Raw genomic sequence first — 56,863 nt, forward strand, 5'->3', positions numbered from 1 at the left:
AGAGACCCCCCCTCTCCCCCCCCCCCCCCCCCCCCCCCCTCTCCCCCTCCCCCCCCCCCCCCCCCCCCCCCCCCCCCCCCCCCCCCCCACCGGCGTCGGCCGTCGTCAGATCAGGTCCATCGCCGCCACCTCGTCCGGGCGGCCGTAGCTGACCGGGCCCTGGAAGCGGTGCCGGGCGGTGGCGAACCACCACACCGTGGCGATGATCAGCACCGCCGCGAGCGCGATCGGCGCGTAGTTGAACGACCCTGGCGTGATCGGGGACGCCTGCGGCAGCATGAACAGCACGTTGCTCAGCACGATCCAGACCACCGCGACCGCCGCGACGGGCTTGCCCCAGCGGCCCAGGTTCCACGGCCCCGGCTCGAAGGTGTCCAGCCGCAGCCGCAGGAAGATCGGCACGCCGTACGCGAGGAAGAGCCCGACGACGTTGACGCTGACGATGGCGGTGAAGGCGGTGTGCGACCACCAGCCGGGGATCACCAGCACCAGCGAGCAGGCGGCGGCGAGCCAGACCGCCTTGACGGGCGTACGGGTGCGCGCGGAGACCGAGTGCCACCAGCGCGAGCCGGGCATCGCGCCGTCCCGCGAAAAGGCGAAGATCTGCCGGGTGTTGCTGGTCATATTGGCCAGTCCGCAGAAGAGCATCGCGCCGATGACGATCAGCAGCAGGAACTTGGCGGTGCCGGTGCCGAGCGCGTCGATGAGAATCTGTACGGGCGGTGCGTCAGCGCTCGCCTCCGCTGCGTAATCGCGTATCGCGTAGACCAGGGCGAGCATCAGGATCAGGCCGGCGACGGCGGAGTAGCCGATCGCCCGCATGATTCCCTTCGGCGCGTTGACGGTCGCGCCCACCGTTTCCTCCGACATGTGGAAACTGCCGTCGAATCCGGTGAACGTCCAGCTGGTGACGAGCAGGCCCAGCAGTGCGCCGTAAAGCCCGTTGGTGAAGCCGGTGTTGTTGGCGAAATGCGTCACGAACGAGGCCGACTGGTGGTGTTCGGGCAGCACGGTCAGGGCCACGACGATGACCACCATGCCGACCAGCAGCCACCACACCGAGATGCGGTTCAAGATGGCGACCAGATGCACGGTGTAGGTGTTGGCCAGCGCCTGGACCAGCAGGATCGCCGCCGTGATGAGGACCGTGCGCTGCTCGGAGACCTGATAGGACGGCCACTGCATCGCGAGGAACGCCTGGATGAAGGTGGCCGCCGCATAACCGGTGGCGGCCGTTCCGCCGACCTGTCCCACGAAATTCAGCCAGCCCGTGTACCAGGACCAGGCGCCGCGGTGCCGTTTGGCGAGCTTGCCCGCGGAGAAATACAGCGCGCCGCTGGTGGGATAGGCGGAGGTGATTTCCGCCATCGAGGCGCCGATGAACAGTACGAGAATGGATACGGCGATCCAGCCGAACACCAGAATCCGGGGCCCGCCGGCATTCATGCCGAAGCCGAAGGACGAAAAAATCCCGGATATGATGTTGATGATCGTGAAGGATATGGCGAAATTGTCGAATGCGCGGAATCTCCGGGTGAGTTTCCGGGGATATCCCATGGCGTGCAGGGTCGCGTCATCGTCCAGCGTGGGGGGCTGCTCCTCCCGCTTGCGGGCGCGCACCCGGGCGAGAAATGCGGAATCGGACACGGACGAACCTTTCCGGTGACGGTCAGTGAGGTGTCGGTGCGATGTGGGGGGAACGGCGCTCATCCCGTGTCGGGAGCGTGCGGGACGGGGAGCCCGCACCGGCGCCGGGCCCTGCTCAGCTGCTCGGCCGGGTCGCCGAACGCGCTCCAGGGCATCCGCGAGGCGTACGGGCCCATGGCCGTGAAGACCGCCCGCGCCTCGAACTCGTGGCGCGCCATGCACAGCGCGTGCGCCAGATACGCCAGGTCCAGCACGGGCGTGAAGCGGTAGCCGGCCACCTCCGGCAGCCAGTGCTGGTAGATCCGCAGCGCGGTCTGCCGCCACTGCGGCTGCTCCCACGTGCGGTCGGCGAGCGGCGCGCCCGGGTCGTACTCCTCGACCACCGCCACCAGCGGCAGCAGCCGCAGCGCCGAGGTGGCCGGGGCGCGCTGCGCGAGGAACGCGGCGACGTCCCAGGCGGCGCCCGCCGACCCGCCGTGCCGCGCGAAGAAGCACGCAAGGAAGCGGTGGTGCGCCTCGCGGTGCCAGGGGTCCAGCCGCAGGATGTGCGAGAACAGCGACCAGGGGCCGGGCGGCGCGGTGATGAGGCCCTCCGGCGCCGGGTCGAGGTGGCGCTGGAAGCGGGCCAGCGAGAGCCTGGCGGCCCACGGCGTCGGGTCCTGCGGCGCGAGTTCGGCCGCCCGGTCGCAGGCGGCGAGCGCTATTCGGCCCAGTGCGGTGGCGTGCCGGTCCTGCGCGTCGGCGGCGCGGGAGGCGCGCAGCGCCGCGACCCGCGCCCACAGCAGCGCGGCCTCGGTGCCCGGCTCCTCGGCGAGCCAGCGCTCGGTCAGATCCGAATCGGCCGCCTCGGAGGCCAGTACCAGGGAACGGTGCGCCCGTACGCCGAAATCGTCGCGGCTCTCCTTCAGGACCTCCCGGGCGCTGAAGTAGCGCCCGGCCCGCACATCCACGCAGGCACTCGCCAGCCGCCGGTCATCGGCCGCCGGATGCCATACGTACTGCCCTTCGAACAGGCCAGCGGCCATGCTGCGTGCCGTTCCTTCCCCCGTAATCGGTGATGGCGAATTCGGCCGGAAATCCCCGGGGCTCCGGCTGACGCCACACCTTACTCAGGTGCCACACGGACCGAAAGCAGGCACTCGAGCAACTAAATTTCGCCGGCTGATTGTCGACAGATTTTCAGTAACGGGAGGTGATGGGGTAGGTGACGGGATACCAAAAACCGTTGGCGGCGGCGTGTGCGGCCGCTCTAGGCTGTGGACGTACGAGATCGCCGACGAACGATCCGACGAACGAGGAGGTGTGGACCGATGGCTGTCACTGCGCTGGGCGCTGCCCGCATCCAGAAGATCATCCATCCCACCTCCGTGGTCCCCGGCTGACCTCAACTCCGCTTCGGTGCGCCCGAGTTGCGCGCCCACCGCCGGGACCACCCGCTTCGAAGGGTCATCCCGTTGTCCGACATCCCGTCCGACATCACCACCGCGCACCCGCTCGCCGCCTACGGCTGGGACGAGGGGTACGCGCGGGAGTTCACCCCGTACGCCGAGCAGGGCCTGCTGCCCGGCCGCCTGGTCCGCATCGACCGCGGCCGGGTGGACGCCGTCGTGCCCGGCGACGACGGCGGCGTCCGTACCGTCCTCGCGGGCACCGCGCTCGTGGCCACCGGCGACCCGCTCAAGGTGCCGTGCACCGGCGACTGGGCCGCGATCGATCCCGGCAGCGGGCCGGACGCCGTCGTCCGCGCGCTGCTCCCGCGGCGCACCGCACTGGTGCGGTCCGCCTCCTCCAAGCGCTCCGAAGGCCAGATCCTGGCCGCCAACGTCGACCACGCGGTCGTCGCCGTCTCCCTCGCCGAGCAGCTCGACCTGGGACGCGTGGAACGCTTCGTGTCCCTGGCGTGGGAGAGCGGCGCCACCCCCGTCGTGGTGCTGACCAAGGCGGACCTGGTGCCGGACGGGGCGGGCCTGGCCCATCTCGTCGCCGACACCGAGACCGTCGCACCCGGCGTGCCGGTACTGGCGGTGAGCGCGGCGACCGGCGCAGGCCTGGACGTCCTCGCCGCGGTGCTGGCCGGCGGCACCTCCGTCCTGCTCGGCCGGTCCGGCGCGGGCAAGTCCACCCTGGCCAACGCGGTGATCGGCGCCGACGTCCAGGACGTGCACGCCGTACGGGACCGGGACGGCAAGGGGCGGCACACCACGACCACCCGCGACCTGCTGGTGCTGCCCGGCGGGGGAGTGCTGATCGACACCCCCGGGCTGCGCGGCGTCGGCATGTGGGACGCCGAGGACGGGCTCGCCCGCACCTTCACCGATGTCGAGGAGCTGGCCGCGCGCTGCCGCTTCCACGACTGCGCGCACACCGCCGAGCCCGGGTGCGCGGTGCTGGCGGCCGTGGAAGCGGGCGACCTGCCGCAGCGCCGCCTGGACAGCTACCGCAAGCTGCTGCGCGAGAACCAGCGCATCGTCGCCAAGACCGACGCCCGGCTCCGCGCCGAGCTGCGCCGGGACTGGAAGCAGAAGCAGGCGCTCGGGCGGCACATGGGGGAGCGGAAGCGGGGGCCGCGCGGGTAGCCGGCCGGTCCGGGCCGCCCGCCCCGCGGCGGGCGGCCCGGACGCCGCGGCCTGCCTGCGCGCGGTCCGGAGGCGCGTACCGCTCGCGGGCCGGCCCGAGCGCCATGTCCGATTTCCGCCGGAAGCCGCCCTCCCCATGCCGCACACTGGACTGCGTGAGGGACGAAAGCAGCAGGTACGAGGCGGTGGCGAGCCGGGACGCGCGCTTCGACGGAGAATTCTTCTTCGCCGTGGTGACGACCGGCATCTACTGCCGCCCGAGCTGCCCCGCGGTCACCCCGAAGCGGGCCAACGTGCGGTTCTTCCCGTCCGCTGCCGCCGCCCAGGGCGCCGGGTTCCGGGCCTGCCGCCGCTGCCGCCCGGACGCCGTCCCCGGCTCGGCCGACTGGAACGTCCGCGCCGACCTGGTGGGCCGCGCGATGCGCTTCATCGGCGACGGCGTCGTCGACCGCGAGGGCGTCGCGGGCCTCGCCGCGCGGCTCGGCTACAGCGCCCGCCAGGTGCAGCGCCAGCTCACCGCCGAGCTGGGCGCAGGCCCTGTCGCCCTGGCCCGCGCCCGCCGCGCGCACACCGCGCGCATCCTGCTCCAGACCACCGGCCTGCCGGTCACCGAGCTGGCCTTCGCCGCCGGCTTCGCCAGCGTGCGGCAGTTCAACGCGACGATGCGGGAGATCTACGGCAGCACTCCCAGCGAGCTGCGCGCCGCGGCACGCGGCCGTACCTCGCGCGGGGAGCACGGCACCCCCGGCGGCATCCCGCTGCGGCTCGCCTTCCGGGGCCCGTACGCGGCCCGGGAGATCTTCGACGACCTCGGGGCGGCGGCCGTGCCGGGCGTCGAGGAGGTCATCGGCGTCCCCGGGGACCGTACGTACCGCCGCACGCTGCGCCTCACGTACGGCACCGCCGTCGCCGAGGTCGGCGAACGGCTCGGCGGGCCCGGCGGACCGGCCCGCTCCGGCTGGCTCGACTGCCGGCTGCACCTCACCGACCTGCGCGACCTGCCCACCGCGAACCAGCGGCTGCGCCGCCTGTTCGACCTGGACGCCGATCCGTACGCGGTCGCCGCCCGCCTGTCGGCCGACCCGCTGCTCCGGCCGCTGGTCGCAGCCCGCCCCGGGCTGCGCTCGCCGGGCGCGGCCGATCCGGCGGAGCCGGCGGTACGGACCGTACTCGGCGGGCCACCGGAGCGCGCCGCCGCCCTTGTACGTGCGTACGGCAAGCCGCTGGACACCCCCGACGGCACGCTGACCCACCTCTTCCCGACCCCGGAGGAGCTGACCGGCGCGGCTCCGGGCGATGAGCTGCTCGGCGAGGGCCTGCGGGCGCTGTGCGCGGCGCTGGCCGACGGCACGGTAGACCTCGAAGCGGGCGCCGACCGGGACGCCGCCGAGCAGGCCCTCGCCGCGCTGCCGGGCGTCGGCCCGGCCGCCGCCGCGGCCATCAGGCGGCGCGCCCTCGGCGACCCGGACGTGGGTCCGCCCGACGCCGCCCCCGAGGCGGAGCGCTGGCGCCCTTGGCGCTCGTACGCCTACGAGTACCTCCGGCACACCGGTGCCGCTCACCCCGAAGACCACGACCCGAAGGACAGCATCAACCATGCCGCTCTACACGCTGCTTGACAGCCCGCTCGGCCGGCTGACCCTCGTGGGCGAGCCGTCGGCCGACGCCCCCGGCGGCACGGTACTGACCGCGCTCTCGCTGCCCGACCAGAAGGGCGGCGTCGTACCGGAGGCCGGCTGGACCCGAGAACCGGCCGCCTTCGCCGAGGCGGAACGGCAGCTCGGCGAGTACTTCGCGGGCGAGCGCCGTGACTTCGCGCTGACGCTGACCACCCGCGGCACCGCCTTCCGCGAGCGCGTCTGGACGGCGCTGGACGCCATCCCGTACGGCGAGACCACCAGTTACGGGGAGATCGCCCGCCGCATCGGTGCCACGCGGCCCGCCGTACGGGCCGTCGGCACCGCGATCGGCGCGAATCCGCTGCTGATCCTCCGCCCCTGCCACCGCGTCATCGGCGCCGACGGCTCGCTCACCGGCTACGCCGGTGGCCTGGACCGCAAGCGCACGCTGCTGTCCCTGGAGGGCGTCGACGCGGCCCGGTGACGCGTCGCGGAGCACTCTTTTGTGCACTGTTGAGCGGTCGCCCATGCATGGACAATACGGTCCATGAGTCAGCAGGGGGACACACGCGGACACGAGGACGACTGGTGGCGCGAGCTGTACGAAGCGGGCGACGGCAAGCCAGGTGACGCGGGGCCCTCGACCGCGCCGGACTCGCTGGACGACCGCGTCGACTCGGCGCTCGGCGCGGTGAGTCCGGTGAGCACGGTGAGTCCGCCCCCCGTCGTGGAGTTCGTCGGGGACCGGCCGCCCACGTACGCGCCCGAGCCCGTCGCGCTGCCCGCCGCCGATCCGGCCGACCTCGCCGGGCTCGTCCCGGACACCGAGCTGGACGGCGCGCAGTACGGCACGCTCACGCTGCGCGCCGCCTCCGTGCGCGGCGACTCCGCCCGGTACCGCGGCGACCCGCGCCGCGACGCGCTGCTCACCGCCCGCTTCGGTGCCGGGCGGCAGACCCTGCTACTGATCGCCGTCGCCTCCGGTGTGCACGCCTCGCCCGAGGGGCACCGCGCGGCGCGGGACGCCTGCCACTGGATCGGCGCCGCCGTCGGCCGCTCCGGCGCGCGGCTGGCCGACGACATCCGTACCGGCCGCCGCGAGGCCCTCAAGTCCGGGCTGCAGCGCCTCACCGACCGCGGCTACGGGCGGCTGCGGTCGCGCGCCGCCGAGCTGGGCCTGGACCCGCATGAGTACACCGCTTCGCTGCGCTGCCTGCTGCTGCCCGCCGACCCGGCGTGCCGCACGCGGGTCTTCTTCGGCCTCGGCGGGGGCGGCCTCTTCCGGCTCCGGGACGGCGTCTGGCAGGACCTGGAACCGCCGCTGCCGCCGGACGAAGCGGCCAACCTCGGCGTCACGGAGGCACCGGACACCCCAGAAGCCGCCCCCGATGCCATCGGCGAACCGTTCCGCTTCCGCGCCTCCGTGGCCCGCTCCGGCGACACCCTGCTGCTGTGCAGCGCGGGGCTGGCCGAGCCGTTGCGCGAGGCGCCCGACTTCGCCGCGCGGCTGGCCGGGAGGTGGGCGGAGACCGAGCCGCCGGGTCTGGTCGCCTTCCTGGCCGACGCCCAGCTGCGCGTGAAGGGCCACGCCAAGGACCGCACGGCCGCGGCGGTGTGGGACAGCTGAGCCGCCCGCCGGGACGGCTGAGCCGCCCGCCGTACCGCGGTGTGGGACCCGGCTCCGCCCGGGGAGGGAGTGGTAGAACCGAATCAATGCCGCGAAGACGGGCAAAACGCCCGACGGGCGGCGCGAGCCACTGATCCCCACCCGAAGGGCGTGCGCGCGATGGCGAAGCAGACCGTGGCCGAGCAGTTCGTCGACATCCTGGCGCGCGCCGGGGTCAAGCGGCTGTACGGAGTCGTCGGCGACAGCCTCAATCCGATCGTCGACGCCATCCGCCGCACCCCGGCCGTCGACTGGGTCCAGGTCCGGCACGAGGAGGTCGCGGCGTTCGCGGCCGGCGCCGAGGCCCAGATCACCGGCCGGCTCGCGGCCTGCGCCGGCTCCTGCGGCCCGGGCAACCTCCACCTCATCAACGGCCTCTTCGACGCGCACCGTTCGATGGCCCCCGTACTGGCCCTCGCCTCGCACATCCCGTCCAGCGAGATCGGCACCAGCTTCTTCCAGGAGACCCACCCCGACCAGCTCTTCCAGGAGTGCAGCCACTACTGCGAGCTGATCTCCAACACCCGGCAGATGCCGCGCGTCCTGCAGACCGCGATCCAGCACGCGGTGGGCCGCAGCGGCGTCTCCGTGGTCGCGCTGCCCGGCGACATCGCGGGCGAGCCGGCCCCCGAGCGCGCCGAGGAACACGCGCTGGTCACCACGCGGCCCTCCGTGCGCCCCGGTGACGCCGAGATCGCGCAGCTCGCCCGCATGATCGACCAGGCCGGCAAGGTCACGCTCTTCTGCGGCAGCGGTACGGCGGGCGCACACGCCGAGGTCATGGAACTGGCCGAGAAGATCAAGTCGCCCGTCGGCCACGCACTGCGCGGCAAGGAGTGGATCCAGTACGACAATCCGTACGACGTGGGCATGAGCGGTCTGCTCGGATACGGCGCCGCCTATGAGGCCACGCACGAGTGCGATCTGCTGATCCTGCTCGGCACGGACTTCCCGTACAACGCCTTCCTCCCGGACGACGTGCCCATCGTGCAGGTCGACGTGCGTGCCGAGCACCTCGGCCGCCGCTCCACGCTGGACCTGGCCGTCTGGGGCGACGTACGGGAGACGCTGCGCTGCCTGACCCCGCTGGTCGCGGAGAAGAAGAACCGCCGCTTCCTGGACCGGATGCTCAAGAAGCACGCCGACGCGCTGGAGGGCGTGGTCAAGGCGTACACCCGCAAGGTCGACCGGCACGTCCCGATCCACCCCGAGTACGTCGCCTCCGTACTGGACGAGGAGGCCTCGGACGACGCGGTCTTCACCGTCGACACCGGGATGTGCAACGTCTGGGCGGCGCGTTACCTCACGCCCAACGGGCGCCGCCGCGTCATCGGTTCGTTCACGCACGGCTCGATGGCCAACGCGCTGCCGCAGGCCATCGGCGCGCAGCTGACCGACCGCCGGCGGCAGGTCGTCTCGATGTCAGGGGACGGCGGATTCTCCATGCTCATGGGCGACTTCCTCACCCTGGTCCAGCACAACCTTCCGGTGAAGGTCGTGTTGTTCAACAATTCCTCGCTCGGGATGGTCGAGCTGGAGATGCTGGTGGCGGGGCTGCCCTCGTACGGCACCGACAACCAGAACCCCGACTTCGCGGCCATCGCCCGGGCGGCGGGCGCGTACGGCGTCCGCGTGGAGAAGCCCAAGCACCTGCGGGGCGCGCTGCGGGACGCCTTCAAACACAACGGGCCCGCGCTCGTCGACATCGTCACCGACCCGAACGCGCTGTCCATCCCGCCGAAGATCAGCGCCGACATGGTGACCGGCTTCGCGCTCTCGGCGGGCAAGATCGTGCTGGACGGCGGCGTGGGCCGGATGGTGCAGATGGCCCGGTCCAACCTCCGCAACATCCCACGCTTCTGAGCCGTTACCGCGCAGCGGGGCACATGCCCCGCACCTGTGCCCGGCCGTGGCGGGAGGAATCAGGAGCTTCCGGGCTGCGCCGCCGTGCCGCGGCGGCCCGGACGCGGGCGTAGCCGCACCGGGCCACTCGGCGGACCCCGCGCCTCGACGGCTCCTCCGGGACGCGCCGCACCGGCTGCGGCAGCGGGCCGGTCGACAGCGAAGGCGAATTCGTTCTACGGACGGCCGCGCCACGGCCGCGTTCCCGCCCTTGTCATGACAGCCGGGCCGGACCTTGGTCGGGACCAGCCGGGCATCTCGTGGCATATGCGGAAGCAGCGGACGAAGCTTGGGTCGTATCCCGATGGGCATGCATCGATCTGAGGTTGTTCGAGAGATCGGGGATGAAGATCGGACACACCGGAGCGCTCGGGGCGGGGAGGATGAAGCGTCAGCCTGTAGGGGGCGAGCAACTGCACGGACGGATCGACGGGCCGGTCACCGGCCCCCTCGACGGCCGTGGCGGCACATGGAGGGAAGGGCAGCGGCCGAGGGCCATCCGGCACCGGCTGCGCCGCGCCGACCTGACGGCGGTGGCGGAGGTCCGCAGGGACCTGCGTCAACTGCTGGTCCACTGGGGGGATTCCGGCAGGTCGGACATCGCGGAGCTGCTCATCAGCGAGCTGGTCACCAACGCCCTGGTGCACACCGACCGGGGCGCCGTGGTGACCGTGACGGTCACCGACCGCCTGCGGGTGGAAGTACGGGACTTCGTGTCCCGGCGGCCGCAGCCCCGCAGACCGACCACCGAAGGCACTTCGGGGAGAGGACTGATGCTGGTGCGCTCGCTCGCGGACGCCTGGGGCATACGGATGCACGGGGTGGGCAAGTGCGTGTGGTTCGAACTGGGCGGCACGGCGGCGTGAGCCGCGCGTGAGCGGACGAGGCGGCGGGGGGGGGAACCCAGGGGCCCGCCCCCCCCCCCCCCCCCCCCAACCCCCCCCCCCCCCCCCCCCCCCCCCCCCCCCCCCCCCCGCTCGGTCGCGGTACAGCCGCTCGGTCGTCGGCTCGCCCGGCGCTCAGCCGAACTGCCGCTCGATCTCGGCGAGTTTCTCCTCCAGGGAGTCAAGGCGCGGGATCGTCTGGGTGTCGTCCTCGGCGGTGAGGTCCACGGTCCGCCGGCCCTGCCGCTCGGCGCCGCCGGCGCGGCCGGTCACGGCCGTCAGTGTGGGGCGCGACCGCGGCCGGCCGCCCGGAGCGGGCTCCGCTTCGGCGGCGGGGCTCTCGGTCAGGGGCGGCGCCTCTATCGCGGGGGTGTCGCCCGTCCGGCCGCCGGCCGCCTGGCCCTCGATCGCCGGGGCCTCGGCCTGCTGGGCCACCGGCCGCCCGGCCGTCACGGCCGGCACCTGGCGGGCGCCGCGCCCCCACCGGTGCTGCCGGTTCAGCGCCTTCACCCGGGCCCGGTCCAGCTTGCCCTGCTCGCGCCGGCGCCGCCGGGCCTGCTCCTCCTCGCGGCGGTCCTCGCGTACCTCCTCGACCGCCTCGTCCAGGCTCCGTACGTTCTCCAGGAGCATCAGCGACCAGGCGGCGAAGGTCTCGCGCGGGGCCCGCAGCCAGCGCACGATACGGATCTGCGGCAGCGGCCTGGGCACCAGGCCCTGTTCGCGCAGCGCCGCCCTGCGGGTCTGCTTCAGCGCCCGGTCGAAGAGGACCGCGGCCGACAGGGACATGCCCGCGAAGAACTGCGGCGCGCCCGCGTGGTCCAGGCCGCGCGGCGCGTGCACCCAGTTGAACCACGCGGCCGCGCCCGCGAACGTCCACACCAGCATCCGCGAGCCGAGCGCCGCGTCACCGTGGCTGGCCTCGCGCACGGCCAGTACAGAGCAGAACATCGCGGCGCCGTCCAGGCCGAACGGCACCAGGTACTCCCAACCCCCGGAGAGGTTGAGGTTCTGCCGGCCGAAGCCGACCAGGCCGTGGAAGGAGAGCGCGGCCGCCACCGCGGCGCAGCAGAAGAGCAGCAGGTACGACGCCGAGCCGTAGACGGCCTCCTTGCGGCGCCGGCGTTCCTCGCTGCGCTCCCAGGAGTCGTCGGCCGCCGTCTTGTCCGCGCTCTGCTTGCCGCGCAGGACCACCGCCACGGCCGCCGTGACGCCGACGAGCAGCAGGGCTCCCGGGACGAGCCAGTCCAGCGATATGTCCGTCATTCTCATCTGGGACCCCTTGCATCGCGGTACGCGTTTCGCGCGACATCCTGGCGGAGCCGGCCGGTACGGCAGGGGTTTTCGGGGCAAGAGGACGCCAAGGAGGCGGCCAGGGCCGCCGAGAGGGGCAAACTGTTCGCACAGCCTTGAGGGCGGCGGCAGTTGAGTTCGATTGTCGCCACTCGATCGGGTGGCAGGGGAGCAGTGCGCTGTGGCGGGGGAGCGGAGCGCTCGGGTCAGGCGCTCGCGGTGAGCCGCGCGACCCGGTCGGCGTCGCAGGTGCGCGGGCAGGTGACGCAGGTGTCCTCCGGGCGCACGGTGTAGAACATGCAGCAGCTCGCGCGGTCCCGCGTCGGGAGCCGCTCGCCGGCCGGGCCGGTCAGCTCGCGGAAGCCCGCGCCGCCGACGTACGGCGCCGTCGTGCCCGGCAGCAGCCGCGCCACCTCGGCCACCGCGCGCGGCTCCTCGCCGAGCAGATGGCCGAGGTACCACAGCCCCTCGACGATCTCGTCCGTCGCCATGCCCCACAGGGCGCGCGGGCCGCGCCGCACGCGGGGCCGGAAGCCGTCCAGTACCGGCCCGAGGTGCTCGGCGACCGCGGCCCGCACCTCGCCGCGCAGCGCCTCCTCGTCGGGCACCACGACGGCTCCCGGCAGCTCGGCCGCGGTGTCGTCGGGCAGGCACGCGAACGAGGTGATCCGTACGGCCGCGTGGCCCAGCTCGCGCGGGAAGAAGACGGCGCCGGCGGGCAGCCGGGGCACCCGGCGGTGCAGGAACCACGGCATGGTGATCAGTAGGCAGGCCGGCCAGGCGTACCGGTGCAGGCCGAAGCTGGCGACCACGTCGGCGCGTGCACGCTTCCCGTAGTTCTTGATCACCTGTGCGTCGTCCCAGGCGAGGAAGGCGTCCAGGGCCGCGCCGCCGGCCGCCAGCTCCGCCGCGCTCGTCCAGTCCTCGCCCGCCGGGGCCGCGTCCCGCGGCCCGAGCTCGGTCACCCGCAGGCCCGGGAACACCTCCGTGAGCCGGGCATACGCGCCGGTCACGGGGGAAGGGGACGGCGGGGCGGCGAGGACGGAAGAAGGCATGCGGAGGACCACCGAATCGCGTCGTTGGCAGGTAAGGCTTACCTTAGCGGAAGTCTCCGAGGTTTGAACTGCGGCAGGGGCCGCCTATGGTGCTCAAGGACATCAGGAGGTACCCCATGGAGCAGCGCGGAGCGGAACAGCCGTCGCGAATACGCGCCCGCGTGCCCGTACAGGGGCGCCCCGAGGGGGTGCAGGGCCACCCCGAGGCGATACGCGGACGGCACCCGGCCGACGCCGACGGCGCCGTCACCCACGCCGTCGCCGCCCCGCCGCCGGTAGCCCCCGCCGCGCCGCCCGCCGCGCCCTCCGTACGCAAGCCGCAGCGGCACTCCGTACGCGCCCAGGTCCTGGCCGCGCTCCGCGACGCGCTGCTCTCCGGCGAGCTGGCCCCCGGCGCCGTCTACTCGGCGCCCGCGCTCGCCGACAGTTTCGGCGTGTCGCCGACGCCGGTCCGCGAGGCGATGCAGCAGCTCGCCGTCGAGGGCGCGGTCGAGGTGGTCCCCAACCGCGGCTTCCGGGTCGCCGAGCGCACCCCCCGCGACCTCGCCGAACTGGCGGAGGTACGGGCCATGCTGGAGGTGCCGGCCGTACTGCGGCTGGCCCGCACGCTGCCCCCCGAGTGCTGGGAGGAGCTGCGCCCGCTGGCCGCCGCGACCGTCACGGCGGCGGGCCACGGCGACTGCGTCGGCTACGCCGAGGCGGACCGGGCCTTCCACCGTGCGCTCGTCGCGCTGACCGGCAACCGCCAGCTGACCCTCGTCGCCGACGACGTGCAGCGCCGCACGGCCTGGCCGTGCGCCGGCACGAGGGTCGGCGTCGCCGACCTGCTGGCCGACGCCTCGGACCACATGGCCCTCCTCGACGCCCTCATAGCCGGGGACGCCCCCCTCGCCGAACGCATAGCCCGCGACCACCTCACGGGGAGCCGCTTCCTCCACTGAGGCTTCGGCCGTTACGCCACCGTCCCGGCCCTTACGCCGCCGACGGCAGCTGGTCGGCCAGCCATGTCGGTACGCCGTCCATGAGGCGGAAGAGGCGGGCGGCCTCGGCGCGGAGGCGGGCCGCGTCCTCCTCCGGCGCGGCGTCCGCGAGGGCGGCCAGGGCCGGGGCCGTGCCGATCAGGTAGCCCAGTTCCTCGCGGATCCGCAGGGATTCGGTGAAGCCGTGCCGGGCCTCCGCCAACTCGCCGTCGCGCAGGGCGAGTCCGGCCAGATGGCGCCAGGTGAAGGAGAGCAGGAGCGAGTCGTCGTGCGCGGTGGCGGCGGCGTGCGCGCGGCGGTAGGCGGCCCGCGCGGACTGCGGGCTGTCGGCGATGTGCTCGGCCATCAGGCCGCGCCGGAAGTCCAGCAGCGCGCGCCCCGCGGCGGCCGGCGGCAGCAGCGCCGCGGCGCGGCCGAGCGCCGCCCTGGCCTCGTCGGCGCGGTCGCGTACGCCCAGGACCGTGGCGGCGTAGGCGAGATGGCCGCGCTCGCAGGCCGCGTCGCCGCGCTCGTCGTCGGTGCCCGCACGGGCCTCGGCGTACCGCAGCGCGTCCTCGGCCTCGGCCCAGCCGGCGCCGGTGAACATGCAGCGCTCCACGAGGAGCGCCGCGCGGCGGAGTGCGGCGGTCGGGTGGGCCGCGGTGTGCGGCGCGAGCAGTGCGGCCGCGTCCTCCCAGCAGCCGCGGGACCGGAGCCGCCAGACCGCTCGGTCCAGTGGGTCGTCCCCCACCCCGTCCGCGGCCGGGCCTGCGGTCCTGGCCGCCGGCAGTCCCGTCACCGGTGCTCCCGGCACCGGCAGTCGTTCGACAGATCCTTCGGACCCGTCCGATTCGGCAGATTCCGGCATGGCGGTGTCCGCCACATTGCCCTCCCCGAGCGCACCTTTGAGCTGGACTGGAAGCAGTGGGCGAATCTCAGCACGGATTTCGGCGTGGGGCCAAGGGGTTGGGTGAATGATTTCACAATCTCCGGTGGGCCGTGTACGGACCGGAGTTGAGCCGCTAGGAGAGTCGAACGCGGCGCTCCGGTGCGGGTGTCCGACCGGGCGGTCTGTCGTCGGGCGCCCTGACCTGGCGCTTCGATCGCCGCCGCGAGGGAGACCGAAAGCCGCTCGAAGGGGTGACCCGGAGTCGCGCCCTCGGCCGTGCGCCGCGCGCGGTGCGCCGTACGCCCCGTGCTCCCGGCGGGCGGGCCCGGTGACGGAGGCGGCGGTGGACGCGTGGCGGGGTGAAGATCATCCTCCGCGCCGACCGCGTGGCCCTAGGGCGTGTCTTTTGGATCAGCCCGGATCAGGTCGCGGCGTCTGGTGCTGGGGGCACCTCCCGTGCCCGTTCAGGGCTACGGGGGAGCATCGCAAGGCGGAGCATTGCCCTCGTACCGGGTTGTACGTGGGCATTGCGACAACGCCGCGAGGTGCCGTGCCTGGGGGCACCTCCCAGCGGTAGCTGGGGGAGTCGCGGCCCCGGGATGATCCGAAAGACGCGCCCTACTCCCAGGGGATGTTCCGCCACGGGCTGGCCGGGTCGGTGGTGAGGATGCGGTGGCAGGTCGCCATCTCCTCGTACCACGTACCGAACTCCTCGTCGTCGAAGTGAAGGCAGCGGCCGAGGACGTACCCGGCGGCGAAGTCCTCCCACGACCGATAGGTGTTCCGCGCGGCGCGCCCGGCCCGGAGAACCGCTTGCTCGGCCTCCTCCAAGGTGCAGTAACGGGCGCCGAGCCCCCAGCGGGCCATGCCCGAAGCGCGTCCGTAGTCCCACGCCTCGACGGACCGCACGAACTTGTCCGCGCCGAGCACCCCGTCCGCGCGGAACCGCGCCTCGTACCGTGCGATGCGGCCGATGAGCCGCCGCATCCCGGCGACCTGGGAGGCGACCTCGGCGTCGCTGGGCGGCTCGCTCTTCGTCACGCCGTCGGGGGTGAGCCGTACTTCGGCGCCCTTCGCGGCGTTGTGGCGCAGCACGCGTTCGGCCACCTCGCGCCAGTGGTCCACGCTCACCGCGCCCGCGAAGTCCAGCGCGAGCGACCGCCGCACCGCGAGCGCGAACTCCCAGACCTCGCTCACCATGTCGGCCTGGAGCAGCCGGTTCTGGGTGCTGAGCCAGTCCTCGCGGCTGGTGACGCCCCACCATTCCTTGAGCCGGGCCTTCTCGTGGGTGTAGCCGCCGCCGTGGTACGCCATGGAGTTCCACAGCTCGCCGTTCTTGACGAACAGCAGGGCCCCGCACGCGAGACCGTGCGCCACCGGGCCGTGCAGCGGGCCGCCCACGTGCAGGGCGCGCAGCCGCATGTGTTCATGGCTGCAGCCGCAGGTGCCGGCGTCGGAGCCGTGCTGCCGCCAGACGGTCCGGTGCTCGGGGGAGGTCGGGAAGTACGCCTCGCACGGGCTGCCCGGGTTCACGGCGAGCCACGGCGGGTCGTGCGGCTCCCACTTGCGGGCGTACCAGTCCAGGGAGGCGGAGAAGAAGACCGGGTCCTCGACGGGCGCGGGCAGCATGCCGGCGGTGAAGACGGCCAGGCACGGGGTGCCGGTGCGCTGGTCCCAGTACGGCTGGAAGCGCACCGTGCCCGGGTGGGCGTCGGCCGCCGCGCGGGAGTCGGCGATGAAGAGCTCGGTGTGGCCCAGTACCTCGAAGTAGGCGGCCCAGTCCCCGCGCGTCTTCGCGTCGTACAGCCGCTGCTCGACCTCGCTCGGCGCCTGCCAGGCCGGGGCCGCCGGTTCCCGTTCCGCGGGGCCCGGCTCGGCGGCCGCCTCCGGCCCGTTCGTCATCGCCATGGGCAAAGCCTATCGAGCGGTGATCACCGGCGGTGCAGCGCCTGTCGCGCGGTGATCACATCGACGCGCGGAGCCCGGCCGGCGGTGCTCACGTCATCCGCAGGGCCAGGAAGAAGTCCAGCTTGTCCTCCAGGCGGGACAGGTCCCGACCGGTGAGCTGCTCGATGCGGCCGACGCGGTACCTCAGGGTGTTGACGTGCAGGTGCAGGCGGCCGGCGCAGCGGGTCCAGGAGCCGTCGCTGTCGAGGAACGCCTCCAGGGTGGGGATCAGCTCGGCGCGGTGCCGGCGGTCGTAGTCCCGCAGCGGGTCCAGGAGCCGGGCCGTGAAGGCGCGGCGCACGTCGTCGGGCACGAAGGGGAGCAGCAGGACGTGCGAGGCCAGCTCCTCGTGCCCTGCGGCGGCCACCGGGCCCGGCCGGGCCGCCGCGACCCGGCGGGCGTGCCGGGCCTCCTCCAGCGCGCCGCGCAGCCCCTCCGCCGAGTGGACGGCGGCGCTGACGCCGATGGTGAGCCGGCCGTCGTCGGACAGCCCGCGGGCCAGCGGCTCCTGGACCGCCCGGAGCAGTTCCTCGGCGTTCAGCCCCTCGGTCTTGGTGTCCGCGTCGTCCTCGTGCAGCGCGGGCAGCGGTACCAGCGCGACCGCCTCGTCCCCCGTGTGCGCCACGGCGATGCGGTCCGCCGGGTCGGGGCCCGCGCTGCCGGGGTCGACCAGGATCTCTTCGAGGAGGGTCTGCGCGACCGGGCCGCCGGGCAGGTCCCCGCCGTCCCACTCGACGCGCGCGACCACGACCTGCCAGTGCGGCGCCGTGCCCAGGCCCGGCAGCAGCACGGGCGCGGCGACCCGCAGCCGGGCGGCGATCTCCGCGGGCGGGGCACCGGTCTGTACGAGCTCCAGCACCTCCTGCGCGAGCCGTCGGCGCACCGTGCGGGCCGCGTCGCGCCGGTCCCGCTCCACGGCGATCAGCTGCGTGACGCCCTGCAGCAGGTCCAGCCGCTCCGCCGGCCAGTCACCGGCGTCCGCCTCGACGGCCAGCAGCCAGTCCGAGAGCACGGTCTCGCGCAGGTCGCGGCCGCCGCTGCGGATGGGGAAGAGGGAGTACGTCGCGTTGCCGAGCAGGACGCGGTGCGGGCTGCGCCGCCCGCTGCGCGCCGCCGCCAGGTGCTCGCCCGCCAGCCGGGCGCCGACCGCCGCGTCCCCGGCCGGCGTGGAGTCGCCGCCCGGCGCCGCGCCCGCGATCCGCCGTCCGGTGGGGGAGAGGACCCAGGCGCGCAGGTCGAGGTCGGAGCCGAGCAGGTCCAGGACGACCTCGGGGCCGCCGCCCGCCGGGCCCGACGTCATCAGGCGGCGGTGCCGGTCGACGACCGCGGCCAGGTCGCCGGCCCGCTCGCCGGAGACCTGCCGTACGACGTACTCGGTGACCGTGGCGAAGGAGACCGACTCGGTGACGGAGAAGAGCGGCAGGCGGTGGCGCGCGCAGGCCGCGACCAGGTCCTCGGGGACCGGGCCCAGCTCCGCCGTGCCGGCCGCGAGACCGGCGACCCCGGCCTGGGCCAGGATGCGTACGAACGGCTCGGAGTCCTCCGGCGCGTGCCGCCAGGCGAGCCCGGAGAGCACGAGCTCGCCCCCCGAGAGGTAGCGGCTGGGGTCGCGCAGGTCGGTGGTCATCACGCCGCGGACCGTTCGGTCCAGCTCGTCCTCGCCCCCGAGCAGCCGCAGGCCCAGGGAGTCGGTTTCCAGGAGTGCGCGGAGCCGCATGGACGTCGCCCGCCGATCTTTCTGTCTGGTGTTGCCGGTGGAATACCGCGAGGTTGCCGGGCCCCGCTTTTCGTTCGAATCTACAAGACGGCCGCCCTGGCCAGCCAACCGCTTCATGGTTTCGGTGACTGCACCGGGTACCTGACTGGCACGTGTACTGGGTCACATCACGTAACAGAAACATGAACAACCGCTGAACAACTCCGGAGAAGAGAGCCACGCATGGACTTCCTTCGCCCCGCCAGCTGGGAGGAGGCGCTCGCCGCGAAGGCCGAGCACCCCACCGCTGTGCCGATCGCGGGTGGCACGGACGTGATGGTCGAGATCAACTTCGACCACCGCCGCCCCGAGTACCTGATGGATCTGAACCGCATCGGTGATCTGCGGGAGTGGGAGTCCGGTGCGGACACGGTACGGCTCGGTGCCTCCGTCTCGTACACCGAGATCATGGAGAACCTGCGCGCCGAGCTGCCGGGCCTGGCCCTCGCCTCGCACACCGTCGCGTCTCCGCAGATCCGCAACCGCGGCGGCGTCGGCGGCAACCTCGGCACGGCGTCCCCCGCGGGCGACGCGCACCCCGCGCTGCTGGCGTCCGGCGGCGAGGTCGAGGTGGAGTCGGTGCGCGGCCGCCGCATGATCCCCATCGACGAGTTCTACCTCGGCGTGAAGCGCAACGCCATGGAGCAGGACGAGCTGATCCGCGCCGTCCACCTGCCCAAGGCCACGGGCCCGCAGCAGTTCTCCAAGGTCGGCACGCGCAACGCCATGGTGATCGCGGTGTGCGCGTTCGGCATCGCGCTGCACCCGGAGACGAAGACCGTCCGTACCGGCATCGGCTCGGCCGCGCCCACCCCCGTACGCGCCAAGGAGGCGGAGACCTTCCTCGCCGCGGCGTTGGAGGAGGGCGGCCACTGGGAGTCCGGCGCGCCGGTTCCGCCGTCCGTGGCGAAGCAGTTCGCCCAGCTGGCGAGCGGCGCCTGCAATCCGATCGACGACGTGCGCGGCAGCGCGAAGTACCGCCGGCACGCGGTCGGCATCATGGCCCGCCGCACGCTCGGCTGGGTCTGGGAGTCCTACCGCGGCGACGGTCGCACAGCACAAGGAGGCGCACAGTGCGCGTGAAATTCACCGTCAACGGCCGCGAGCAGACGGCCGACGACGTCTGGGAAGGCGAGAGCCTGCTGTACGTGCTGCGCGAGCGGATGGGCCTGCCGGGTTCGAAGAACGCCTGCGAGCAGGGCGAGTGCGGCTCCTGCACGGTCCGCCTCGACGGGGTGCCGGTGTGCTCCTGTCTGGTCGCGGCCGGCCAGGTCGAGGGCCGCGAGGTCGTCACCGTCGAGGGCCTCGCCGACTTCGCGCAGCAGCGCGCCGAGCACGGCGGCTGCGCGACGGGCGCCTGCGGCGCCAAGGGCACGACGCTGGACCGGGCTAAGGGCTGGGCCGCCAAGCCGGCCGGTACGGGCGACAGCCGGACCGGCGAGCAGGTACCGCTCTCGCCCATCCAGCAGGCGTTCATCGACGCGGGCGCCGTCCAGTGCGGCTTCTGCACGCCCGGCCTGCTGGTCGCCGCCGATGAGCTGCTGGAGCGCAACAGCCAGCCCTCCGACGCCGACATCCGCGAGGCGCTGTCGGGCAACCTGTGCCGCTGCACGGGCTACGAGAAGATCCTCGACGCGGTCCGTCTCGCGGCCGCCCGCGGGGAGTCCGAAACCGCAGGAACGGGGGCCTGACCATGGCCGGAGTCACTCGGACACCCACCAACACGCCCACCGAGCTCACCCAGGGCAGCAATACCCCGGCCGGTATCGGGGCCTCCACCCTGCGGCCCGACGGCACGCTCAAGGTGACCGGCGAGTTCGCGTACTCGTCGGACATGTGGCACGAGGACATGCTGTGGGGCTACACGCTGCGCAGCACCGTCGCGCACGCCGAGATCCGCTCCATCGACACCTCCGAGGCGCTCGCCCAGGCCGGTGTCTACGCGGTCCTCACCTACGAAGACCTGCCGACCGCGGTGAAGAACTACGGCCTGGAGATCCAGGACACCCCGGTACTGGCCAACGGCCGGGTGCGGCACCACGGGGAGCCGGTCGCGCTGGTCGCCGCCGACCACCCGGAGACCGCCCGCCGCGCCGCCGCCAAGATCAAGATCGACTACGCGGAGCTGCCGGTCGTCACCGACGAGGCCTCGGCGACCGCCCCGGACGCGCCGCTGCTGCACCCGGGCCGCAACGACCACCACGCGGGCCACGTACCGCACCCGAACATCGTGCACCGCCAGCCGATCATCCGCGGCGACGCCGACGAGGCCGCCAAGCGCGCGGACGTGATCGTCAGCGGCGAGTACGACTTCGGCATGCAGGACCAGGCGTTCCTGGGCCCGGAGTCCGGCCTCGCCGTGCCGGCCGAGGACGGCGGCGTCGACCTGTATGTCGCGACCCAGTGGCTCCACTCGGACCTGCGGCAGATCGCGCCGGTGCTGGGCCTGCCGCCGGAGAAGATCCGGATGACGCTCTCCGGCGTCGGCGGCGCCTTCGGCGGCCGCGAGGACCTGTCGATGCAGATCCACGGCTGCCTGCTGGCGCTCCGTACCGGCAAGCCCGTGAAGATCGTCTATAACCGGTTCGAGTCCTTCTTCGGGCACGTCCACCGGCACCCCGCCAAGCTCTGGTACGAGCACGGCGCCACCAAGGACGGCAAGCTCACCCACCTGAAGTGCCGCATCGTGCTGGACGGCGGCGCGTACGCCTCCGCCTCCCCGGCCGTGGTCGGCAACGCCTCCTCGCTCGCCGTCGGCCCGTACGTCGTCGAGGACGTCGACATCGAGGCCATCGCGCTCTACACGAACAACCCGCCCTGCGGCGCCATGCGCGGCTTCGGCGCGGTCCAGGCGTGCTTCGCGTACGAGGCGCAGATGGACAAGCTGGCCAAGGCGCTCGACATGGACCCCGTCGAGCTGCGGCAGATCAACGCCATGGAGCAGGGCACGCTGCTGCCGACCGGGCAGCCGGTCGACTCGCCTGCCCCGGTCGCCGAGCTGCTGCGCCGCGTGAAGGCGATGCCGCTGCCGCCGGAGAACCAGTGGGAGACCACCGAGGGCGCCGACGTCCGCGCGCTGCCCGGCGGCCTGTCGAACACCACCCACGGCGAGGGCGTCGTCCGCGGCATCGGCTACGCCGTCGGCATCAAGAACGTCGGCTTCTCCGAGGGCTTCGACGACTACTCCACCGCGCGGGTCCGCATGGAGGTCATCAACGGCGAGCCGGTCGCGACCGTGCACACCGCGATGGCCGAGGTCGGCCAGGGCGGCGTGACCGTGCACGCGCAGATCGCCCGTACGGAGCTGGGCGTCCAGCAGGTCACCATCCAACCGGCGGACACCCAGGTCGGCTCGGCGGGCTCCACCTCCGCCTCCCGGCAGACCTACGTCACCGGCGGCGCGGTGAAGAACAGCTGCGAGGCCGTGCGCGAGCAGGTCCTGCAGCGGGGCCGGATCAAGTTCGGTACGTACCACCCGGCGTGGGCCACGGCCGAGCTGCTCCTGGAGGGCGGCAAGGTCGTCACCGACGGCGGCGAGGTGCTCGCCGACATCGTGGACGTGCTCGGCGAGGAGGCCGTGGAGGCGAACCTGGAGTGGCGGCACCGCCCCACCGAGGCGTTCGACCTGGAGACCGGCCAGGGCAACGGCCACGTGCAGTACTCCTTCGCGGCGCACCGCGCGGTCGTCGAGGTCGACACCGAGCTCGGCCTGGTGAAGGTCATCGAGCTGGCCTGCGCGCAGGACGTCGGCAAGGCGCTCAACCCGCTGTCCGTCGTCGGCCAGATCCAGGGTGGCACCACCCAGGGCCTGGGCGTCGCGGTCATGGAGGAGATCATCGTCGACCCCAAGACCGCGAAGGTGCGCAACCCTTCCTTCACCGACTACCTGATCCCCACCATTCTGGACACGCCCACCATTCCGGTGGATGTCCTCGAACTTGCCGATGAGCACGCTCCCTACGGGCTGCGTGGCGTCGGCGAGGCGCCGACTCTGTCGTCGACCCCGGCTGTCCTCTCCGCAATCCGGGCGGCGACTGGTCTGGCACTCACGAAGACGCCGGTGCGTCCGGAACACCTCACCGGCACGTGAGCCTCCGGGCGGTGCGGATGGTTTGGGGTGTCCTGTCCGTCCTCCCGCGGTTCGTACCGCCCGGAGTTTCCCCCACGTCAGCCCGGCCTCCTAGGATCCGTCCTCGGCGCCGCATCTGGCTGAAAAACGTTCGTCTCGGGCCGTCCCCCGGGTCGTGCGGCCCGTTCCATCCCAAATCTCACACTTCCCCCCTTGTGAGTGCCCCTATGAACCTTGGGAGATAGGCACCATGACCCAGCCCACCATCGAGCCGACCACGGCGGAGGACGCCGGCGCGGGTACGCGCCAGCCCTCCGGCCGGTCGTGGCTCGACCGGTACTTCCACATATCCGAGCGCGGCTCGACCCTCGGCCGGGAGCTGCGCGGCGGCATCACCACCTTCATGGCGATGGCGTACATCCTCCTCCTCAACCCCGTCCTGCTCAGTGGCAAGGACGCGGTCGGCGGCACCCTCCACCCGGGTGCCGTCATCACGGCCACGGCCTTCGCGGCCGCACTGGCCACGCTGCTCATGGGCATCGTCGGCAAGGTGCCGCTGGCCCTCGCCGCAGGCCTGAGCGTCTCCGGCGTGCTCGGCACCCAGGTGATCAGCGACATGTCCTGGCCGCAGGCCATGGGCATGTGTGTGATCTACGGCGTCGTGATCATGGTCCTGGTCATCAGCGGTCTCCGCGAGAAGATCATGAACGCGATCCCGCTCGGCCTCAAGCACGCAATCACCATCGGCATCGGGCTCTTCGTCACCATGATCGGCCTGGTCAAGGCCGGGTTCGTCGGCATCGGCAACGCCTCGGCGCCGGTCACCCTCGGCGTCCACGGCCACCTCAGCGGCTGGCCCGTCCTGGCCTTCTGCCTCACCCTCGTCATCATCTTCATGCTGCTGGCCCGCAACATCCCCGGCGCGATCCTGATCGGCATCGCCGTCGGCACCGTCTTCTCGCTGGTCGTCACCGCGATCTTCGGGCTGGGCGACAAGCAGTGGGGCCTGGCCACGCCCGCACTCCCGGACACCCTGGTCTCCACCCCGGACTTCAGCCTGTTCGGCAAGATCGAATTCGGCGGCTTCGCCGAGCTCGGCGCCACCACCGTGGCGATGGTCGTCTTCACCCTGGTCCTGGCCGGCTTCTTCGACGCCATGGCCACGATCATTGCGGTCGGCCAGGAGGCCAAGCTCGCCGACCACCTCGGCCGGATGCCGGGCCTGAACAAGGCGCTGCTCATCGACGGCGCGGGCGGTGCGATCGGCGGCGTCGCCGGCGCCTCAGGGCAGACCGTCTTCATCGAGTCCGCCAGCGGCGTCGGCGAGGGCGCCCGTACGGGCCTGTCGGCCACCGTCACCGGCCTGCTCTTCGGCGCGGCGCTGCTCTTCACTCCACTGGCGGAGATCGTGCCCGCCCAGGTCGCGTCCGCCGCGCTGGTCGTCATCGGCTCGATGATGATGCAGAACGCACGGCATGTGGACTGGAAGGACCGCTCCGTGGCGATCCCGGTCTTCCTGACCGTGGTCATCATGCCGTTCACCTACTCGATCGTGAACGGTGTGGCGGTGGGCGTGATCTCGTACTGCGCGATCAAGCTCGCGCAGGGCAAGTGGCGCGAGCCGGGTCCGCTGATGTGGATCCTGGCGCTGGTGTTCATCGCCAACTTCGCCTTCAACGACATCGGGTAGGGGAGACCCGCCGGCGCCGGGCACCGTGCCCGGACGGAGGCCGCATCGGCCCTCCGCGCAATCGCAGACAAGGAGCTGGACATGCTGGACATCGCCGAAGAGCTGAACCGGTGGGTCGAGCAGGGACGCGACTTCGCCGTGGCCACCGTGGTGGGCGTCGGCGGCAGCGCGCCCCGGCAACCGGGCGCCGCGCTCGCCGTCGACCGCGACGGCTCGGCGATCGGGTCCGTCTCCGGCGGTTGCGTGGAGGGTGCGGTGTACGAGCTGTGCCAGGAGGCCCTGGAGACCGGCACGCCGGTGCTCCAGCAGTTCGGGTACAGCGACGAGGACGCCTTCGCGGTCGGCCTGACCTGCGGAGGCATCGTCGACATCCTCGTCACCCCGGTACGCACGAACGCCCCGGAGCCATCAGAGGGGCCGGACGACCCCCCGGCCCCGGTGGACAGCACCTCCGGGACGCTCGTCGCGGCGGTGGCCGCCGCCGTCACCGCTGAGGCGGCGGCCCTCGCGCGCATCGTCTCAGGGCCCGCCGAACTCCTCGGCCGTGCCCTCCTCGTCCACGCCGACGGCAGCCGCACCGGCAGCCTCGGCGGCCATCCCGCACTCGACCGCACCGCGGTCGAGGAGGCCCGCGCGCTGCTGGACGCGGGCCGCACCACCACCGTCGAGATCGGCGCGGACGGCAGCCAGTGCGGCGCCCCGCTGACCCTCCTCGTCGAGTCCTCGGCCCCGGCCCCGCGGATGCTCGTCTTCGGCGCCATCGACTTCGCCGCCGCCCTGGTCAGGGCCGGCAAATTCCTCGGCTACCACGTCACCGTCTGCGACGCCCGCCCCGTCTTCGCCACGAAGCTTCGCTTCCCCGACGCCGACGAGATCGTGATCGACTGGCCGCACCGCTACCTCGACTCCCAGCAGCTGGACTCCCGCGCGGTGCTCTGCGTCCTCACGCACGACGCCAAGTTCGACGTACCGCTGCTGGAGCGGGCACTGAAGCTCCCCGTCGCCTACGTCGGCGCGATGGGCTCCCGCCGCACCCACCTGGACCGGCTGCGCCGGCTGCGCGAGGCCGGCCTGACCGACCTCGAACTCAACCGCCTGCGCTCCCCGATCGGCCTCGACCTCGGCGCCCGTACGCCCGAGGAGACGGCCCTGTCCATCGCCGCGGAGATCGTCGCCACCCGCCGCGGCGGTACCGGCGTGCCGCTCACCGGCGCACATACCCCGATCCATCACGACACATCGGTCACGACACGCCGTATCGGATCGGTTGCCTGAGGGCAGCAATACCGCTCCCGGTAAGCGAAGGATAAGATCGGCGGCCGGCCGTCCGCGCCATTCGTGGGCGGCTGTCGCCATGTCCGAGAACGAAGGAACACCGCACGATGAACTCGCCGGACGGACCACTCACCCCGATCTACGACCAGCTCATCAACGAGCAGGGTGACGTCGCCACCGAGGCGCGCGAGTACGCCCAGAAGACCGAGCAGGAAGCCACCGAGGTCCTGGACTTCCGCCTCCCGGGCCAGCCGTCTTCGGCGCAGTAGTTCCTACGGCGTCGCCGGTTCCTACGGCGTCGCCGGCACCCGGAGCGCCAGCAGCGCCACGTCGTCCTCGTTGGCCGCGTACAGGGCTCTGCTGATGAGCTGGTCGCAGAATTCGTCCAGGGAGCGGTCGGCGAGCGCCGCGGCGAAGCTGGCGAGCTGGTCCAGGCCCTCGCTCAGCGGCAGGCCACGGGCCTCGATCAGGCCGTCGGTGTACAGGACGACCGTGCTGCGCGGCGGGAGCGCCTGCTGGAAGTCGGTGCGCTCGGGCGACAGCTCGGTACCGAGCACCAGGTCGGCGGCGCCGTGCTCCAGGAAGCACACCCGGCCGTCGTCGTGCACCAGCAGCGGCGGCGGGTGCCCGGCGTTGGTCCAGCGCAGCTGCCAGTCGCCGGCCTGCGCCCGCTCGACCTGGGCCAGGATCATGGTGGCCAGCTGCACGTCGCTGATGTGGACGAGGGCCCGGTCCAGCCGGCCGACGGTGACGGACGGCGCCTCGGTGTGCTCCCAGGCGAAGGCCCGCAGCATGTTGCGCACCTGCGCCATGCAGGCCGCCGCCTGCAGGTCGTGGCCGACCACGTCCCCGATGACCAGCGCCGTCGTCCGGTCCGGCAGCCGGAACGCGTCGTACCAGTCGCCGCCGACCCGGGAGGCGTGCGGCGCCGGGTGGTAGCGCACCGTCATCTCCAGGCCCTCGATACGGGGCAGCGGCGGCAGCAGATGGCGCTGCATGGTCTCCGCGACCCGCCGCTGCCGCTCGTACAGCTGCGCGTTGTCCACGGCGAGCCCGGCCCGCCGGGCGATGTCGTCGACCAGCGCCAGTTCCGCCGCGTCGAAGGGCTTCTCCTGGTCCGTACGGACCAGGGTCAGCGCGCCCAGCACCTTGCCGGGGCCGCGCAGCGGCGCGATCACCGCCGACCGCATGCCGATCGCCCGGAACATCTGGCGCTGCTGGACGGCGATGCCGGAGTCCGGCGGCCCCGCGTAGTCCTCGGGCGTCACGATCCGGGGCGCCGCCCCGCGCAGTACCCGGGAAAGCGGCATCCGCGACCCCTCCTGCACCTGCGGCATCGGCCCGGTCAGCTCCTCCACCCGTACGTGCCGGCCGTCCACGTGGTGCACCACGGCCACCCGCCGCAGCTTGCCCTGCTCCTCCAGCAGATCGACCACCGCCCAGTCCGCCAGTCGGGGGACCACCAGCCGCACGAGCCGCTTCAGCGACTCGTCCAGATCGAGGGTGGAGGTGAGCACGGCGGTGGTCTCGGCGACCATCGTCAGCCGGTCGGCGAGGTCGGTCAGCGCCTCGAGGTTCTCCGGCGTCACCGGCGTGTGCGCCTCTTCCGGCGGCCGCTCGAAGAAGACCACGACCGCGCCGTCCGGGGCGCCGTCCACCTCGTACGGCACGGACATCCCGCCCACACAGATCAGCCCGCCGTCCCCGCGCGCGAACCACTGGCAGCCGTCCAGGGACACGGCCTGCCCGGCCAGGAACGCCTGGAGGAGCACGCAGTTCGGCCGGGGCAGCTGCGTTCCGTCGGGATTGCGGTGCAGCAGCTCGTGCGGGTCGGCGCCGAGCATGGCGGCGGCGGGGCGTGCCAGCAGCTCCTCGGCCTTGTCGTTGACGTGCGAGATCCGCCCGTAGCCGTCCTGGATGTAGACCCCGGCCGTCAGCCCCGCAGGCAGTACGGGCTCCGGCTCGCTCCCGGTCGCGGGATCCGACACGCCCGGCCCTCCTCACTGATGCCACCTGCACCGACGACCTCCTCCAGCGTCTCGCAGGATCGCCGTCGCGGCCTGCGCAGAGGGGGGACCCGAGTGGTGCGTACGGGGGAGCGGCGGGGCTAGGGCAGCAGGCCCGCGCGGCGCGCCGCGACCACGGCCTGCAGCCGGGTGTGGACGCCGAGCTTGCGCATCGCGGAGCGCAGATAACCCTTGACCGTCTCCGGGCGCAGCCCCAGCCGCTCCGCGACCGCGAGGTTCGTCGCGCCCGAGGCCACGCAGGAGAGCACGTCCACCTCGCGTGGCGAGAGCGTGACGGCGGGGTCCCGGCGGGTCCCGCCCGAGGCCGCGGCGAGCCGGCCGCAGGCCGCCAGCATCTCCTGCCGCAGCAGCGGATCGCCGACCCGCTGCGCCAGGGTGCGCAGCGCGCTGTGCGCCTCCCTGACCTCCTCCCACATCACCGGATCGGCGGCGGTCGGCTGCCGGGCCACCGACAGCAGCCGCTCCGCCTCGTCCTGCACCACCAGCGCCTGCTCCAGCTCCCTGGCCGCCTCCAGCGCGGCGGACAGCGGCCGGTCGCCCAGCTGCAACGGCTGCCGCAGCGCCCCGTACAGCACGCCGCGCACCCGCCGCCGCACCACGACCGGTACCGCCAGTACGGACTTCAGTCCCTCGGTGGCCACCGCCGCGTCGTACTCATGGCTGATCACCGCGGAGGAGTGGTAGTCGGTCACCGCGAAGGGCCGGGAGCGGGCCGCCGTCTTGCCGCCCAGGCCGTTGCCCGAGTGGATGGACAGCCCGCGCAGCGCGGTGGTGGCCGCGCCGGTCAGCTCGTTGATGCGGAACCGGCCCGTGCCGGACAGCAGGCCGCCGAACGCCACCGGCAGTCCGCTCGCCCTGCGCAGCCGCAGCAGCGCCGCCCTGACGTCCGCGGACCCGCTCTGCTCTGGCTCGTTCAGCACGCGCTAACCTCCGCTTCCCCCCATTCGGGGGTGGTGAGACCTGCGTCACCGATTACACGATGGCCGGAAGCCGCGGGGCAATGAGAACGACACATGGCGGACAGGCCCGGGACGAGGGCGACGGACGACGAGTACCGGGCTCCGTAGGTGTGCATAGGTGAGAAGTAGCCACGGGTAAGTGTTCCGGGTTCTGGATACGAGGAGAGCAGCATGCGGGTACCCATGACCATCGCGGACTTTCTGGACCGGGCGGAGGCGGGGTTCGCCAACGGCCCGGGCGTGGTGGACGAGCCGGATCAGCCCGGGCCGCCGGTGCCCGATGCGACGTACGGCCGGTTCGGCGAGCGGGTGCGGGCCTGGCAGGCGGGGCTCGACGCGCTCGGCGTCGGCGAGGGCGAACGCGTGGCGGTGGTCAGCCACAACTCGACCCGCCTCCTTGAGCTGCTGTTCGCGGTGCCGATGAGCGGCCGCATCTGCGTACCGGTCAACTTCCGCCTCAAGCCCGAAGAGATCGACTACATCGTGCGGCAGAGCGGCGCCTCCGTCCTGCTCATCGACCCGGAACTGGACGCCGCGCTGTCCGACGTCAAGGCCCGCCACCGCTTCGTACTCGGCGAGCAGACCGAGACGGAGCTGATGCGCTTCGGCATCGCACCGCGCCCGTGGTCGTACCCGGACGAGGACGCCACCGCGACCATCAACTACACCTCCGGCACGACCGCCCGCCCCAAGGGCGTCCAGCTCACCCACCGCAACATCTGGGTCAACGGCCTGACCTTCGGGCTGCACACCCGCGCCTGGGAGCGCGACGTCTATCTGCACACGCTGCCGATGTTCCACTGCAACGGCTGGGGCATGCCGTACGTGATGGCCGGCCTCGGCGCCAAGCAGGTCGTACTGCGCAAGGTCGACGGCACCGAAATCCTGCGCCGCGTCGAGGAACACGGCGTCACGCTCATGTGCGGTGCGCCCGCGGTGTGGAACATGGTCCTGGACGCGGCGGCGAACTGGGACGGCGAGATCCCCGGCCGCGACCGCGTCCGCATCGTCTGCGCGGGAGCCCCGCCGCCCAGCCGCACGATCCAGCGCATGAACGAGGAACTGGGCTGGGAGTTCACCCAGATCTACGGCCTGACCGAGACCTCCCCGGTCCTCACCTTCAACCGGTCCGGCGCCGCCGACGCGGACCTCCCCGCCGAGGAGCGGGCCCGCAAACTCTCCCGCGCGGGCCTCCCCGCCCTCGGTACCAAGCTGCGGATCTCCCCCTCCGGCGAGGTCCTGGCCCGCTCGAACACCGTCCTGGAGGGCTACTGGGACAAGCCCGAGGAGACCGAAGCGGCCCTGGAGGACGGCTGGTTCCACACGGGCGACGGCGGCACCCTCGACGAGTCCGACGGCCACCTCACCATCTCCGACCGCAAGAAGGACGTCATCATCACGGGCGGCGAGAACGTCTCCTCGATCGAGGTGGAGGACACCATCTTCAGCCACCCCGCCGTCGCCGAGGTCGCCGTCATCGGCGTACCGCACGAGAAGTGGGGCGAGACCATCAAGGCCCTGGTCGTCCTCGTCGAAGGCGCCACGGCCCAGGAGGCGGACATCATCGCCCACTGCAAGCAGCACATGGCGGGCTACAAGGCCCCCACCACCGTCGAGTTCCGCGATGCCATCCCCCGCACGGCCACCGGCAAGATCCAGAAGTTCAAGCTCCGCGAACCGTACTGGTCGGGCCGCGACCGCGGCGTCAACTGACCGCTCCGGCACGTGCGTTCCGCGGCAGCGCCCCCGCCGCCGCGGAAAGCACCATATGGATGTGATGTCACGTATTGCCGCCCCTGCCGGTCTCACTAAATGGACGCAGGCAATTTCGTGCTTTTCTACGAGCGGGGAGCGAGGGGTTCGGATGCGTAGCTTCGAATTCCTGCTCGGGTAGGGGTATTTCACCCGCAGGTGTCCCAGTTTTTCCGTTGAACGTGAAATTAATGAACAACGTCGGCCGGTCGACCCCGGAGGGTCGGCCGGTGTTCTTTGTGAACTGCTTCACATCGGAAGATGATCTTGCCCTGTTAGCCTTCCGAGGCACGTAACGAAACAGTGGGGGATAACAGTGCGTTATCGGCTGTTCGCTGCGCAGGGGTACATCACCGAACCCTTTATGCGCAGCTATGAAGATCTGCCTGCCGACGTACATCTGCGAGACGGCCATCATTTCCGTTACCGCGCGTTCGGAAAGGCTCGCGTCAAGGGCGAGATGCTGCTGTGGGAAGAGGACACCTCCTTCTTTCAGAGCGACGCGATCAATGAGTACGCGGGCGGCATGGACCGGCGATTCGCGCCGCTGGGCGACCCGGCCAAGGAGTTTGCCGAGGGGCTCGTGAACGCTCCTGCCATCCGCGAGCTGGCCGCCGCCGAGGAGTTCGAGATCGGCTGCCACCAGATCCGCATCACGGCGGCGGACGACCGGCCGGGATTCCCGGCCCCGGAAGGGTTTCACCAAGACGGGTACGACCTGATAGCCGTGACCTGTGTGGCGGCCGAGAACGTGAGCGGCGGAATTTCCCTGGTGCGGGAAAATGCCGCGGCCGGCGAAATCATTCTGGAGCGGGTGATGGCCCCCGGCGAATCCCTTTTCCTGGCGGACCGGGAAGTCAAGCACTACGTCAGCCCCATCACGCCGAAAATCCCGGGTGAACCCGCCTACCGCGACGTAGCCGTCATTACCTTTTCCCTCGGAGAGCAGGCCCAGTGAGCATCGCGCCGTACACCATTCAGGACTGGCTCTTCAGCCGCGCACAGGGCCGGTTCGACCTGGACCTCGCGGAGAGCGGCGTCCAGTTCCAGCTGCTGCGGGACGTACCGCTGGAGCCCGACTGGGAGATGGACTACAGCCTCGACCGCGGGACGCACGAACTGCGCGCTCGGATCGGGGCGTTGTACGACGACGCTCAGGCCCCCGGCGCTCCCGTACAGGAGGACCGCCGCGATGTCGTCGTGACGCACGGCGCCCAGGAAGCCCTGTACCTGCTCTACCGGTCCGCCCTGCGGCCCGGGGACCACGTGATCACCACAGCGCCCGGCTGGCAGCAGGCCTGGGAGGTCCCCGCCCACGTGGGCTGCGAGGTCACGGTGCTCGACTGGCGCCCCGGCGCTCCCTTCGACGCCACGGCCCTGGAGCGCGCCGTGCGCCCCGAGACCCGGATGCTCATCCTCAACAGCCCGGGCAACCCCTCGGGGCGCCTGCTGACACAGGCCGACTGGGACGCCGTACTCGACGTGGCGCGCGCCCACGACCTGCTGGTGGTGAACGACGAGGAGTACCTCCTCGACTTCGCCGATTCCGTCACGCACCGCCATGAGCGCTCGGTCTCCGTCTCCGGACTGTCCAAGGTCTACGGACTGCCGGCGCTGCGCGTGGGCTGGGCCAAGGGGCCCGCGGACATCATCGAGCAGATGGTCAACTACAAGCGGTACACCACGGTCTCCAACTCCCTGGTGTGGGAACGGGCCGCGGCCCGCGTCCTCGCCGACCGGGAGCGGCACCTGAAGCGCTACCACACGCTGGTGGACGGCGGCCGCGCACGGCTCGAGGCGTTCGCCGCGGAGCACGCGGACACTCTCGAACTGGTACGGCCGGAGAACACGCCGTTCGCCTGGCTGCACCTCAACACCACCGTCTCCTCGCAGCAGTTCGCCGAGGAACTGCTGGAGAAGCGGCGCACGCTCGTCATGCCCGCCGAGGTCTTCGGATCCGAGCGGGGGCTGCGCATCAGCTACGCCCGCCCGGCCGACGTGCTCGACGAGGGGCTGCGGCGCCTCTCGGCACAGCTGGCCGAATCCGCGTGAGGCAGCGGGCGGCGCGCCGGAGAGCGCGCCGCCCGCACCGGGCAATGTACGAGCAATTCGACGCAAGGGATGGATGACGCGTGCTGGACGAACGCGTGACAGCCGGGACGGCCCGCGCCTCCTTCCATGAGGACCTGGCCGTCGCGGCGAGGCTGACCGTGCCCGTGGCGATGGGTTACCTGCCGCTCGGGGCCGCTTTCGGCATTCTGCTCGTCAGCCAGGGACTCCCCTGGTTCTGGGCGCCGACGACCGCGCTGGTCGTCTTCGCCGGGTCACTGGAGTTTCTCGCCGTATCGATGGTGACCTCCGGCCTCGGCCTGGCGGCCATCGCCATGACCACATTCCTGGTGAACTTCCGGCACGTCTTCTACGGGCTGTCGTTCCCGCTCCACCTGCTGACGGGCCGGCTGCAGCGCGCTTACGGCGTCTTCGCCCTCACCGACGAGACGTACTCACTGCTCGCCGCCAACCCCGACCAGGAGCTCAACGGGCGCCGCATCACCCTCATCCAGCTCCTCAGCCACGGCTATTGGGTGACGGGCAGCCTCGCCGGCGCCCTGGCCTCGTCGGCGCTCCCGGAGGACATCGACGGCATCGAGTTCGCGCTCACCGCCCTGTTCGTCGTCCTGGCCTGGGACCACGGCCGCAAGAAGGCGAATCTCCGGCCCGTCCTGTACGGCCTGGCGGCTTCGCTGGCGGCCGGACTCGTGGGGGGCGACCAGTTCCTCACGGTGGCCGTGATCGCCTTCCTCCTCCTGCTGGTTGCCGACTACACACTGTCGAGGTCCAAGCGTGCCTGAACCGTCCTACGTCGTAGCGGCCATCGCCATCATGAGCGCGGTGACCCTCGCGCTCCGCGCGGCGCCCTTCGTAGTCTTCCGCAACGCGACGGGCTCGCCGCTGCTGCAGTACCTGCGCAGCGCGCTCCCCCCGGGGATCATGGTCATTCTCGTGGCGTACAGCGTGCAGTCGGTCGATTTCACCAGCCCGCCGTACGGAGCCCCCGCACTGGCCGGCATCGCGGTCTGCGGCGCCGTCTACCACTGGCGCAACAGCCCCCTGCTCGCCATCGTCCTGGGCACCGCCACCAACATGGGCCTCGTGCACGTGCTGTGAGGAGACCGATGAAGAGCATCGTCATCATCGGCGGCGGTGCCACGGCCGTGTGCGCCTTCCGCGCCGTCACCGAGGCCGAGGACATCGCCGCCGTCCGGTTCGTCGCCCCCGGACCCATCGGCATCGCCGGCGCGTTCGGCTCGGGTGACCTGCGTGCCCTGTGCAACACCTCCGTGGACGTCACCTCGCTGTCCCCGGACGGGGAATCGGGGCTGCTGAGCTACCTCGCCGCGCGCGGCTGGCCGGTCCACCGCGACGACTTCGTACCCCGCTTCCTGGTCACCCAGTACCTCAGGGAGAGCTTCCAGCGGCTACGGGACGACTGTGTGCGCCGCGGCACGCGCGTCGCCCACGTACGAGGGCGTGCCCTCCGCGTCACCGGGCTGCCGGGGGACTACCGGGTCCACCTCGCGGACGGCAGGGTACTGCCCGCGACGGACGTCCTCGTCTGCGTCAACGGAACCTCGACGGCGCACCCCGAGTACCTCGTCGGGCACCACCCGGCCGACCGGCTGTTCACCACGCCCTACCCCCTCGGCGCGCTGCGCCGCATACCGGCCGGGGCGCGCGTACTGGTGGCGGGCACCAAGCTGTCGGCCATCGACGCCGCCCTCGTGCTGTGCCGTCGTGGCGTGCACACGGTCATGACCTCGCCCTCGGGAGAACTGCCCGCCGTCCGCACCCGCTTGCGCCGACACCGCGGGACCGGTCTCGCGGCCGAGTTCCGGAGCCTGCTGGCGGCCGGAGCCGGTCCGCAGGAGCTGCTGCGGCCGGTGGCACGCCGCATCCGCCGCCGGCCGGGCGGCGACCGGCACCCGGCGGCCGCCGCGCGGCCCGCCGCCGTCGACGCCGGAGCCGCCCACCGGCGCCTGCTGCGGGACACGGAGCTGGCCGAGGCCGGACGGCTGCCCTGGCAGGACACCGTCGCCGAAGTGATCGACGCGCTCAACGCCGTACTGTCCGAACAGCCCGCCGCGGTACGACAACGCGTGCTGGCCGCTCACCGCCGTACGGTCACGCGCTTCATCTCCGCCATACCGGTCACGAACGCCCGGCTGCTGCTGCGCCACCTGGACGAGGGTCTCCTGGCCGTCGCCGACGAGCAGCCGTACCGGGCCGTCCCCGACCCGGCGGGCGACGGCTGGACCGTCACCTGGCCCGACGGTCGCCAGGAACGCTACGACTGGATCGTCTGCGCCACGGGATTCCGGCCGCCCGCCCTGACAGTGGGCCCCGACGCGAGCCTGCACATCGGAGCGCCCGCCGAAGCCCCCGGCCACCGGGCCGTCGAGGTGGGGCCCGACCTGCGCATCTCCCGCGGCCTTGGGGCACGGACCGGGGCGCCCGAGAGGATCTGGGCCCTCGGCGCGACGGCCGGCGCCCGTTTCCCGATCGTCAACTACCTGCGGGCAGCCGCCCAGCACGCCGGCCTCGTCGTCTCGGCCCTGGCCGGTGAACCCCTTCCCTCCGACGGTGTCCGAGCGGGCGCCGCCCCCACCCTCGTACCGGCGACCTCCGCCGCGCGAAAGGACGCACTGTGATTGCCCTGGTGAACCCCGTCTCCACCGGCGCCGAACTGGCCGCCGCCTTCGAGGAGGAGGGAGGCAGCTGCGTCCACGTCTACAGCGCCGGCCAGCGCGCCGCCCACGAGGCCGACCCGCACCCCTTCCGGCTCCTGATCGACGGGCCGGCCGCCGTGGCACCGGCGGCGGAGCAGCTGTCCCGGCTGGGCGTCGACACCGTCATGGCGGCCAGCGAGTACGGGGTCACTCTCGCCGACGAGCTCGCCGAACTGCTCGGGACGCCGCATCACGACCCCGCGCGGCGCGCCGCCAGGCGGGACAAGTACCTCATGATCCAGGCCCTGAAGGCGGCCGGCCTGCCGCACGCCCGCACCGTGACCGTCACATCGGAGCCCGAACTCGACAAGATCCTCGACGACTGGGACGACTACCCCCTGGTCGTCAAGCCGCTCGACAGCGCGGGCAGCGACGGCTGCACCCTCTGCCCCGACCGGGACACAGCGCGCGCGGCCTTCCGCCAGGTCACGGGCGCGACCAACCTCATGGGCAGCACCAACAACGAGGTCGTCGTCCAGCAGTGCCTCAACGGCGTCCAGTACATCGTCAACACCGTCAGCATGGGTGGCCGGCACCTGCTGACCGAGCTCTACGCCGAGCGCATCGACCGCGTCGACAACGCACCGATGCTGCGCCACATCATCTCGCGCGGCTCCCTGTCCGGCCCGGAACAGGAACTCGTGGACTATGTGCTCAGCTGCCTCGACGCGCTGGGAATCCGCGAGGGCGCCGCCCACACCGAAGTCATGCTGACGCCGGAAGGCCCCCGCCTGGTCGAGGTCAACTCACGGGTCATGGGTCCGTCGCTCGCACCGGACCCCTACCACGCCGCGTTCGGCTACAGCCACCAGCACCTCACCGCGGAACGCGTGCTGCGCCCCGACGAGTTCCAGCGGCGCTTCGACCTGCCGTACGCCCCGGCCCGTACGGTGGCCAAGGTACTGCTGCGGCCGCACGCCGACGGCGTACTGGAGGCGCTCGACGGGCTGCGCGTGCTGCGCCGCATGCCCGGCTTCCACAGCATCGCCCGGCTGCCGGTGGTCGGCGAGCCCGTGCGCGACCGCTATCTGACGACCGGCGCCTGCGGCATCGCCTACCTCGTCCACGAGGACGCGCAGCTGCTCGAAAGCGTGCTGGAGACGCTGCACGAGATCGAGGACAGCGGCGACTTCTTCCGCCTGCGTCCCGCAGGGGACTGAGATGTCCGCGCTGCTGATCCTGCTGTCCGTACTGCTGCAGGCCGGCTGCTTCGGCTATCTGTCGGGACGGCTCACGCCGAGCGGCAGCCTGCTGCTGTCCGGAGTCGGTTTCGCCATGGCGGCGGCCTTCTTCTCCTGCCTGCTGCTGATCCGGCGGTGGCGCGGTGCGGCCTCCCGGACCGCACCGCGACCGGAACGCCGCCGGGTACGGCAGCTCCTGCTGGTGGTCAATCTCCTCACGGCCGTCACCTTCCTGAGTTTCTACGTCGCCCTCGCGTGGATTCCGGCGACGCTCGCCAGCGGCATCGAGACGGCCCTCGGCCCGCTGGCGCTGGCCGGGCTGCAGTTGCTCCCCGGCGGCTTCGGGGCACGGCCCACCCGCCGTACGTGGCTGCACGCCGCCGGGCTCGCCCTCGTGGGCGGCGCGCTCGCCTGGCGGCTGACGGATCTGGACCATGTGCACTGGCCTGTCCTGGCGGGCGTCGTGCTCGCAGTCGTCGCCGGGGCCGGAGCCTCGGGGCTGGCGCTGGCGTCGAAAGCGCTCGGCCGTCTCGGCGTGGACCCCGTCACCGTCACCGCACACCGCTTCCACCTGACCTACCTGGGTGCGGGAGCGCTGTACCTCCTCCAGGCGGCGACCCCGGAGGAGAGCGGTGTCCCGGTCGGTCTGCTGCCCCTGATCGGGGCCACCGCGGTGACGGCACCGCTGTTCGTGCTCCAAGTGGGCCTGCAGCGCGCCGATCCGAGGGTCGCCATGACGATCCTGACGACGCTGCCCGGAGTCACCTACCTCTCGGAGGCGGCGTGGGGCGGGCCGCTCGACCTCGTAGGCCTCGGACTCACCGTGCTCCTGGCCGTACTGGCAGCGGTCTCGGCGGTGCCGGTGCGGCGCGCGCCGGCGGAACGGAGGCACGTGCGGGGGAGCCGGCCGGCTGACCGTGCCGGCTCCGCGCCGTGAGAGCGAGGAGCCGGTCGACGGCCACGGCTCAAGCGGGAGGCTCCCCGATGAACCCCGCGACGAGTTCGCGGACGTACGCCTCGTCCGTACCGGGAATCGAGAAGACCACCCGAAAGTAGAGCGGCGCGATGATTCGGTCCAGCACCTGCTCCAAGGACGGGGGCGGGGGTACGTCGCCACGCTCCCGCGCCGTGTCGAGAACGGGGCGGAAGCGCTCGCTGACCCTGTCCAGGCACTCGCGCAGTCCCTCGTGCCGCTCGTCGACGTCGGGCGCAACCTCGGCGCGGAAGAACGCGATGCCACCGGGCCGGGAGAGCTCCGCCAGCGTCCAGATCGCCTGGTTCTCCAGGTCGGTGCGCAGGTCGCCGACGAGCGGGGGCGCGCCGACGTCGCCGCGGTACTTGGCGACGTCGGCCAGGAGCGCGGCGAGCGAACCCCAGCGCCGGTAGAGGGTGCTGGAGTTGACCCCCGCGCGCTCGGCCACGGCGGGGAGGGTCACCTGGTCGGCGCCGCGCTCGCTCACCAGCGCGACCGCGGCGCTGTGCACGGCGGCACGGACGCGGGCGCTGCGGCCGCCGGGTCGCTTCGTCGATGCGTCAGCGTTCACCCCTCCATCCTAAAGCAAAGAGTTGCGCCTTAGTGGGCAGGGCGCTTACGGTCACACTAAAGCGGAGGTCACTGCTTTAGAGCTCTGAAGGGAATGTCATGTCCACCAACGAAGCCACCCTCGCCCTCGGGCGCAGCTTCCACCAAGCCCTCGTCTCGGGCGACTGGGACGGCATCCGGGCCCTGTTGCACGACGACGCCACTTGGACCCTGCCCGGCGACAACACCATCTCCGGCACAGCCGATGGCGCCGACGCGGTGGTGGAGCGTGCTCGGCGGATCGCCTCGTACGGCCTCGACTTCGAGCTGCTGCACCTTCTGGTCAGCAGGGAGAACATGGCGCTCTCCCTGCACAACACCGCGCGCCGGGAGGACGCCGTGCTGGACGAATACCTGGCCACGGTCTGCCGGCTCCGCGACGGAAAGATCGCGAGTATCGAGACGTATCTCTCCGACGTGCCCGGGATGAACGCCTTCTTCGTCTGACGACTCCCAGCACTTAAAACTCGAGCTCAGGCCGTGACGAGATCGTCCGGCGCGGAGCGGGCCAGGTCGGCGAGTGTGGCCAGTGCCTGGGACAGCACCTCGGGCCGTGGCGAGGCGAGGCCGAGCCGGACCGCGTTGGGGGAGTGGTTGCCGCCGACGGCGAACGCGGCGGCCGGCGCCACGCCGATGCCATGGCGCGCGGCGGCGGCGACGAAGGTGTCGGCGCGCCACGGCCGGGGCAGCTCCCACCAGCAGTGGTACGAGCGCGGGTCGCTGCGGACCGTGAAGCCGTCCAGGTGCCCGGCCGCGATCTCCTGGCGTACGGCGGCTTCCCGCTGCTTGGCCCGTACGAGCGTCTGCACGGTGCCGTCCCGCTGCCAGCGGGCGGCCGCCTCCAGGGCGAAGCGCGCGGGGGCCCAGCCCCCAGAGCGCAGCGCGGTGGCGATGGCGCCGGCCAGGGAGCCGGGGGCCGTCACGAACCCCAGGGTCAGGCCGGGGGCGATGCGCTTGGACAGGCTGTCGACGAGAACGGTGCGCTCGGGGGCGAAGGCGGCGAGCGGCGGGAGCTCGTCACGGAGGAAGGCCCAGATGCTGTCCTCGACCGCGGTGATCCCCAACCGCCGTAGTACGTCGGCCAGTTGCTCCACCCGCTCGCTGGGCATGGTGAGCGACAGCGGATTGTGCAGCGTCGGCTGTACGTAGACGGCGTGCAGCGGGCCCGCGCGGTGGGCCTCCGCCACGGCTTCCGGGACCAGCCCGTGCTCGTCCATGGCCAGCGGGACCAGGGTGATGTCGAGGCGCGTGGCGATGGCCTTGATCACCGGGTACGTCAGCTGCTCGACGCCGAGCCGGGCGCCCGGCGGCACCAGGGCGGTGAGGACGGCCGAGATGGCCTGCCGCCCGTTTCCCGCGAACAGTACGTGCGCCGGGTCGGGGCGCCAGCCCCCGCGGGCGAGCAGCTCGGCGGCGGACTCCCGTACGGCCGGAACGCCCGCGGCGCCGATCGGTCGCAACGCGTGCTCCAGGACGTCGTGCCGCAGCATCCCGCCGAGGCCCTCGGCCAGCAGCGCGGCCTGCTCGGGCACCACCGGGTAGTTGAGCTCCAGGTCGACCCGGCTCAGCGCGGGTTCGGTGAGCGCCGGGGCGGCGGGGCGGGGGGCCGCGCGGACGAACGTGCCGCGGCCCACTTCGCCCACCGTGAGGCCGCGGCGGGCCAGTTCCTGATAGACGCGCGCCGCGGTGGAGTTGGCGATGCCGTACTGCTGCGCGAACCGGCGCTGCGGGGGCAGCCGGTCGCCCGGCCGGAGGGCGCCCGACGCGATCTCCCCGGCCACGGCGTCGGCGACGCTCTGGTAGTCCTGCACGGCTCTCCCCTTGCTCGCTCCCGCCCTTCCTCTGGCCGCGCCACCCAACCACGGAATTGCACCGAGTGCAATAGGGGATATTGCATCGAGGATTGGCGAGCAATACGCTCAGGGCATTGCGCTGGCATGGCGCTGACAATTGAGCGCACAATGAGGGGTTTTCATGGTGGAAATGAGCGGGATCCTCGGGGTCGTCGCGGTGTCCCTCGGAATGGTGCTCACGCCGGGCCCGAACATGGTCTATCTCGTGTCCCGCAGCATCACGCAGGGCCGGCGGGCCGGCATCGTCTCGCTCGGCGGGGTCGCCCTGGGATTCATGATCTATCTGCTGGCCGCGAACCTGGGCCTGTCGGTCCTCTTCATCGCCGTACCCGAGCTGTACTTCGCCGTGAAGCTGGCCGGCGCCGCCTATCTCGCCTACCTCGCGTGGAACGCCCTGAGGCCGGGCGGCCTCTCGGCCTTCGACCCGCAGGACGTCCCGCACGACTCGCCGCGCAAGCTGTTCATGATGGGCCTGATGACGAACCTGCTCAACCCGAAGATCGCCATCATGTACCTGTCCCTCATCCCTCAGTTCATCGACCTGAAGGGCGGCCATGTGCTGTTCCAGGGCCTGCTGCTCGGCTCGGTCCAGATCGTGGTCAGCGTCGCCGTCAACCTGGCCATCGTGCTCGCGGCCGGCGCCATCGCCGCGTTCCTCGCGCGCCGCGCCTCCTGGCTCAAGGCGCAGCGCTACATGATGGGGACGGTGCTCGGCGCGCTCGCCGTGTCACTGGCGATCGACACCTCGGCGCCGACAGCGACCAACTGACCTTGCCGGATGGGTGCCTACGGCAGCCGCTCCAGCAGCCACGTGCACAGTTCTTCGGTGATCTCCGTGTGTCCGGTGGTCGTGGGCGAGCAGAAGTACTCGTCCAGCTCGCTCTCGTCCGGACCCATGCTGCTGATGTCCGCGTAGAGGTCCTTCTGGGCGTCGATGTCGCGGACCGCGACCGCGCTGACCGAGGGGACGAAGCAGAGGTGCTCGTGGCGGAGGTCCACCTCGGCGCCGAACTTCTTCAGCATGTCGGCCAGGATCTTGTACGAGTTCAGGGTGCCGCCGGGGGCGCCGTCGAGCTCGGGGAAGCCATCGGTGGTGATGGTCTTCTCGGCCTGCGGGAACTTGCGGTACAGCTGGGCGGCGGTGACCTTGCTGCCCTGGGCCTGGGTGTGGAAGGTCGTGCCGGGGTAGATGCGGTCGACCTTCAGCGCGACCTCACCGGGCGGGACGTCGGGCAGCCCGATGCCGTCGCCGCGGCCGTTGGCCACGGCGATGAGGCGGGGACGCCGCGGCCAGTCGCCGAGCCTCCGCAAGTCCGCCAGGAACTGCTCGCGCAGGGGGTCCACCCGGATCTCACCGGTCTTGCTGTCGTAGTGGCGCCAGAGCATCTGCCGGGCGGCGGGGCTGTTCATCTGCCGCGCGAAGTCGTTGGCCAGCGGGATGAAGTGGGAGAACGCCTGGAGGCCGACGGGGATGACGCCGCCGCGGTGCGGGGTGTCGTAGGAGAAGTAGAGCGCGGTCTGGTGATCCATGCGTTGCATTTCCAGCTTGGCCAGCGCATAGCGGGTGATCAGGCCGCCCATGCTGAAACCGCCGACCGCCAGCGGGCTGTCCCCCGCCCGCCGGGTGATGGCCTCCATGATGGCGGCCACCGCGGTCCCGGCGTTGTCCACGATGGACGAGGTGCGCTCGTCGAAGCCGAGCAGGATGACATCCCTGCCCGCCTGACGCACCCTGCTGATCAGCGGGAAGTCGGCTTCCAGGCCCGCGTACAGCCACTTGAGGTCGCTCTTGCCGAGGTTGAATCCGTCGGCCATGATGACCGGCTTCTCGAGCTGCTGGCGGCCCTCGGCGTAGTAGACGTGGGCGAAGCCGTTCGGAAGTAACCACTGCTCGTCCGGCTCCGGCACCTCGACCGGCCCGGCCGGTGCGGCGGACAGCGGATCTGCGATGGTGAACGCGCCGATGGCCTGCTCCGCCTGCGCACCCTGCTGCTGCGACAACGTCTCTCCTCGTGTCTTCGCGCATGGCGCAGCGGCCCGCTGGGCACGGGCTCGGAGACTGCGGGGAGGCGCGAGGACGGGCACATCATGGGCATGGCCACCATGGGTCGGCGAGGGCTGGTCACTCCATTCACCTTTATGAGTGCGAATGCCGCTGGAGCCGTTTATTCCACGGCGCATGCTGGGCACCGTGCGCCCCTGAAAGCCTCGAATTCCCCCTCGCCACCGCGGTCTTCCGCCGGGCCGGGTGCGCGGCTGCGATCTTCGCGGCGCGTAAGGGTAGGCGAGGGAGAGACCCTCAGGGCATGCTTGGCGCCATGTTGCAGCAGGCACGTACGCGGTGTGCTTGGGACGACGTGCAGTGGGAGTTCGCCGAGTACCGCGAGGAGGACCACCGATGAGCGTTCCGGAGAAGACCACGGCGCCGGACGGCCGTCCGCTGTCCTACGAGAGCGGCGAGCGCGGCCGTCCGCTGCTGGACCGCACCATCGGCGCCGACCTGGAGCTGGCCATCGAGCGGTTCGGCGACCGCGAGGCGATGGTGGACGTGGCCGGCGGGCGGCGGTGGACGTACGAGCAGTTCGGGCGGGCCGTGGACGAGGTGGCACGCGGACTGCTCGCCAAGGGGGTGGGCAAGGGCGACCGGGTGGGCATCTGGGCGCCCAACTGCCCCGAGTGGACGCTGGTCCAGTACGCCACGGCCCGCATCGGCGCCGTCATGGTCAACATCAACCCGGCCTACCGGGTGCACGAGCTGGCGTACGTGCTGAATCAGTCCGGCGTCGAGGTGCTGGTCTCCGCGGTCACGCACAGGACCAGCGACTACCGGCGGATGGTGGCGGAGGTGCGCGCGGACGCCGCCCGGCTCCGGGAGGTCGTGTACATCGCCGACCCCAGCTGGGAGGAGCTGCTGGCCGCCGGTACCGCGGTCCCGGCCGCCCGGGTCGCGGAGATCGCCGCGACGCTCGACCCGGACGACCCGATCAACATCCAGTACACCTCGGGCACGACCGGCTTCCCCAAGGGCGCCACCCTCTCGCACCGCAACATCCTCAACAACGGTTACTGGGTGGGCGAGACGGTCGGTTACACGGAAGCGGACCGGGTCTGCCTGCCGGTGCCCTTCTACCACTGTTTCGGCATGGTCATGGGAAACCTCGCGATCACTTCGCACGGCGCCTGCTCCGTCATCCCGGCCCCCGCCTTCGACCCGGCCGCGACCCTGCGCGCCGTCCAGCAGGAGCGCTGCACGTCCCTCTACGGGGTGCCGACGATGTTCATCGCCGAGCTGAACCTTCCCGACTTCGCCTCGTACGATCTGAGTTCGCTGCGCACCGGCATCATGGCGGGCTCGCCCTGTCCGGTGGAGGTCATGAAGCGGGTGGTCGCCGAGATGCACATGGCCGAGGTCTCCATCTGCTATGGCATGACCGAGACCTCGCCGGTCTCCACCCAGACCCGCCGCGACGACGACCTGGAGCACCGCACGGAGACGGTCGGCCGGGTGCTGCCGCACGTCGAGGTGCGGGTCGTCGACCCGGTGACCGGCGACACCGTGCCGCGCGGCGAGCCCGGCGAGCTGTGCACCCGCGCGTACAGCGTGATGCTCGGCTACTGGGAGGAGCCCGAGCGCACGGCCGAGGTCATCGACTCCGAGGGCTGGATGCACACGGGGGACCTGGCGGTCATGAACGACGACGGCTATCTGCGGATCGTCGGCCGGATCAAGGACATGATCATCAGGGGCGGTGAGAACGTCTATCCGCGGGAGATCGAGGAGTTCCTGTACGGACACCCGAAGATCGCGGACGTGCAGGTGGTCGGCGTGCCGGACGAGAAGTACGGCGAGGAGATCGCGGCCTGCGTCATCCTCAAGGACCCGGCCGACACCCTGACCCAGCAGGAGCTGGCCGACTACTGCCGCGACCGGCTCGCGCACTACAAGGTGCCGCGCCACCTCGACATCCTGGAGTCCTTCCCGATGACGGTCAGCGGCAAGGTCCGCAAGATCGAACTCCGCGACCGGCTGGCGGCGGAGCTGTCCGGCGGCTCATCCGGCCAGGCGTAGGAACGTCCACGGGTCGTGCGCGTTGAGCACCGTGATCTCCGCTGCGCGCGCGGCCTCGGCCAGCCGCCGCTGGTTGGCGATCCGCAGCTCCGCGTCCACCTGTGCGTCAAGCTGGATGAAGTCCATCAACGGATGCGAGGACGGGGCCTCCGCGGCGATCTCCAGGTGGTAGAAGTAGGCGTCCCCGGCGTGCAGCAGCCACCGGTCCCCGTCGCGCACGGCGATCCCGGCGTGCCCCGCGCTGTGCCCGCCCAGCGGTACGAGCAGGAAGTCGCCGCCCAGGCCCGCCAGTTCGCGCACGCCGGCGAAGCCGGCCCAGGTGTCGCCGCCACCCGCCGCGTACGTCTCCCAGCGCGGGCCGTGCGCCCAGTGGGCGGGGCGGTACCGGAGGCTGGGGGCTTCCGCCGCGGCCGCCGCCAGCTCGTCGGCCCGCACATGCACCCGCGCCGCGGGGAAGTCGGGCAGCCCTCCGGTGTGGTCCACGTCGAGATGGGTCACCGCGATGTGCCGGACGTCCTCGGCCCGGTAACCGAGCCGCTCGACCTGCCGCACGGCGGGCTCCGCGGGGTCCAGTGCGGGCGCCGCCAGCTCCTGCCACTCCTGGTCCAGGGTGTCCTGCGGGCGCTGTACGTCCGCTGTGCCCAGCCCGGTCTCGACGAGGACCAGTCCGTCCGCTTCCGTCTCGACGAGCAGACAGTGGCAGACGACGGGCAGCGGCCGCGGCCCGTGGTAGGTCGCCTCGATGGTCGTCATCGAGCCGCAGTTGAGGTGATGGATCTTCATGCTGCCCCCGATCTTCATGCCACCCCCGATCTTCGGGCTGTCCCCGATCTTCATGCTGCCCCTCCGACGGTGGGTGCCGTGAGCTGTGCTTCGATCAGCGTGCCGACCCGGTCGGCGACGGCATGGACGACGGTGGCGACCGGGCAGCCGTCCCGGTAGTCCGAGGCCGTCAGCCCCTCGGCCAGCAGGCCCCCGAGCGCGGTCACCGCCGCCCGGGCCCGTCCGCCGCCTCAAGGCTTCTCAGGGGCGGTCGAGCCGGAGCCGTACCGCGCGGGGCAGGCCCGCGACGACCAGGTCGTAGGAGTCCTCGATCAGCTCGCGGACCAGGCGGTCCGGCAGCCCGCCGGTGAGCGAGACGGTGTTCCAGTGCCGCTTGTTCAGGTGGTACCCGGGGACGATCTCGGGGTGCGCGGCGCGCAGCCGGACCGCCTCGTCGGGGTCGCACTTCAGGCTGACGGTGAGCGGGTCGGCGGCGTCCAGCGAAGAGAGCGCGAAGATCTTCCCGCCCACCTTGTAGACCGCCACGTCGGGGTTGCCGGGGAAGGGGAACTCCTCGGCCGAGCCATTGAATTCCAGACAGAAAGCGCGCAGGGCGTGGTGATCGAACATGAGGTCATTATGTGGCGTCGAGCTCTTGACCTGACTACTTGTCATATGGCTGATTGAAAGGCCGTTGGACGAGGTGATGGAGGAAGACCCGGTGCTCACGCTCGAAGGCAAGACCGCGATCATCACGGGTGCGGCCCGCGGCCAGGGAGAAGCCGAGGCCCGGCTCTTCGCCCGGCTCGGCGGGCGGGTGGTCCTGGCCGACGTGCTGGACGAGCCCGGGAAGCGGGTCGCCGACGAGATCGGCGAGGCGGCGCGCTACGTCCACCTCGACGTCACGGACGAGGCGGGCTGGAAGGCCGTGGTGGCCACCGCGGTCGAGACCTTCGGCGGGGTGGACGTACTGATCAACAACGCGGGCGTGTTCCGCTCGATGCCGCTGGCCGACGAGTCGGTGGAGAACTTCGAGCGCACGCTGCGGATCAACCTCGTCGGCCCGTTCCTCGGCATCAAGGCGGTCCAGGACGCGATGGTGCGGGCCGGCGGCGGCTCCATCGTCAACATCTCCTCCGTGGGCGGTCTCACCGGCATCCCCCGTACGGGCGGCTACGGCGCCTCCAAGTGGGGGCTGCGCGGCCTGACGAAGATCGCCGCACTGGAGCTGGGCCAGTACGGCATCCGGGTCAACTCCGTGCACCCGGGCGTCATCGACACCCCGATGGTCGCCGAGGTCGCGGCCATGCCGGAGTCCGGCGCCCACCCGGGCGTCGCGCTGGGCCGCATCGGCCTGCCGAACGACGTGGCGGGCCTGGTGGCCTTCCTCGCCTCGGACTCCTCCGGCTATCTGACCGGCGCCGAGATCGCGGTGGACGGCGGCTCGTCGGCGGGCCCCATGCCGCCGGCCGCCGCGCAGGGCGAGGCGGCCGCTGTGTGAAACGTCTCCTCGGGAGTTCCGGCGGTTCCGGCCGGGGCGAAGGGGGACGCAGTGGCACAGAGCGGTCGGTGGTTCCTGGCTGATTCGCGGCCCCCTCGCCATGCCCTCGCGGCGCCCTTGCAATCCCCGTGCAGTCCTCTTCCGGTCCTCGCGTCACTCCGTAAACTGTTCGGCAAAGCGAACGGTGCGCACGGAAGCGACGTTCGGTGAACGGAACAGGCGTGAGGACGCGCCGCGGCGGAAGGCGGGAAGGGTGAGCGCTCCCGAGGGCTCGATCCGGGACATGCTGGCGGCGAACCTGAAGCGCGCCAGGACGCGGCGGGGACTCTCGCTCTCCGAGCTGTCCCGGCGCTCCAGGATCGGCAAGGCCACGCTGTCGCAGCTGGAGTCCGGCACCGGAAACCCCACCATCGAGACGGTGTTCAGCCTCTCGCGCGCGCTGGAGGTGCCGATCTCCGGACTGCTGGACACCCTCCCGGCCGACGGCCCGACCGTGGTGCGCGCCGCCGACGTCGAGGTGCTCAGCGGCGAAGCGGTCGACCTGCGGCCGCTGCGCCGCTTCGAGCTCGGCGAGGCCGGCTTCGAGGTGTACGACCAGCAGGTACGCGAGGGCGCCCGGCAGAACTCGCTGGGCCATGTCGGCACCGAGCACACCGTCGTGCAGGCCGGACGGCTGGCCGTGGACGTGGACGGCGAGCACATCGAGCTCGGCCCCGGCGACTACGTCGGCTTCGATGCCTCGCGGCCGCACGCCTACACGGCGCTGGGCGGCCCGGTCCGCTCGGTGCTGCTCCTCCAGTACCGGGCGGGCGTGCGGCCCGCGGACGGCGACGCGCACCCGGTACTCGGCCCGCACACCTGACAGCGGCGCCCGGCCGCCGGCACTGATGCTGCGTCAGATCAATTCCGCGGCATTTTCGTGTTACTTCCATTGACCTTCCCCCGGCCCGCTTCTAGCCTCGCATCGTTCGGTAAAGCGAACGAAGGAGCGGCCAATGCGGTCGATGAACAGAACGCGGGTCGTGGTCCTCGGCGCCGGGATCGTCGGCGCGGCCTGCGCACGCGAACTGGCCCTGGACGGCGGCTTCCAGGTGACCGTCGTGGACCGGGGCGGCGCCGCCGAGGCGACCACCGCACACGGCGAGGGCAACGTCCTCGTCTCCGACAAGGGCCCGGGGCCCGAGCTGGAACTCGCCCAGCTCTCCCGCCGGCTGTGGCCCGAAACGCTGGCCGCCGTCGCCGGGCGCTCGCCCCGCGCCGCCGACGCCGTACGCGCCGTCGAGTGGGACCCCAAGGGCGGCATTGTCGTCGCCACCACGGAAGGGGGTGCCAAGGAACTGACCCGCTTCGCCGCCGACCAGCGCGGGGCCGGAGTACGGGCCGACCCCCTGGACGCCGCCGCACTCGCCGCGGCCGAACCGCACGTCACCCGCGACCACGCCGCGGCCCTGCACTACCCCGAGGACGCCCAGGTGCAGCCCGCCGCCGCGGCCGCCGCGCTGCTCGGCGATGCCCTCGCGCACGGCGCCACGCTGCGCACCGGCTGCGACGTCCTCGGCGCCCGCACCAGAGGCGGCCGCCTCACCGCCGTCCGTACCTCCGAAGGCGACCTGGCCGCCGACCTCTTCGTGAACGCGGCCGGCCCCTGGTCCAGGCGGCTCGCAGCGCGCCTCGGCGCCCCCGTCGACGTCCGCCCCCGCCGCGGCGACATCCTCGTCACCGCACCGCTGCCGCCCACCGTCTTCCACAAGGTCTACGACGCCGACTACGTGGGCGCCGTCGGCAGCAGCGCCGAGGACCTGCAGACCTCGGCCGTCGTCGAGGCCACCCGCGGCGGCAGCGTGCTGCTCGGCTCCTCCCGCCGCCGCACCGGCTTCGACGACCGGCTGCGCCCCGAGGTGCTGTCCGCCGTCGCCGCCAAGGCGCTCCGGCTCTTCCCCGGCCTCGCCGACGTGCCCGTCATGCGCGCCTACGGCGGCTTCCGCCCGTACGTACCCGACCACCTGCCCGTCATCGGCGCCGACCCGCGGCTGCCGGGGCTGTGGCACGCGACCGGCCACGAGGGCGCCGGCATCGGCCTCTCGCTCGGCACCGCCCGCCTGCTGCGCGACCTGGTGCGCGGCGCCGCACCGGAGATGGACCCCGCCCCGTTCCGGGTGGACCGCCCCGCCGTACTGGGGACACCGGCCCCGAGTGAGGAGAGCGCATGAGCCCCCGACTGATCCGCGCCGCGGCCGACGCCACCGGGCGGCGGCCCGAGCGGCCGCTGCGCATCACCGTGGACGGCGAGCCGGTCACCGGCATCGCGGGCCAGAGCATCGCCGGCGTACTGCTCGCGGCCGGCCGCACCTCCTGGCGCACGGCGCGCTCGGGCGCCCCGCGCGGGGTGTTCTGCGGCATCGGCGTGTGCTTCGACTGCGTACTGACCGTCAACGGCGCGTCCGACGTACGGGCCTGCCGGCGCCGGGCGGCGGACGGGGACGTGGTGACCACCCAGAGCCGGTCGGACCGGACTCGGTCGGACGGACCGGCAGTCGGCGACGCGGCGGGGGAGGGCGCATGACGCATCGTCAGGTAGTAGTGGTCGGCGCCGGTCCCGCCGGGCTGGCCGCGGCCGCCTCCGCGCTGGCCGCCGGGGCTGCCGTCACCCTCCTCGACACGGCCGAACGGCCCGGAGGCCAGTACCACCGCATGTTGCCCGAGGAGTACGGCGCCGCCCGGCCGGGGCGGCTGCACCACGGGTGGGCCGCGTTCGACGCCCTCCAACGCCGCGTCCTCGGCCACCCGCGCTGCACCTGGCTGGCCGAGACCGCGGTCTGGGCGCTGGAGCGGCCGGAGCCCGGGCGGCCCGGCCCGCCCCTCGTCCACACCCTGACCGGCCCCGCCGACGGCACGGACCGGCCGCGCCGCACCCTCGCCCCCGACGCGCTGGTCCTCGCCCCCGGCGCCCACGACCGGGTACTCCCCTTCCCCGGCTGGGAGTTGCCCGGCGTGTACGCGGCCGGCGCGGCGCAGGCGCTCGCCAAGGGGGAGCGGCTGGTCATCGGCGACGACGTGCTGCTCGCGGGCAGCGGCCCTTTCCTGCTCCCCGTCGCCGCCGCGCTGCTGGAGGCGGGCGCCGGGGTGCGGGCGGTCCTGGAGGCGAACCCGGCGGCGACCGTCGCCCGCGGCTGGGCGCGCCGCCCCTGGGAACTGGCGGAGCAGCCCGGCAAGGCCGCCGAACTCGCCAAGTACACCACCCTGTTGGCCCGCCACCGCGTCCCGTACCGGATGGGCCGGAGCGTCATCGAGGCGCGCGGGGACGGCCGCGTCGAGGAGGCGGTCACCGCGCGGCTGCGCCCCGACTGGTCGGTGGTCCCGGGCAGCGAGGTGACCGTCGCCGTGGACGCGCTCTGCGTCGGCCACGGCTTCAGCCCGCAACTGGAGCTGCCGCTCGCCGCGGGTTGCGCGCTGCTGCGGTCCCCGGCCGGCGAGTTCGTGGCCGTCGACGGCGACCAGCTGACCAGCTGCCCGGGCGTGTACGCGGCCGGGGAGATCACCGGCATCGCGGGCGCGCCGGCCGCCCGTACCGAAGGCGCGCTCGCGGGCTGGCTCGCGGGCGGCGGCGACCCCGCGGCGCCCGCGCTGCGCCGGGTGCGCCGCAACCGCGACCGGGGCCGCGCCTTCGCCGCGCGGCTGGCCGCCGCCCATCCGGTCGGGTCCGCCTGGCCCGGCTGGCTGCGCCCGGAGACCGTGATCTGCCGCTGCGAGGAGACCGATTACGGCACGCTCTGCCGGGCCGCCGGCGAGGAGGCCGGCGCCGCGCCGCGCGTCACCAAGCTCGCCACCCGCGCGGGCCTGGGCCCCTGCCAGGCCCGGATCTGCGGGCCCACCGTCGCCGAGCTGACCGATCGGCTGCGCGGCGACCGGCCCGCCCGCCCGGCCGACGGCCTGCCCGTCGCCGCCCCGCACCGCCGCCCCATCGCCCAGCCCATCCGCCTCGGAGAGCTGGCCCGTACCCCCGACCCCTCGGACCCGGACACGCACGCGAACAGCACGGCCCCGGACACGCACACGAAGGAGAGCACCGCATGAACAGCACCGCCTCCCACCGCCCCGCCGGCCTCGGCGGCGTGGTCGTCGCCACCGCGCTCCCGTACCGCGAGGACCCCGCGGCCCCCGCCGGGCTCGCCGTCGACCTGGACCGCTACGCCGAGCACTGCCGCTGGCTGGTGGACAACGGCTGCGACGGCATCGGCCCGAACGGCTCCCTGGGGGAGTACTCCTCGCTCACCGACGACGAGCGCCGCGCGGTCGCCCGTACCGCGATCGAGGCGGTCGGCGACGACGGCACGGTGATCGTCGGCGTGCACGGCGTCGGCAGCCACCAGGCCCGGCACTGGGCCGAGGTCGCCGCCGAGGACGGCGCCGACGGCGTGCTCTGTCTGCCGCCGACCATGTACCGCGCCAACCCCGGCGAGGTCCTCGCCCACTTCGAGGCGGTGGCCGGCGTCGGCCTCCCCGTCATGGTCTACAACAACCCCATCGACACCAAGGTCGACCTCACGCCCGCGCTGCTCGGCGAGATCGCACAGATCGACAACGTCGTGGCGGTCAAGGAGTTCTCCGGCGACGTGCGCCGCGTACTGGAGATCAAGGAGCAGGCGCCCGGGCTCGACATCATCAGCGGTGCCGACGACGTGGTCCTGGAGAGCCTGCTGATGGGCGCCGTCGGCTGGTTCGCCGGCTTCCCGAACGTCTTCCCCGCCGAGTCCGCGAAGCTGTACGCGCTTGCCAGGGCCGGCCGCTTGGAGGAGGCACGCGCGCTGTACGAGCCGCTGGTCGCCGCCTTCCGCTGGGACTCCCGCACCGAATTCGTGCAGGCCATCAAGGCGGGCATGGAGCAGGTCGGCCGGTACGGCGGTCCCTGCCGCCCGCCGCGCGGCCCGCTCGTTCCCGAGCACCGCGAGCAGGTCCGTGCCGACATGGCCCGCGCGATCACCGCGCTTGAGAAGCTGGCGGCCGCCTGATGAGGTCGGTACGCACCCTCAGCGCCGTCGACTCGCACACCGAGGGAATGCCCACCCGGGTGGTGACCGGCGGGGTGGGCCCGATCCCGGGCGCCACCATGGCCGACCGCCGCCGGTACGCCGTCGAACACCTCGACGGACTCCGCCGCTTCCTGGTCGACGAGCCGCGCGGCCACCCCGCCATGAGCGGCGCCCTGCTCCAGCCGCCCACCCGCCCCGACGCCGACTGGGGCGTCCTGTACATCGAGGTCAGCGGCTTTCTGCCGATGTGCGGGCACGGCACGATCGGCGTCGCCACCGTCCTCGTCGAGACCGGCATGGTGGCGGTCACCGAGCCGGAGACCGTCGTCCGGCTGGACACCCCGGCCGGGCTCGTCGAGGCGCGGGTGACCGTGCGGGACGGCGTCGCGGAGCGGGTCACCCTGCGCAATGTCGACGCTTTCGCGCTCGAACAGGACGCCAAGGTCGAGGTCCCCGGCCTGGGCGAGGTCCGCTACGACATGGCGTACGGCGGCAACTTCTACGCGATCGTGGACCTGGAGCAGCAGCTCGGGCTGCCGTTCGACCGGGCACGCAAGGACGAGATCCTGGCGGCCGGGCTGGCGATCATGGGCGCGGTCAACGAGCAGAACCGCCCCGCGCACCCCGTCGACCCGCTCATCTCCGGCTGCAAGCACGTCCAGTTCCTCGCCCCCGGATCCGACGCCCGGCACTCGCGCAACGCCATGGCCATCCACCCGGGCTGGTTCGACCGCTCGCCGTGCGGCACGGGCACCTCGGCGCGGATGGCGCAGCTGTACGCGCGCGGCGAGCTCCCGCTGGACACCGAGTTCGTCAACGAGTCCTTCATCGGGACGCGGTTCACCGGGCGGCTCGTCGGCACCACCGAGGTCGGCGGGGTGCCCGCCGTCGTGCCGGAGTTCTCCGGGCGCGCCTGGATCACCGCCACCGCCAACTACCTGCTGGATCCCCGCGATCCCTTCCCCGAAGGCTTCGTCCTGTGAGCGTCGCGAGAGAGATCTTCCGCCGCAAGCCCGTGGACTCCTCCGAGGAGGAGTCGACAGGCGGGCTGCGCCGCACCATGGGCCTGTGGCAGCTGGTCGCGCTGAGCCTGGGCGGCCTGGTCGGCGCGGGCGTCTTCTCGCTGGCCGGCGTGGTCGCGCACGAGGACGCCGGGCCCGGCGTGATGCTCTCCTTCCTCATCGCGATCATCGCCAGCAGCGCGGCGGCGCTCTGCTACGCCGAGTTCGCGGGCACGATCCCGAAGGCGGGCTCCGCGTACACCTACTCCTATGCGGCGCTCGGCGAGGTCGTCGGCTGGGCCATCGGCTGGGACCTGCTGCTGGAGTACACCGCGATCGTCGCCGTGGTGGCCATCGCCGTCTCCGGTTACTTCTCGTACGTGCTGCACGGCATCGGCATCGACCTGCCGGCCTGGATGCTCGGCGCGCCCGGCACCGGCTCGGGACACCGCGTCGACCTGCTCGCCGCGCTGCTCTGCCTGCTGCTCGCCTTCGTGCTCTCGCGCGGCACGAAGGAGTCGGCCCGCTTCGAGACGGTCCTCGTCGTGATCAAGCTGGGCATCGTGGCGCTGGTGGTGGTCGCCGGCGCCTTCCACATCTCGGCGGGCAACTACAGCCCGTTCCTGCCGTACGGCCTGGGCGGCGCGTTCACCGGCGCCGCGACCACCTTCTTCGCGGTGTACGGATACGACGCGATGAGCGCGGCCGCCGAGGAGAGCGCCGAGGCGAAGAAGGTGCTGCCGAAGGCCATCGTGATCTCGCTGGGCATCGCGGCCGTGATCTACCTGCTGGTGTGCGTGGTGCTGCTCGGTATGCAGGACTACCGCCACATCGACGTGCACAGCCCGTTCTCCAGTGCGCTGGCCTCCGTCGGCCTCGGCGGGCTCGGCATGGTGGTCGCCGTCGGTGCCATCATCGGCATCACCACCTCGGCCTTCGCCAACATGCTGGCCGTCTCCCGGGTCTGGTACTCGATGAGCCGGGACGGCCTGCTGCCGCGGTACTTCGCCCGCAACCACCCGAAGCGGCAGGTGCCGACCCGGGTGATCTGGCCGGTCGGCGTCGGCTCGGCGCTGATCGCCGGGTTCCTGCCGATCCGGGAGGCGGCCGACCTCACCAACATCGGCATCCTGATGGCGTTCATCGTCGTCGCGGTGGCGGTCGTGGTCATGCGCCGCACCCGCCCCGACCTGCCGCGCGCCTTCCGTACGCCGCTGGTGCCGCTCGTACCGGCCATCGGCGTGGCCTTCTCGGTCTGGCTGATCGCCAACCTCGACCCGGTGACATGGCTGCGCTTCGCGGCCTGGATGGTGATCGGACTGATCGTCTACGCGCTGTACGGCTACCGCAACTCGCAGGAGAACCCGGGCCGTACGGAAGGCCCGGAGCGGCCCGTGGAAACGGTCAAGGCCCCTTCCTGATCAGCTCGTCCGCCGGGTCGTTCACCGGCTGCGGGGTGCCCGTGAGGTCCATGACGAAGAGCGGGACGTGCAGCGCGTCGGCTCGGGTCCGGGCGTCGTGCGCGTAACCGGCCAGCGAGAAGAACACCGCGAGCGCGGAGTCGTTGAGGCCGTTCAGCCAGACCGTCTCGATCTCCCGCAGCCGGGTCGGGCGGGTGGTCGGATCGACCTGCGCCACCAGCCCGCGCCCCCGCACGTCCACCCCCGTCGAGCTGCGCTCGGGGGCCCGTACGACCTCGGTGAAGCCCAGCCACTTCAGGTACTGGACGGCCGCGGTGACGCAGTCACGTGCCGTACGGATCGTCACCGGGCGGAAGGCCGGGCGCAGCGTGGCCGGGCGCGCGGGGGAGTGGTGGCGGTGTCCCGCCCGCCCGAGCGGGGCGGTCTCCGGTGCCGGCGGCCCAGGGGCCGGTATCACCGGCACCCGGACGACCGTGCCGCAGGCGCACGCCGACTCCGGCGCCGGCCACTCGTCCAGCCGCCCGCAGGACTCGCAGCGCACCTCGACCCAGGAGCTCTGCCAGGTACGGTGCTGGATCTCGACGGGCACCCCGCCGCGCAGCACGGGCATCGTCAGTGGCGCCCCGCACGCGCACGGAAAGGTGGGCGGCGTGAAGGCGTTCTCGCGGCGGCACGTAGGGCAGCGCACCGGCACGCTGTCGGCCATGTTCGGCTCCTGGCGGGTCGTTCGGCTCATCGCCGTCCATGGTCCCCCGGAATGCGCCGTTCCTGGGGCGAATCGCGAGGAGAGACGCGCACAGGGCCCGGCGCGTCCGTGACCGTACGGACGAGCCGGGCCCTGCGGGTGGTTCCCGCCCGGTGGCACGGGTTACAGGCGCGACAGGACACGCGCCACCGGACGGAGTCTGGAGAGGGATGGGGCGAGGCATGGGATGAGGCATGGGGCGAAGAAGGTGTGCTCCGCGGTGCGGAGGAGAGGAACGCGCCCTTCCCTATGAGACGCGTCCGTACCACCGCACTGGTTTCTCCGCTGCACCGCGGAGCCCACCGTCGGCCGGCGGCCGAAGCCGCCGGCCGGTCCGTACCGCCCGGCCACCCCTCAACGGGCCGGACGGTACGGACGCGCAAGGGTGCTGACCTCCCGTCAGTCCTCACGCAGCTTTTTCCAGGACCGGGACTCAGTCCTCGCGCAGCTCGCGGACCTTGGCCTCGACGCGCTTGCCGTAGTCCTGGTCGGCCGCGTGGAAGTGCGCGAGCGCCTTCTCGATGACGTCGTCGCGGGAGACCTGCGAGAGGCCGCCGGCGATGTTCGCCACCAGGCGCTTCTTCTCGTCCTCGGACATCAGCCGGTAGAGCTCGCCGGCCTGGAAGAAGTCGTCGTCCTTGGTGTGCTGCGGGGCCTCGTGGGTGCCCGTGTGGCCGGCGAGGGCGAACGGGGCGGACAGCGCCTCGTTCGTCTGGACCGGGCCGTCGTAGCTGTTGGGCTCGTAGTTCTTCGCGTGCCGGCCCTGGGAGTTGGCGGCCATCAGGCCGTCCCGGCCGTAGTTGTTCGCCACGGTCGCCTTGGGGGCGTTGACCGGCAGCTGGGTGTGGTTGATGCCCAGGCGGTAGCGCTGCGCGTCGGCGTAGGCGAAGAGCCGGCCCTGCAGCATCTTGTCGGGGGACGGGCCGATGCCGGGCACGAAGTTGTTCGGCGAGAACGCGGACTGCTCGACCTCGGCGAAGACGTTGTCCGGGTTGCGGTCCAGGACCATCCGGCCCACGCGCTGCAGCGGGTAGTCCTTGTGCGGCCACACCTTGGTCAGGTCGAACGGGTTGAAGCGGTAGTCCGCCGCCTCGGCCGCCGGCATGACCTGCACGTACAGCGTCCAGGACGGGTACACGCCGCGCTCGATGGACTGCAGCAGGTCGGTCTGGTGCGAGTTGGGGTCCGTGCCCGACAGCTCGGCGCCCTGCTCGGAGTCCAGGCAGCGGATGCCCTGGTTGGTCTTGAAGTGGTACTTGACGAAGAACTGCTCGCCCTTGGCGTTGGTCCACTGGTACGTGTGCGAACCGAAGCCGTTCATGTGGCGGTAGGACGCCGGAATGCCGCGGTCGCCCATCAGCCAGGTGATCTGGTGGGTCGCCTCGGGGGAGTGCGCCCAGAAGTCCCAGACGTTGTCCGGCTCCTGCTTGCCCGTGAAGGGGTCGCGCTTCTGCGAGTGGATGAAGTCGGGGAACTTCAGCGGGTCCTTGATGAAGAACACCGGAGTGTTGTTGCCGACGAGGTCGTAATTGCCCTCTTCGGTGTAGAACTTGACCGCGAAGCCGCGCGGGTCACGCGCCGCGTCCGGGCCACCGAGGTTGTCGGCGACGGTCGAGAAGCGGATGAACAGCTCGGTCCGCTTGCCGACGGTGTTCAGGAAGTCCGCGCGGGTGAAGCCGGTGACGTCGTCGGTCACCTCGAAGTAGCCGTACGCGCCGGAACCGCGGGCGTGCACCACACGCTCCGGGATGCGCTCCCGGTTGAAGCGGGCGAGCTTCTCGATCAGGTGCTGGTCCTGCAGGACGATCGGGCCACCGATGCCGGCGGTGGCGGAGTTCTGGTTGTCGGCGACGGGGGCGCCCGACTCCGTGGTGAGTGTGCGCGCCGTCAGCGAGGGCTTCGTCATGGTGACCTTCCGTACGAAGAGCGCGGAAGCCGACTTCCGCATGTTGGAGCGTATGGAGGGCTCCAACCAAACGTCAACAGTTTGTTGAAAACTTGCTCGTGTCCTTCACCGCCGCACGTGGCGGCCGGAAAAGGGTCCCGGCGGCGGCACCTGGGCGCGACAGGACAGGTGTCGGCGCCGCCGCCGGAAGTCTGTGTGTGCTTGTTACTCGTCGGGCCTGGCCAGCACGTCGACCAGGACCGGGCGCCGCGTGGAGACGGCCTCCTTGCGGGCCCACTCCAGGGCCGACCGCAGCCCGTCCCGGGCCGTGACCCGGCGCCCCGAGCATCCGTACGCCTCGGCCAGCCGCACGGCGTCCGGGCCGCGCTCGTCCCGGCCGAGCAGCAGCTGCACGTACGGCACCGAGCACTCCGCCGCGGCCGTCAACTCCTCGGCCAGTGGCGGCAGTCCGGGCCCCGTGCCGATGCCGACCAGCGTGGCGTCCGGCGCCGCCGCGGCCAGCGCGAGCCGTGCGCCGAGCGCCGCGGGGACCGCCCAGCCCGGTGGCCCGCCGCGGCCGCCGAGCAGCAGCCGCCGTGGCCTGCCGACCGGGAGCAGCGCGCCGCCCCACTCCCCGTACACCTCCTCCGTCAGGACGAAGCAGGTGTCCGGGTCGGTACCGAAGACCGCGTCGAGCTCCGCGTGGACCCGGCGGACCGGGACCGGGGCGCCGCCCGGGCCCGCCGCCCGGACCGCGGCTCCTGCGGGCCTGGCCCAGGTCCGGGGCCGCGCCGTGCTCTCCCGGGCGGCGTCGTGCAGCGCCTCCAGGAAGAGCTGTGCATCGGCGACGATCCCCAGGCCGGCCGTGCCGTACCCGCCGATCGCCGACGGCTCGGCGTCCACCTGGACCACCGTGCGTACCTCCGCGAGGAGGCCCGCGGCCCGCCCGGTGCCGATCGCGAGCACGCAGTCCGCCGCGTTCAGCGCCCGGTGCCCCTCCCCCGAAGGGCACCCGACGGTCCCCGCGTAGAGCTCGTGGCCCTCCCCGGCGCAGCCGCGGCCGCCGGGGGTGTCGGCGAACGGC

The 56,863-nt window shown here is 72.4% G+C and carries 50 protein-coding genes (1 of these 50 cut by a window edge); 32 read left to right on the forward strand and 18 right to left on the reverse strand.

Features of this window, described 5'->3' with window-relative positions; genetic code table 11:
• Positions 1–105 precede the first annotated feature (105 nt).
• Complete coding sequence (locus ACZ4MH_RS31145; protein ID WP_351598319.1) at positions 106–1,557, reverse strand: amino acid permease; 1,452 nt, start codon at positions 1,555–1,557, stop codon at positions 106–108.
• A 149-nt stretch (positions 1,558–1,706) separates the two neighbouring features.
• Positions 1,707–2,672: a serine/threonine-protein kinase gene (locus ACZ4MH_RS31150; RefSeq protein WP_351598265.1), complete on the reverse strand. Its 966-nt coding sequence runs from the start codon at positions 2,670–2,672 to the stop codon at positions 1,707–1,709.
• 429 nt (positions 2,673–3,101) lie between these two features.
• On the opposite strand from ACZ4MH_RS31150, the gene rsgA reads away from it, so the two are divergent.
• From rsgA to ACZ4MH_RS31180, 6 genes are all read left to right on the forward strand, one after another.
• Positions 3,102–4,223, forward strand: a complete 1,122-nt coding sequence (gene rsgA / locus ACZ4MH_RS31155; protein WP_351598262.1) for a ribosome small subunit-dependent GTPase A — start codon at positions 3,102–3,104, stop codon at positions 4,221–4,223.
• Between the two features lie 155 nt (positions 4,224–4,378).
• Entirely contained in the window at positions 4,379–5,842 is a 1,464-nt protein-coding gene (locus ACZ4MH_RS31160; RefSeq protein WP_467754803.1) for a DNA-3-methyladenine glycosylase 2 family protein, read from the forward strand.
• Positions 5,820–6,326, forward strand: a complete 507-nt coding sequence (locus ACZ4MH_RS31165; RefSeq protein WP_351601435.1) for a methylated-DNA--[protein]-cysteine S-methyltransferase — start codon at positions 5,820–5,822, stop codon at positions 6,324–6,326. Before ACZ4MH_RS31160 ends, ACZ4MH_RS31165 begins: the two co-directional genes overlap by 23 nt.
• A 63-nt stretch (positions 6,327–6,389) precedes the next feature.
• Positions 6,390–7,469: a protein phosphatase 2C domain-containing protein gene (locus ACZ4MH_RS31170; protein WP_351601438.1), complete on the forward strand. Its 1,080-nt coding sequence runs from the start codon at positions 6,390–6,392 to the stop codon at positions 7,467–7,469.
• Between the two features lie 159 nt (positions 7,470–7,628).
• Positions 7,629–9,371, forward strand: coding sequence for a pyruvate dehydrogenase (locus tag ACZ4MH_RS31175; RefSeq protein ID WP_351601442.1), 1,743 nt, complete (start codon positions 7,629–7,631; stop codon positions 9,369–9,371).
• A 422-nt stretch (positions 9,372–9,793) separates the two neighbouring features.
• Positions 9,794–10,276: an ATP-binding protein gene (locus ACZ4MH_RS31180; protein WP_351601446.1), complete on the forward strand. Its 483-nt coding sequence runs from the start codon at positions 9,794–9,796 to the stop codon at positions 10,274–10,276.
• Between the two features lie 153 nt (positions 10,277–10,429).
• Here ACZ4MH_RS31180 and ACZ4MH_RS31185 read toward each other — a convergent pair whose 3' ends face one another.
• Positions 10,430–11,563, reverse strand: coding sequence for a DUF2637 domain-containing protein (locus ACZ4MH_RS31185; protein ID WP_351601449.1), 1,134 nt, complete (start codon positions 11,561–11,563; stop codon positions 10,430–10,432).
• Positions 11,564–11,790: 227 nt separating this feature from the next.
• A complete protein-coding gene (locus ACZ4MH_RS31190; RefSeq protein ID WP_351601452.1) occupies positions 11,791–12,639 on the reverse strand; it encodes a (2Fe-2S)-binding protein in 849 nt (282 codons plus the stop codon).
• 116 nt (positions 12,640–12,755) lie between these two features.
• Here ACZ4MH_RS31190 and ACZ4MH_RS31195 point away from each other — a divergent pair, with 116 nt between their 5' ends.
• On the forward strand, positions 12,756–13,580 hold the full coding sequence (locus ACZ4MH_RS31195; RefSeq protein WP_467754804.1) for a GntR family transcriptional regulator: 825 nt from the start codon (positions 12,756–12,758) through the stop codon (positions 13,578–13,580).
• A 31-nt stretch (positions 13,581–13,611) separates the two neighbouring features.
• Here ACZ4MH_RS31195 and ACZ4MH_RS31200 read toward each other — a convergent pair whose 3' ends face one another.
• The 3 genes from ACZ4MH_RS31200 to ACZ4MH_RS31210 form a co-directional block, all read right to left on the reverse strand.
• Positions 13,612–14,466, reverse strand: coding sequence for a hypothetical protein (locus ACZ4MH_RS31200; protein WP_467754805.1), 855 nt, complete (start codon positions 14,464–14,466; stop codon positions 13,612–13,614).
• A 639-nt stretch (positions 14,467–15,105) separates the two neighbouring features.
• Positions 15,106–16,395 (reverse strand): DUF1266 domain-containing protein, encoded by a 1,290-nt coding sequence (locus ACZ4MH_RS31205; RefSeq protein ID WP_467754806.1) that lies wholly within the window; start codon positions 16,393–16,395, stop codon positions 15,106–15,108.
• Positions 16,396–16,483: 88 nt separating this feature from the next.
• A complete protein-coding gene (locus tag ACZ4MH_RS31210; protein ID WP_467754807.1) occupies positions 16,484–18,151 on the reverse strand; it encodes a PucR family transcriptional regulator in 1,668 nt (555 codons plus the stop codon).
• A 222-nt stretch (positions 18,152–18,373) separates the two neighbouring features.
• Between ACZ4MH_RS31210 and ACZ4MH_RS31215 the strand changes: the two genes are divergently transcribed.
• The 6 genes from ACZ4MH_RS31215 (at position 18,374) to ACZ4MH_RS31240 (ending at position 25,493) form a co-directional block, all read left to right on the forward strand.
• Positions 18,374–19,273: an FAD binding domain-containing protein gene (locus ACZ4MH_RS31215; protein WP_351599850.1), complete on the forward strand. Its 900-nt coding sequence runs from the start codon at positions 18,374–18,376 to the stop codon at positions 19,271–19,273.
• Positions 19,264–19,881 (forward strand): (2Fe-2S)-binding protein, encoded by a 618-nt coding sequence (locus ACZ4MH_RS31220; protein WP_351599851.1) that lies wholly within the window; start codon positions 19,264–19,266, stop codon positions 19,879–19,881. Before ACZ4MH_RS31215 ends, ACZ4MH_RS31220 begins: the two co-directional genes overlap by 10 nt.
• Before the next feature lie 2 nt (positions 19,882–19,883).
• Entirely contained in the window at positions 19,884–22,280 is a 2,397-nt protein-coding gene (locus tag ACZ4MH_RS31225; RefSeq protein ID WP_351599853.1) for a xanthine dehydrogenase family protein molybdopterin-binding subunit, read from the forward strand.
• Positions 22,281–22,509: 229 nt separating this feature from the next.
• Positions 22,510–23,949, forward strand: coding sequence for an NCS2 family permease (locus tag ACZ4MH_RS31230; RefSeq protein WP_351599855.1), 1,440 nt, complete (start codon positions 22,510–22,512; stop codon positions 23,947–23,949).
• A gap of 81 nt (positions 23,950–24,030) precedes the next feature.
• On the forward strand, positions 24,031–25,224 hold the full coding sequence (locus ACZ4MH_RS31235) for an XdhC family protein (protein ID WP_351599857.1): 1,194 nt from the start codon (positions 24,031–24,033) through the stop codon (positions 25,222–25,224).
• A 107-nt stretch (positions 25,225–25,331) separates the two neighbouring features.
• Positions 25,332–25,493, forward strand: coding sequence for a hypothetical protein (locus ACZ4MH_RS31240; RefSeq protein ID WP_351599859.1), 162 nt, complete (start codon positions 25,332–25,334; stop codon positions 25,491–25,493).
• Positions 25,494–25,514: 21 nt separating this feature from the next.
• Here ACZ4MH_RS31240 and ACZ4MH_RS31245 read toward each other — a convergent pair whose 3' ends face one another.
• Entirely contained in the window at positions 25,515–27,212 is a 1,698-nt protein-coding gene (locus ACZ4MH_RS31245) for a SpoIIE family protein phosphatase (RefSeq protein WP_351599861.1), read from the reverse strand.
• Between the two features lie 119 nt (positions 27,213–27,331).
• A complete protein-coding gene (locus tag ACZ4MH_RS31250; protein WP_351599863.1) occupies positions 27,332–28,171 on the reverse strand; it encodes a LuxR C-terminal-related transcriptional regulator in 840 nt (279 codons plus the stop codon).
• Positions 28,172–28,381: 210 nt separating this feature from the next.
• On the opposite strand from ACZ4MH_RS31250, the gene ACZ4MH_RS31255 reads away from it, so the two are divergent.
• The 8 genes from ACZ4MH_RS31255 to ACZ4MH_RS31290 all read left to right on the forward strand — a co-directional run bounded on the left by ACZ4MH_RS31255 (position 28,382) and on the right by ACZ4MH_RS31290 (position 36,867).
• The gene (locus ACZ4MH_RS31255; RefSeq protein WP_351599865.1) at positions 28,382–29,923 is read left to right on the forward strand and encodes an AMP-binding protein; all 1,542 of its coding nucleotides are present in this window, start codon (positions 28,382–28,384) and stop codon (positions 29,921–29,923) included.
• A gap of 355 nt (positions 29,924–30,278) precedes the next feature.
• Positions 30,279–30,920 carry a 2OG-Fe dioxygenase family protein gene (locus ACZ4MH_RS31260; RefSeq protein ID WP_351599867.1) on the forward strand — a complete coding sequence of 214 codons (642 nt, stop codon included), beginning with the start codon at positions 30,279–30,281 and terminating at the stop codon, positions 30,918–30,920.
• Positions 30,917–32,014, forward strand: coding sequence for a pyridoxal phosphate-dependent aminotransferase (locus ACZ4MH_RS31265; RefSeq protein WP_351599869.1), 1,098 nt, complete (start codon positions 30,917–30,919; stop codon positions 32,012–32,014). The genes ACZ4MH_RS31260 and ACZ4MH_RS31265 overlap by 4 nt, the downstream gene beginning before the upstream one ends.
• An 80-nt stretch (positions 32,015–32,094) precedes the next feature.
• A complete protein-coding gene (locus ACZ4MH_RS31270; RefSeq protein ID WP_351599871.1) occupies positions 32,095–32,814 on the forward strand; it encodes an AzlC family ABC transporter permease in 720 nt (239 codons plus the stop codon).
• On the forward strand, positions 32,807–33,130 hold the full coding sequence (locus ACZ4MH_RS31275; RefSeq protein ID WP_351599873.1) for a branched-chain amino acid transporter permease: 324 nt from the start codon (positions 32,807–32,809) through the stop codon (positions 33,128–33,130). The genes ACZ4MH_RS31270 and ACZ4MH_RS31275 overlap by 8 nt, the downstream gene beginning before the upstream one ends.
• An 8-nt stretch (positions 33,131–33,138) precedes the next feature.
• Entirely contained in the window at positions 33,139–34,671 is a 1,533-nt protein-coding gene (locus ACZ4MH_RS31280; protein ID WP_467754808.1) for an FAD/NAD(P)-binding protein, read from the forward strand.
• Positions 34,668–35,909: an ATP-grasp domain-containing protein gene (locus ACZ4MH_RS31285; protein ID WP_351600034.1), complete on the forward strand. Its 1,242-nt coding sequence runs from the start codon at positions 34,668–34,670 to the stop codon at positions 35,907–35,909. Before ACZ4MH_RS31280 ends, ACZ4MH_RS31285 begins: the two co-directional genes overlap by 4 nt.
• Position 35,910: 1 nt before the next feature.
• Positions 35,911–36,867: a hypothetical protein gene (locus ACZ4MH_RS31290; protein WP_351600036.1), complete on the forward strand. Its 957-nt coding sequence runs from the start codon at positions 35,911–35,913 to the stop codon at positions 36,865–36,867.
• Between the two features lie 28 nt (positions 36,868–36,895).
• On the opposite strand, the gene ACZ4MH_RS31295 is transcribed toward ACZ4MH_RS31290, so the two are convergent.
• Positions 36,896–37,474, reverse strand: a complete 579-nt coding sequence (locus ACZ4MH_RS31295) for a TetR/AcrR family transcriptional regulator (protein ID WP_351600037.1) — start codon at positions 37,472–37,474, stop codon at positions 36,896–36,898.
• A gap of 98 nt (positions 37,475–37,572) precedes the next feature.
• Between ACZ4MH_RS31295 and ACZ4MH_RS31300 the strand changes: the two genes are divergently transcribed.
• Positions 37,573–37,959, forward strand: coding sequence for a nuclear transport factor 2 family protein (locus ACZ4MH_RS31300; RefSeq protein WP_351600039.1), 387 nt, complete (start codon positions 37,573–37,575; stop codon positions 37,957–37,959).
• Positions 37,960–37,985: 26 nt separating this feature from the next.
• Here ACZ4MH_RS31300 and ACZ4MH_RS31305 read toward each other — a convergent pair whose 3' ends face one another.
• Positions 37,986–39,323 carry an aminotransferase-like domain-containing protein gene (locus ACZ4MH_RS31305; protein WP_351600041.1) on the reverse strand — a complete coding sequence of 446 codons (1,338 nt, stop codon included), beginning with the start codon at positions 39,321–39,323 and terminating at the stop codon, positions 37,986–37,988.
• 163 nt (positions 39,324–39,486) lie between these two features.
• On the opposite strand from ACZ4MH_RS31305, the gene ACZ4MH_RS31310 reads away from it, so the two are divergent.
• Positions 39,487–40,134, forward strand: coding sequence for a LysE family translocator (locus ACZ4MH_RS31310; protein WP_351600043.1), 648 nt, complete (start codon positions 39,487–39,489; stop codon positions 40,132–40,134).
• Positions 40,135–40,151: 17 nt separating this feature from the next.
• Here the strand turns inward: ACZ4MH_RS31310 and ACZ4MH_RS31315 are convergent, their stop codons facing one another.
• Positions 40,152–41,366, reverse strand: a complete 1,215-nt coding sequence (locus tag ACZ4MH_RS31315; RefSeq protein WP_351600045.1) for an esterase/lipase family protein — start codon at positions 41,364–41,366, stop codon at positions 40,152–40,154.
• Between the two features lie 397 nt (positions 41,367–41,763).
• On the opposite strand from ACZ4MH_RS31315, the gene ACZ4MH_RS31320 reads away from it, so the two are divergent.
• Positions 41,764–43,434, forward strand: a complete 1,671-nt coding sequence (locus ACZ4MH_RS31320; protein WP_351600047.1) for an AMP-binding protein — start codon at positions 41,764–41,766, stop codon at positions 43,432–43,434.
• Here ACZ4MH_RS31320 and ACZ4MH_RS31325 read toward each other — a convergent pair.
• Genes ACZ4MH_RS31325 through ACZ4MH_RS31335 form a run of 3 tightly spaced genes read right to left on the reverse strand, consistent with a single transcriptional unit; the run spans position 43,417 to position 44,826 of the window.
• Positions 43,417–44,271 (reverse strand): MBL fold metallo-hydrolase, encoded by an 855-nt coding sequence (locus ACZ4MH_RS31325; protein WP_351600049.1) that lies wholly within the window; start codon positions 44,269–44,271, stop codon positions 43,417–43,419. The two genes, ACZ4MH_RS31320 and ACZ4MH_RS31325, sit on opposite strands and share 18 nt — an antisense overlap.
• Positions 44,268–44,423 carry a hypothetical protein gene (locus ACZ4MH_RS31330; protein ID WP_351600051.1) on the reverse strand — a complete coding sequence of 52 codons (156 nt, stop codon included), beginning with the start codon at positions 44,421–44,423 and terminating at the stop codon, positions 44,268–44,270. The genes ACZ4MH_RS31325 and ACZ4MH_RS31330 overlap by 4 nt, the downstream gene beginning before the upstream one ends.
• Before the next feature lie 34 nt (positions 44,424–44,457).
• Positions 44,458–44,826, reverse strand: a complete 369-nt coding sequence (locus ACZ4MH_RS31335) for an MmcQ/YjbR family DNA-binding protein (RefSeq protein ID WP_351600052.1) — start codon at positions 44,824–44,826, stop codon at positions 44,458–44,460.
• 91 nt (positions 44,827–44,917) lie between these two features.
• Here ACZ4MH_RS31335 and ACZ4MH_RS31340 point away from each other — a divergent pair, with 91 nt between their 5' ends.
• The 8 genes from ACZ4MH_RS31340 (at position 44,918) to ACZ4MH_RS31375 (ending at position 53,149) form a co-directional block, all read left to right on the forward strand.
• Positions 44,918–45,697, forward strand: coding sequence for a glucose 1-dehydrogenase (locus tag ACZ4MH_RS31340; protein WP_351600053.1), 780 nt, complete (start codon positions 44,918–44,920; stop codon positions 45,695–45,697).
• Between the two features lie 253 nt (positions 45,698–45,950).
• On the forward strand, positions 45,951–46,559 hold the full coding sequence (locus ACZ4MH_RS31345; RefSeq protein WP_351600055.1) for a helix-turn-helix domain-containing protein: 609 nt from the start codon (positions 45,951–45,953) through the stop codon (positions 46,557–46,559).
• Positions 46,560–46,701: 142 nt separating this feature from the next.
• Positions 46,702–47,907: an NAD(P)/FAD-dependent oxidoreductase gene (locus tag ACZ4MH_RS31350; protein ID WP_351600057.1), complete on the forward strand. Its 1,206-nt coding sequence runs from the start codon at positions 46,702–46,704 to the stop codon at positions 47,905–47,907.
• Positions 47,904–48,260, forward strand: coding sequence for a (2Fe-2S)-binding protein (locus ACZ4MH_RS31355; protein ID WP_351600059.1), 357 nt, complete (start codon positions 47,904–47,906; stop codon positions 48,258–48,260). Before ACZ4MH_RS31350 ends, ACZ4MH_RS31355 begins: the two co-directional genes overlap by 4 nt.
• Positions 48,257–49,771: an FAD-dependent oxidoreductase gene (locus ACZ4MH_RS31360; RefSeq protein WP_467754809.1), complete on the forward strand. Its 1,515-nt coding sequence runs from the start codon at positions 48,257–48,259 to the stop codon at positions 49,769–49,771. The genes ACZ4MH_RS31355 and ACZ4MH_RS31360 overlap by 4 nt, the downstream gene beginning before the upstream one ends.
• Positions 49,768–50,706 carry a dihydrodipicolinate synthase family protein gene (locus tag ACZ4MH_RS31365; protein ID WP_351599252.1) on the forward strand — a complete coding sequence of 313 codons (939 nt, stop codon included), beginning with the start codon at positions 49,768–49,770 and terminating at the stop codon, positions 50,704–50,706. The genes ACZ4MH_RS31360 and ACZ4MH_RS31365 overlap by 4 nt, the downstream gene beginning before the upstream one ends.
• Positions 50,706–51,710, forward strand: a complete 1,005-nt coding sequence (locus ACZ4MH_RS31370) for a proline racemase family protein (protein WP_351599253.1) — start codon at positions 50,706–50,708, stop codon at positions 51,708–51,710. The genes ACZ4MH_RS31365 and ACZ4MH_RS31370 overlap by 1 nt, the downstream gene beginning before the upstream one ends.
• 77 nt (positions 51,711–51,787) lie before the next feature.
• A complete protein-coding gene (locus ACZ4MH_RS31375; protein ID WP_351599268.1) occupies positions 51,788–53,149 on the forward strand; it encodes an amino acid permease in 1,362 nt (453 codons plus the stop codon).
• On the opposite strand, the gene ACZ4MH_RS31380 is transcribed toward ACZ4MH_RS31375, so the two are convergent.
• The 3 genes from ACZ4MH_RS31380 to ACZ4MH_RS31390 form a co-directional block, all read right to left on the reverse strand.
• Positions 53,133–53,855: a hypothetical protein gene (locus ACZ4MH_RS31380; RefSeq protein ID WP_351599269.1), complete on the reverse strand. Its 723-nt coding sequence runs from the start codon at positions 53,853–53,855 to the stop codon at positions 53,133–53,135. The two genes, ACZ4MH_RS31375 and ACZ4MH_RS31380, sit on opposite strands and share 17 nt — an antisense overlap.
• 472 nt (positions 53,856–54,327) lie before the next feature.
• A complete protein-coding gene (locus tag ACZ4MH_RS31385; protein ID WP_351599270.1) occupies positions 54,328–55,785 on the reverse strand; it encodes a catalase in 1,458 nt (485 codons plus the stop codon).
• A 219-nt stretch (positions 55,786–56,004) separates the two neighbouring features.
• Positions 56,005–56,863: the 3' portion of a thiamine pyrophosphate-binding protein gene (locus tag ACZ4MH_RS31390; RefSeq protein WP_351599254.1), read on the reverse strand. The gene runs 647 nt beyond the window's last position; 859 of the gene's 1,506 nt are visible here — the last part of the coding sequence; its start codon lies off the right edge, out of view — the gene reads right to left on this strand; its stop codon occupies positions 56,005–56,007.

This window comes from Streptomyces sp. NPDC026301, assembly GCF_055567935.1.

Excerpts from the sequence above, each read along its gene's own strand:
- ACZ4MH_RS31310 (WP_351600043.1), top strand. The coding sequence starts at position 39,487 with ATGGTGGAAATGAGCGGGATCCTCGGGGTCGTCGCGGTGTCCCTCGGA.
- ACZ4MH_RS31375 (WP_351599268.1), top strand. The coding sequence starts at position 51,788 with ATGGGCCTGTGGCAGCTGGTCGCGCTGAGCCTGGGCGGCCTGGTCGGC.
- ACZ4MH_RS31235 (WP_351599857.1), top strand. The coding sequence starts at position 24,031 with ATGCTGGACATCGCCGAAGAGCTGAACCGGTGGGTCGAGCAGGGACGC.
- ACZ4MH_RS31190 (WP_351601452.1), bottom strand. The coding sequence starts at position 12,639 with ATGCCTTCTTCCGTCCTCGCCGCCCCGCCGTCCCCTTCCCCCGTGACC.
- ACZ4MH_RS31145 (WP_351598319.1), bottom strand. The coding sequence starts at position 1,557 with ATGGGATATCCCCGGAAACTCACCCGGAGATTCCGCGCATTCGACAAT.
- ACZ4MH_RS31240 (WP_351599859.1), top strand. The coding sequence starts at position 25,332 with ATGAACTCGCCGGACGGACCACTCACCCCGATCTACGACCAGCTCATC.
- ACZ4MH_RS31205 (WP_467754806.1), bottom strand. The coding sequence starts at position 16,395 with ATGGCGATGACGAACGGGCCGGAGGCGGCCGCCGAGCCGGGCCCCGCG.
- ACZ4MH_RS31335 (WP_351600052.1), bottom strand. The coding sequence starts at position 44,826 with ATGTTCGATCACCACGCCCTGCGCGCTTTCTGTCTGGAATTCAATGGC.
- ACZ4MH_RS31290 (WP_351600036.1), top strand. The coding sequence starts at position 35,911 with ATGTCCGCGCTGCTGATCCTGCTGTCCGTACTGCTGCAGGCCGGCTGC.
- ACZ4MH_RS31180 (WP_351601446.1), top strand. The coding sequence starts at position 9,794 with ATGAAGCGTCAGCCTGTAGGGGGCGAGCAACTGCACGGACGGATCGAC.
- ACZ4MH_RS31200 (WP_467754805.1), bottom strand. The coding sequence starts at position 14,466 with ATGCCGGAATCTGCCGAATCGGACGGGTCCGAAGGATCTGTCGAACGA.
- ACZ4MH_RS31370 (WP_351599253.1), top strand. The coding sequence starts at position 50,706 with ATGAGGTCGGTACGCACCCTCAGCGCCGTCGACTCGCACACCGAGGGA.
- ACZ4MH_RS31255 (WP_351599865.1), top strand. The coding sequence starts at position 28,382 with ATGCGGGTACCCATGACCATCGCGGACTTTCTGGACCGGGCGGAGGCG.
- ACZ4MH_RS31350 (WP_351600057.1), top strand. The coding sequence starts at position 46,702 with ATGAACAGAACGCGGGTCGTGGTCCTCGGCGCCGGGATCGTCGGCGCG.
- ACZ4MH_RS31165 (WP_351601435.1), top strand. The coding sequence starts at position 5,820 with ATGCCGCTCTACACGCTGCTTGACAGCCCGCTCGGCCGGCTGACCCTC.
- ACZ4MH_RS31210 (WP_467754807.1), bottom strand. The coding sequence starts at position 18,151 with ATGCGGCTCCGCGCACTCCTGGAAACCGACTCCCTGGGCCTGCGGCTG.
- ACZ4MH_RS31320 (WP_351600047.1), top strand. The coding sequence starts at position 41,764 with ATGAGCGTTCCGGAGAAGACCACGGCGCCGGACGGCCGTCCGCTGTCC.
- ACZ4MH_RS31300 (WP_351600039.1), top strand. The coding sequence starts at position 37,573 with ATGTCCACCAACGAAGCCACCCTCGCCCTCGGGCGCAGCTTCCACCAA.
- ACZ4MH_RS31150 (WP_351598265.1), bottom strand. The coding sequence starts at position 2,672 with ATGGCCGCTGGCCTGTTCGAAGGGCAGTACGTATGGCATCCGGCGGCC.
- ACZ4MH_RS31215 (WP_351599850.1), top strand. The coding sequence starts at position 18,374 with ATGGACTTCCTTCGCCCCGCCAGCTGGGAGGAGGCGCTCGCCGCGAAG.
- ACZ4MH_RS31170 (WP_351601438.1), top strand. The coding sequence starts at position 6,390 with ATGAGTCAGCAGGGGGACACACGCGGACACGAGGACGACTGGTGGCGC.
- ACZ4MH_RS31365 (WP_351599252.1), top strand. The coding sequence starts at position 49,768 with ATGAACAGCACCGCCTCCCACCGCCCCGCCGGCCTCGGCGGCGTGGTC.
- ACZ4MH_RS31380 (WP_351599269.1), bottom strand. The coding sequence starts at position 53,855 with ATGGCCGACAGCGTGCCGGTGCGCTGCCCTACGTGCCGCCGCGAGAAC.
- ACZ4MH_RS31325 (WP_351600049.1), bottom strand. The coding sequence starts at position 44,271 with ATGAAGATCGGGGACAGCCCGAAGATCGGGGGTGGCATGAAGATCGGG.
- ACZ4MH_RS31360 (WP_467754809.1), top strand. The coding sequence starts at position 48,257 with ATGACGCATCGTCAGGTAGTAGTGGTCGGCGCCGGTCCCGCCGGGCTG.
- ACZ4MH_RS31230 (WP_351599855.1), top strand. The coding sequence starts at position 22,510 with ATGACCCAGCCCACCATCGAGCCGACCACGGCGGAGGACGCCGGCGCG.
- ACZ4MH_RS31280 (WP_467754808.1), top strand. The coding sequence starts at position 33,139 with ATGAAGAGCATCGTCATCATCGGCGGCGGTGCCACGGCCGTGTGCGCC.
- ACZ4MH_RS31225 (WP_351599853.1), top strand. The coding sequence starts at position 19,884 with ATGGCCGGAGTCACTCGGACACCCACCAACACGCCCACCGAGCTCACC.
- ACZ4MH_RS31185 (WP_351601449.1), bottom strand. The coding sequence starts at position 11,563 with ATGAGAATGACGGACATATCGCTGGACTGGCTCGTCCCGGGAGCCCTG.
- ACZ4MH_RS31195 (WP_467754804.1), top strand. The coding sequence starts at position 12,756 with ATGGAGCAGCGCGGAGCGGAACAGCCGTCGCGAATACGCGCCCGCGTG.
- ACZ4MH_RS31355 (WP_351600059.1), top strand. The coding sequence starts at position 47,904 with ATGAGCCCCCGACTGATCCGCGCCGCGGCCGACGCCACCGGGCGGCGG.
- ACZ4MH_RS31175 (WP_351601442.1), top strand. The coding sequence starts at position 7,629 with ATGGCGAAGCAGACCGTGGCCGAGCAGTTCGTCGACATCCTGGCGCGC.